Source organism: Bacillus cereus (genome assembly GCF_002564555.1).
In the GTDB taxonomy this organism is placed as follows: Bacteria; Bacillota; Bacilli; order Bacillales; family Bacillaceae_G; genus Bacillus_A; species Bacillus_A cereus_K.
The window spans coordinates 1-56,072 of sequence record NZ_NUVD01000001.1 but is presented as its reverse complement, the minus strand read 5'-3'; the positions used below and the strand labels follow the sequence as shown (position 1 = coordinate 56,072).

Genomic DNA, 56,072 nt, shown 5'->3' with positions numbered 1-56,072 from the left:
AAGCGGCAACTTGCTTATCAGATGTACGACTTGGTATTGATCTAGGGTATATAAAAGGTATATCGAGAAATATTTTGACTGAGCTAATGGTCCTTACGCAACCAGGTATTTTACAACAATATGTAGGAGGGCCTTTAGGACCAGATGAAAGAGATTATCGAAGAGCAACCTTAATCCGTGAGCGATTACGTATTGAAAAAAACTAAGCGCAAGTAGGAGGCGATTTCTATGATGTTTGGAAGATTTACAGAAAGAGCACAGAAAGTATTAGCTTTATCTCAAGAGGAAGCAATTCGTATTGGTCATAATAATATTGGGACAGAACACATTTTACTTGGGCTTGTACGCGAAGGTGAAGGAATTGCAGCAAAAGCGTTAATTGCTCTTGGATTAAGTCCAGAGAAAGTGCAAAAAGAAGTAGAAGCGTTAATTGGTCGTGGAACCGAGGCTTCTCAAACTGTACATTATACACCTCGTGCTAAAAAAGTTATTGAACTGTCTATGGATGAAGCGCGTAAGCTAGGTCATTCTTATGTTGGAACGGAACATATTTTACTCGGTTTAATCCGTGAAGGTGAAGGTGTAGCGGCACGAGTTTTAAATAATTTAGGTGTGAGTCTAAATAAAGCAAGACAACAAGTGTTACAACTTCTTGGAAGTAATGAAGCTAGTTCAGGTCATCAAGGTGGTTCAGCAACAAACGCAAATACACCGACACTTGACAGTTTAGCAAGGGACTTAACAGTTGTTGCACGTGAAAACCGCTTAGATCCTGTTATTGGACGTGGTAAAGAAATTCAACGTGTAATTGAGGTGTTAAGCCGTAGAACGAAAAACAACCCAGTATTAATTGGAGAGCCTGGTGTAGGTAAAACGGCAATCGCAGAAGGATTAGCACAGCAAATTGTAAATAATGAAGTTCCGGAAACTTTAAGAGATAAGCGTGTTATGACACTAGATATGGGTACAGTGGTAGCAGGAACGAAATATCGTGGTGAATTTGAAGATCGTTTAAAGAAAGTGATGGATGAAATCCGTCAAGCTGGAAATATTATTTTATTTATTGATGAACTTCATACATTAATTGGTGCAGGTGGAGCAGAAGGTGCAATCGATGCGTCGAATATTTTAAAACCATCTTTAGCACGCGGAGAGTTACAATGTATTGGGGCGACAACTTTAGATGAGTATCGTAAATATATTGAAAAAGACGCGGCTTTAGAGCGACGTTTCCAACCAATTCATGTTGATGAGCCAAGTTTAGAAGAATCGATTCAAATCTTGAAAGGTTTACGTGATCGTTATGAGGCGCATCACCGTGTATCTATTACAGATGATGCAATTGATGCGGCTGTAAAACTTTCAGATCGTTATATTACAGATCGTTTCTTACCAGATAAAGCAATTGATTTAATTGATGAAGCTGCTTCAAAAGTTCGCTTACGTTCTTATACAACACCACCAAACTTAAAAGAGCTTGAAGTAAATCTTGAGGAGATTCGAAAAGAAAAAGATGCGGCTGTACAAAGTCAAGAATTTGAAAAGGCTGCGTCCTTACGTGATATGGAACAACGCTTACGTGAGAAGTTAGAAGATACAAAACGTCAATGGAAAGAGCAACAAGGAAAAGAAAATTCAGAGGTTACGGTAGAAGATATTGCAAATGTCGTTTCTACATGGACGCGTATCCCAGTTTCTAAACTTGCACAAACAGAGACTGATAAATTATTAAACTTAGAATCCATTCTTCATGATCGTTTGATTGGTCAAGATGAAGCAGTAGTAGCTGTAGCAAAAGCTGTTCGTCGTGCAAGAGCAGGATTGAAAGATCCGAAACGCCCAATTGGTTCATTTATTTTCTTAGGACCAACAGGTGTAGGTAAAACAGAACTAGCAAGAGCATTAGCGGAATCTATGTTCGGTGATGAGGATGCAATGATTCGCATTGATATGTCTGAGTATATGGAGAAGCACTCAACTTCGCGTTTAGTTGGTTCTCCTCCGGGATATGTTGGATATGAAGAAGGTGGACAATTAACAGAGAAGGTTCGTCGTAAGCCTTATTCAGTTGTCCTATTAGATGAAGTAGAGAAGGCGCATCCTGATGTATTTAATATTTTACTACAAGTATTAGAAGATGGTCGTTTAACAGATTCTAAAGGACGTACAGTTGATTTCCGTAATACAATTGTTATTATGACATCTAACGTTGGTGCAGATGCGTTAAAACGTAATAAGCATCTTGGATTTAACGTACAAGATGAAAGTCGTGATTATTCGGATATGAAGGGTAAAGTAATGGATGAACTGAAAAAAGCATTTCGTCCAGAATTCTTAAACCGTATTGATGAAATTATCGTATTCCATATGCTTGAGAAAAAGCATATTCAAGAGATTGTAACACTTATGGTGAATCAGTTAGTGAATCGCTTAAAAGAACAAGAAATTGAATTGCACTTAACAGAAGGAGCAATTGCAGCTATTGCTGATAAAGGGTTTGATCGTGAGTACGGTGCTCGTCCGCTTCGTAGGGCAATTCAAAAGCATGTAGAAGATAGACTATCGGAAGAACTTTTAAAAGGTGCTATTGAGAAAGGACAAAAAGTTATCTTTGATGTAGAAGGGGAATCATTTGTCATTCATAGTGCTGAAAAGGTAAAATAAGTATAGACAAACTAAGAGGGCTATGAGATAGCCCTCTTTCTTGTACGAGAAGGATAAATGTTGATAGATGAAAGTGAAGTGAAATATAAAAAGATATGGCTAAAAAGAAAACAAAATTCACATGTCAAGAATGTGGTTATCAGTCACCAAAATATATGGGTAAATGTCCAGGATGTGGTCAATGGAATACGCTTGTTGAAGAGATGGAGCCGGTTGTATCATCAAGGCGCCTTAATTATGCAAATGCAATTCAATCAGAAGTAACAAAACCAAGACGTCTTACAGAAGTAGAAACAAAGTCTGAGGCGCGTATTGAAACAAAATTTCAGGAGTTTAACCGTGTCCTTGGTGGCGGGATTGTAGATGGATCCCTAGTACTTATTGGTGGAGATCCTGGGATTGGGAAATCAACGTTGTTATTACAGATTTCATCACAATTAGCAGACGCTTCATATGATGTACTGTACATATCAGGTGAGGAGTCAGCAAAGCAGATTAAACTTCGTGCAGATCGTTTGGATGTAAAGGGTAGTAATCTATTTGTTGTAGCAGAGACTGACTTACAGCGAATTGCAGCACATATTGAAGAGATGAATCCAGCTTTTGTTGTTATTGACTCTATTCAAACGATACATTTACCTGAGGTGACGTCAGCACCTGGAAGTGTAGCGCAAGTACGTGAATGTACAGCAGAATTAATGAAACTTGCCAAAACAAAAGGAATCCCTATTTTTATCGTCGGACACGTGACAAAAGAAGGGGCAATTGCAGGACCTCGTATGTTAGAACATATGGTCGATGCAGTTCTCTACTTTGAAGGAGATCGACACCATACATATCGTATTCTTCGAGCTGTTAAAAATCGTTTTGGTTCCACGAATGAAATGGGAATCTTTGAAATGAAAGAGCTTGGTCTTGCGGAAGTATTGAATCCTTCTGAAATTTTCCTTGAGGAAAGACCGGTTGGAGTTGCAGGCTCAACGGTAGTTGCTTCAATGGAAGGAACAAGACCAGTTTTAGTAGAAATACAAGCATTAATCTCCCCTACAAGTTTTGGAAATCCTCGAAGAATGGCGACGGGAATTGACCATAATCGTGTTTCGCTTATTATGGCTGTACTAGAAAAAAGAACGGGTTTGCTATTGCAAAATCAAGACGCATATTTAAAAGTAGCTGGTGGTTTGAAATTAGATGAACCAGCAATTGATTTAGCTGTTGCCTTAAGTATAGCTTCAAGCTTTAGAGATAAATCTACGGCACCAACTGATGCAGTAATAGGAGAAGTAGGATTAACCGGAGAAATAAGAAGAGTATCAAGAATTGAACAACGTGTACAAGAAGCGGCTAAATTAGGATTTCAACGTGCTATTATTCCTAGAAAAAACTTAGGGGGATGGACAATTCCAGATGGGATTGAGGTTGTAGGTGTTTCTAATTTGGGAGAAGCGCTTCGTTTGACATTAGGAGGCTAGGCTATGGAAGAAAATAAGCAACGTGTCAAAAGTATGATTAATATTTTACAGCTCGTGGCCCCGGGAACACCACTGCGCGAAGGGATAGATAATGTACTTCGCGCACAAACAGGGGGACTAATTGTTCTCGGATATAATGAGCAGATTAAAAGTATTGTTGATGGTGGTTTTCACATTAACTGTGCATTCTCTCCTGCTAGTTTATATGAATTAGCAAAAATGGATGGGGCACTCATTTTAAATGAGACTGGGAGTAAAATTTTAATTGCAAACGCACAATTGGTTCCAGAGTCATCCATTGATTCCATTGAAACTGGTATGCGTCACCGAACGGCAGAGCGTGTAGCAAAGCAGACTGGTAGCCTTGTTGTGGCTATTTCACAAAGACGTAACGTAATTACACTATATCAAGGGAACTTACGTTATACACTAAAGGATATAGGTGTTATTTTAACGAAGGCAAACCAAGCTATTCAAACGTTAGAAAAATATAAAGCTGTATGGAATGATGGGATTACGAATTTGGGCATTCTAGAATTTGAAGAGGTCGTTACAATGTCCGAAGTAGTTCACGTTTTACATAGTGTTGAAATGGTACTGCGTATAAAAAATGAAATATTGAGCTATATTCATGAGTTAGGAACAGAAGGAAGGTTAATCCGTTTACAACTTACAGAATTACTAGCCGACTTAGAAGCAGAGGCAGCGTTATTAATTAAAGACTATTATCAAGAAAAAACGCAAGATCACCTTCAAATTTTGAAAAAGTTACAAGACCTTGCAAATACACAACTTCTAGAGGATAGTGATTTAGTTAAACTGCTGGGATATCCGGGACAAACGAGCTTAGAAGAAAGCGTGACGCCGAGAGGATATCGAATCACAAGCAAAATTTCTCGTGTTCCACCACTTATCATTGAAAATTTAATTAATCGATTTAAAACGTTACAAGGTGTTTGTCGAGCAACTATTAATGAATTGGACGATGTGGAAGGAATTGGGGAAGTCAGGGCGAAGAAAATACGAGAAGGTTTAAAAAGAATTCAAGAGCATCTTTATATGAGTAGACACAATTAAGAATATTACATTGATTCCACAATATAACGACACTAGAACATTTTTGTTATATGATATGGTATATTGGTAAATAAAACTATTTACAAAAAAACACATCCGCTTTTGCATTCGGCGTTTTGATTAGTGAAACAATGGTTAATAATGAGTAGGAGGTGGTTAGATGTTAAAACGGATCGTACAGCTCTTCTTTTTAGTGATTGGGGGAGCGTTGGGAATTTACTTAATTCCAAAAGTTATTAATGTATTGAACATCGGTGCCGTTCCTTGGTTGGAAGTATCTTATGTTCGTGCAATTATTGGTGCAATTATTTTATTCTTAACAACATTTTGGCTTGTGGATTATATTGTTCAACTTATTAAGCATATTGAGGAAGCCCTTGTAAAGGCGCCTGTAGCGGATGTTTTATTCGGTACTCTAGGATTAATTTCTGGCCTTATTGTTGCATATTTAATTTTGATACCAATTCGAGAATTTACAATCCCAGTCATTAGTACAGTATTACAAGTGTTCTTTACCCTTTTACTTGGGTATTTAGGATTCCAAGTAGGGTTTAAAAAGAGAAATGAATTACTAGGTTTATTTACATTACCACAACGTGGCGGTAAGAAAAAGAACAATAGTGAGACCGAAGAGATCGAGGGAGAAGTAGAAAAATCTACAGCTCATTGGAAGATTCTCGATACGAGTGTAATTATTGATGGACGTATTGCTGATATTTGCCAAACGAAGTTTTTAGAAGGAACTATTGTGATTCCTCAATTTGTGTTAGAAGAGCTACAGCATATTGCCGATTCTTCCGATGCTTTAAAGCGTAATCGTGGTCGCAGAGGATTAGACATTTTAAATCGTATTCAAAAAGAGATGCCGATTCCGGTAGAAATTTATGAAGGCGATTTCGAAGATATCCAAGAAGTGGATAGCAAACTTGTAAAGTTAGCGAAAATCACTGGTGGAACTGTTGTAACAAATGATTTCAACTTAAACAAAGTTTCTGAATTACAAGGAGTAACAGTGTTAAATATTAATGATTTAGCAAATGCAATTAAACCAGTTGTACTCCCTGGCGAGGAATTAAGCGTTTATGTTGTAAAAGATGGTAAAGAGCAAAATCAAGGTGTTGCATACTTAGATGATGGTACGATGATTGTCGTTGAAGATGGTCGAGAATATGTAGGTTCACAACTTAATGTACTTGTTACAAGTGTGTTGCAAACATCGGCTGGTCGTATGATTTTCGCAAAACGTAAATTATTAGAAAAAGCATTATAAGTAGAGGATTATTAATATGTATACATTAATTATTCCGGCAGCGGGTCAAGGAAAGCGAATGGGTGCTGGCAAAAATAAGTTGTTTTTACTTATAAATAAAGTGCCGATTATTGTGCACACATTACGTGCTTTTGAAAAAGATAAAGCGTGCAAAAGTATTATTATGGCAATTAACGAAGAAGAACGCCCGTATTTTGAGGAGTTAATGCAAAAGTATCCGATTGAAAAGAAAGTGCAATTTATTCAGGGTGGAGCTGAAAGACAAGATAGCGTATATAATGCACTTCAGCATGCGAGTGATGTTGAATATGTTCTTGTGCATGACGGTGCACGCCCATTCGTAACGAATAAAGTGATTCAAGATGTATTAACTGCGGCAGAAACATATGGAGCTTCCATTTGTGCAGTGTCAGTGAAGGATACCGTTAAGAAAGTAGAGCAGGGTGTTGTTGTCGAAACGTTAGAACGATCTCAGCTTAAGGTTGTACAAACACCGCAAGGATTCTCTGTTTCCCTTTTGTTAGAAGCTCATAGAAGTGCAAAACAGAGTTGTTTTCTCGGTACAGATGATGCAAGTCTCGTGGAACGCATTGGGAAACAAGTAGGTGTAGTAGAGGGGAGTTACTATAATATTAAAGTGACGACTCCAGAGGATTTATTGATTGCTGAAAGTTTCCTTCATGTTCAGGAGAAATAGTAGTGATGATATTATAGTAAAAAAAAGCTCGGCAACGGCCGGGCTTTTCTTTATAGGCATAGCGATATAATATAGAATCATAAAGCTCAGTAGTTTAGCTCAAGGAGGAAGTAAAAAATGTTTCGAATTGGACAAGGTTTTGATGTACATGAATTTGCGGAAGGTAGACCGTTAATTATCGGCGGAATTACAATTCCTCATGAGAAAGGACTAATTGGTCACTCGGATGCAGACGTGTTGTTACATACGATTGCTGATGCATGTTTAGGGGCAATTGCAGCAGGAGATATTGGAAAGCATTTTCCTGATACTGATCCAGCCTTTAAAGATGCAGATTCAGCTGTATTGTTACAAAAGGTTTGGGAATTTGTACGTGAACAAGGTTACGAGCTAGGCAACCTAGATTGTACAATTATTGCTCAAAAGCCAAAAATGGCACCGCATATTGAAAGCATGCGTAAACGTATTAGTGAACTATTAGAAACGTCTGTTGATAATATTAATGTAAAAGCAACAACAACAGAAAAATTAGGATTTACAGGTAGAGAAGAAGGAATTGCTTCTCAAGCAGTTGTTTTATTACAGAAAAAATAACTGTTTTTAATTCGTAAGATGGATAATCACATTTTTTTGGTGTACAATTATAGAATGTGTTGACATTAAGAATGGAAGGTGTACCAATTATGGAAAAGCAAGTGAGAGTGCGCTATGCGCCAAGTCCAACAGGACACTTACATATCGGAAATGCGCGTACGGCATTATTTAATTATTTATTTGCTCGTCATCAAGATGGTAAGTTTATTATTCGTATTGAAGATACTGATGTAAAACGTAATGTTGCAGGTGGAGAAGAAAGCCAATTAAAATACTTGAAATGGCTCGGTATGGACTGGGATGAAGGTGTTGATGTTGGTGGTGAATTTGGACCATATCGTCAAACAGAGCGTTTAGATATGTATAAAAAATTATATCTAGATTTATTAGAGCGTGGTTTAGCTTATAAATGTTATATGACAGAAGAAGAGCTGGAAGCAGAGCGTGAAGGACAAATTTCTCGTGGTGAAACACCTCGCTATGCAGGTAACCACCGTGATTTAACTGAAGAACAAATGAAAGAATTTGAAGCTGAGGGACGTATTCCAAGTATTCGTTTCCGTGTACCAGCTGATCGTGATTACACATTCAAAGACATTGTAAAAGATGAAGTTGCATTCCATTCAAATGATTTCGGTGATTTTGTTATCGTAAAAAAAGATGGAATTCCAACTTATAACTTTGCGGTAGCAGTAGATGATCACCTAATGGAGATTACACATGTACTTCGTGGTGATGATCATATTTCAAACACGCCAAAACAAATGATGATTTATGAAGCTTTCGGTTGGGATATCCCGCAATTTGGTCATATGACTTTAATTGTAAATGAAAGCCGTAAAAAGTTAAGTAAGCGTGATGAATCTATTATTCAATTTATTGAGCAATATAAAGAGCTTGGATATCTTCCAGAAGCAATCTTTAACTTTATTGCATTACTAGGTTGGTCACCGGTAGGAGAAGAAGAAATCTTCTCTCAAGATGAGTTTATCAAAATGTTTGATGCAGCTCGTTTATCAAAATCGCCTGCATTATTTGATTCTCAAAAACTAAAATGGATGAACAACCAATATATGAAAAAGCAAGATTTAGATACGGTTGTTGAACTAAGCTTACCGCATTTAGTGAAAGCTGGTCGCGTAGGTGAAAACTTAAGCGAACAAGAACAAGCTTGGGTTCGTGATGTAATTGCTTTATATCATGACCAAATGAGCTTTGGAGCTGAAATTGTAGAGCTTTCTGAAATGTTCTTTAAAGATCATGTTGATCATGAAGAAGAAGGACAAGAAGTATTAAAAGGTGAACAAGTACCTGAAGTACTTCGTGCATTTGCTGGTCAAGTAGAAGCTCTAGAAGCAATGGAACCAGCAGCAGTTAAGGCGGCTATTAAAGCAGTTCAAAAGGAAACAGGACATAAAGGTAAAAATTTATTTATGCCAATCCGCGTTGCAACTACTGGTCAAACACATGGACCAGAGCTTCCTAACGCTATTGCACTTCTTGGAAAAGAAAAAGTTTTAAATCGTATTCAAAAAGTAATTGGTTAACATTTTCTAGGTTTAGAAATATAATAAGTATACTTAAAACCTAATAAGGAAAAGCGACGAGAAGGAGAAGTAGAAAATCAGGCTTTTTACAGAGAGAACCACCTTTAGGCTGGGAGTGGTTTATAAGCGGATTTTTGAAATGCCCCTTCGAGTCTTCTGTTGAACAGCGAAGTATTTCGCGGGACGCCTTAGGGCGCAAAGTAAGCAGAAGCGGTGTAAACCGTTATCATGGATGAGTTTGAGGCTATCTTTAGCCTAAACAGAGTGGAACCGCGCTTATAAGGCGTCTCTGTCAATATGACAGAGGCGTCTTTTTTTTTATACCTTGTAAATAGGTATGAATATGAATTTTATTTCCTTGTATAAAGAATTAGGAAGTAAGTGGTGAGTTAGGGTAGTTAGTTCGCTCGAAAAAAGGCAACCCATAAAGGGGAGGGGACATCGATGTTTAAGAGGCTTCGAGAAGATATTGAAGTCGTTTTTGAACAGGATCCAGCGGCACGAAGTTATTTCGAAGTCATTTTAACTTACTCTGGATTACATGCCGTTTGGGCCCATCGAATTGCACATGCTTTTTACAAAAGGAATTTTTTCTTTCTTGCACGTTTTGTTTCACAAGTGAGTCGCTTTTTTACTGGCATTGAAATTCATCCAGGAGCAACTATCGGTCGACGCTTTTTCATCGATCATGGAATGGGAGTTGTAATTGGAGAAACGTGTGAAATTGGTGATAATGTAACAATTTATCAAGGGGTTACATTAGGTGGTACAGGAAAAGAAAAAGGAAAGAGGCATCCTACAATTCAGGATAATGTATTAATTGCAACGGGTGCTAAAGTTCTTGGTTCTATTACTGTTGGAGAGAATTCTAAAATCGGAGCAGGATCTGTCGTATTAAAAGAAGTTCCTGCACATTCTACAGTTGTAGGTATACCAGGCCGAGTCGTTATTCAAAATGGAGTAAAGATTGGTCAAGAATTAAATCATTCCGATCTTCCGGATCCGATTTTTGATAAATTAAAGGCTATGGAAGTGGAGCTTGATAGATTGAAGAAACAGCTAGAAGTAAACATAGAAAGGAAGGATAAAAATGACTATTCACATTTATAATACGTTAACACGTCAAAAGGAAGAATTTATTCCATTAGAAGAAAATAAGGTGAAGATGTATGTGTGCGGGCCTACAGTTTATAACTACATTCACATTGGGAACGCGAGACCACCTATGGTATTCGATACAGTACGTCGCTATTTAGAATATAAAGGATACGATGTTCAGTATGTATCTAACTTTACTGACGTAGATGATAAATTAATTAAAGCAGCAAATGAATTAGGTGAAGATGTACCGACAATTGCGGACCGTTTCGTTGAAGCGTACTTTGAAGACGTAACCGCGCTAGGTTGCAAACACGCAACAGTTCACCCTCGTGTAACAGAGAATATGGATATCATTATTGAATTCATTCAAGAACTTGTGAATAAAGGATATGCATATGAATCAGAGGGGGATGTGTACTTTAAAACGAAGGAATTTGAAGGCTATGGTAAATTATCACATCAACCAATTGCGGACCTACGTCATGGTGCACGTATTGAAGTAGGAGAAAAGAAACAAGATCCTCTTGATTTCGCTCTATGGAAAGCTGCGAAAGAAGGAGAAATCTTCTGGGAAAGCCCTTGGGGGAAAGGACGTCCAGGTTGGCATATTGAATGCTCTGCGATGGCACGTAAGTACTTAGGGGATACAATTGATATTCATGCCGGTGGTCAAGATTTGGCGTTCCCGCATCATGAAAATGAAATTGCGCAGTCAGAGGCACTGACTGGAAAAACATTTGCACGTTACTGGATGCATAATGGGTATATTAACATTAACAATGAGAAGATGTCTAAATCACTTGGGAACTTTATTTTAGTTCACGATATCATTAAGCAATATGATCCGCAGTTAATTAGATTCTTTATGTTATCCGTACATTATCGTCATCCAATTAACTTTAGTGAAGAGTTATTACAAAGTACGAATAATGGACTGGAAAGAATTAAAACAGCTTATGGGAACTTAAAACATCGTATGGAAAGCAGTACGGATTTAACGGACCATAATGAGAAATGGTTAGCTGAAATGGAAAAATTCCAGAGTGCATTTGAAGAAGCGATGGATGATGATTTCAATACGGCTAATGCGATTACTGAATTATATAATGTAGCAAATCACGCAAATCAATACTTGTTAGAAGAACATACTTCTAAAGTGGTAATTGAAGCGTATATAAAACAACTTGAAACATTATTTGATATTTTAGGGTTAGAATTGGCACAAGAAGAATTGCTTGATGAAGAAATTGAGGCGCTGATTCAAAAGCGTATTGAAGCTCGTAAAAATCGCGATTTCGCATTATCTGATCAAATTCGCGATGATTTAAAAGAGCGTAATATTATTTTAGAAGATACCGCTCAAGGTACAAGATGGAAAAGAGGATAAGAATGATTGATGCAAAGCAATTAAACAGCTTGGCGTTAGCGTATATGGGTGATGCGGTATATGAACAATATATCCGCTATCACCTCCTTCAAAAAGGAAAAGTTCGCCCGAATCAATTACATCGCTTAGGGACGAGCTTTGTTTCGGCAAAAGCACAGGCGAAAGTTGTTTATCATTTATTAGAGACGGCATTTTTGACAGAAGAAGAAGAGGCAGTACTAAGAAGAGGGCGTAATGCAAATTCAGGTACTGTTCCGAAGAATACGGATGTACAAACATATCGACATAGTACAGCCTTTGAAGCCCTAATCGGCTATCATCATTTGTTAAATAATCGTGAAAGATTAGATGAAATTGTATATAAAGCAATTGCTGTTTTAGAAGAAAAGGAAGGGGGCACATCATCATGAGTAGTGAATATATTATCGGACGTAACCCTGTAATTGAAGCGTTACGATCAGGGAGAGATATTAATAAAATTTGGATCGCAGAAGGTGCTGCCAAAGGGCAAGTACAGATTGTACTGGCATTAGCGAAAGAGAATAAGGTTATTTTACAACATGCACCAAAAAAGAAATTAGATCAATTAGTTGAGGGTAACCATCAAGGTGTAATTGCTCAAGTAGCTGCATATCAATATGCTGAGTTAGAAGATTTATTTAAGGTAGCGGAGAAGCGTAATGAAGATCCATTCTTCTTAATTTTAGATGAGATTGAAGATCCGCATAACCTAGGTTCTATTATGCGTACTGCTGATGCAACAGGGGCCCATGGGATTATTATTCCGAAAAGAAGAGCTGTAGGACTTACTGCATCAGTTGCGAAAGCATCGACTGGGGCAATTGAATACATTCCAGTTGCACGCGTGACAAATTTATCTCGTACAATTGATGAATTAAAAGAGCGTGGACTTTGGATTGCTGGTACAGATGCAAAAGGGAAAACGGATTACCGTAATTTAGATGGAAATATGCCAATTGGATTAGTAATTGGTAGTGAAGGAAAAGGTATGAGTCGTATTATTGGTGAAAAGTGTGATTTTCTAATCACTTTACCGATGATTGGTAAAGTTACATCCTTAAATGCTTCAGTAGCCGCGAGTTTGTTAATGTATGAGGTATATCGTAAACGTCACGAAATTGGTAAATAAAAAATGAACGATATTTTAATCGTTGACGGTTATAACATTATCGGGGCCTGGGGAGAATTGAAAAAACTGCGGGATGTAGATTTGCAATCATCAAGGGATGCGCTTATTGATAAGATGGCAGATTATCAAGGGTATACAGGAATAAGAGTAATGATTGTTTTTGATGCCTATACAGTTCAGGGCATTGAAAAAAAGATGAAACAGTCGCGTGTGGAAGTAATATTCACAAGAAAGAATCAAACGGCAGATGAAAAGATAGAGCAGCTTGCGATTGAGCTTAGAAATATCAATACACAAATATATGTTGCGACTTCGGATTATACGGAACAATGGGTTATATTTGCGCAAGGAGCACTGCGAAAATCTGCGCGTGAATTAGAATTAGAAGTACAAGCAATGGTGCAACAAGTAAGAAGGCGTACAATAGATACGAAAGAAAAGCAACCAACTATGCGAAAAATATTTAGTGAAGATATTACAGAAAAATTAGAAAAATTAAGGCGAGGAGAGCGTTGAAGCATTGACGCTCTTTGTCTTTTTACTGTATAATATTTCTAAATAAATAGCGGTCGGAGGGATCAGAGTGGAAGCAGGCTTCGTAAGTATAGGCGACGTTACATTTCGGGATTTAGAGGATGAGGCAATCGTTGAGTTAGTTCGAAAAGGTAATACTGATGCTTTGGAATATTTAATTCACAAATATAAAAACTTTGTTCGCGCGAAATCGAGATCTTATTTTTTAGTGGGTGCCGATCGAGAAGATATTGTTCAAGAAGGTATGATTGGGTTGTTTAAAGCGATTCGTGATTATAAAGAGGACAAGCTGTCTTCATTCAAAGCGTTTGCTGAACTGTGTATCACTCGACAAATTATTACTGCTATTAAAACAGCAACAAGGCAAAAACATATTCCTTTAAATTCGTATGTGTCTTTAGATAAGCCTATTTACGATGAGGAATCTGATCGAACGTTATTAGATGTTATTTCAGAGGCGAAAGTAACTGATCCTGAAGAGATGATTATTAGTCAGGAAGAATATACAGACATAGAATCAAAAATATCTGAATTATTAAGCGATTTAGAAAGAAAGGTGCTCTCTTTATACTTGGATGGTCGATCTTATCAAGAGATTTCAGAACAGTTAAACAGACATGTCAAATCTATCGATAACGCATTGCAGCGAGTAAAAAGGAAATTAGAACGATATATGGAAATGAGAGAGAGTACAACTCTAAATTCATAGTATTTACTGCAGGTGTAAAACAAATCACCTGTTTTCTTTTTGTAAAGAGCGTGAAAAGTCATGACGTTGACATTGTCTTTTATTGTATGATACATTTTTAGGGACATAATGTTACAAGGTTGGTGTAACCTAATGAGAAAAAAAGTTGTACTCTCATGTGAAGAGTGTAAAAATCGAAACTACTCTACGATGAAAGATACGAGCTCAATAGAGCGACTTGAAATAAAGAAGTTTTGTAAAACATGCAATCAGCATACAGTTCACAAGGAAACAAAATAAATAATTGAAATAATACACTGGAGGTCCCGTAGATGCGTTTAACGAACTTTTTCGGCGATGTAGGTCGCGAAATGAAAAAAGTAAGTTGGCCTAAAAAAGATGAATTACTCCGCTCAACAGCGACTGTTATTGCTACAGTTGTCTTCTTTGCGATTTTCTTCGCAGTAGTTGATATGGGCATTTCTTCTTTAATTCGGTTAATTCTTGGTTAATTCTTGAATAAGAAGCACTTATCCATGATATAATGTTATTTATAAGAACTGTGTAAAAGCCCGGTGAACGGGTTTTTTCATTTGCGCAAAAAAATGTACGTCAGGGAGGGAAGGACGCTCGTCCTAAATGAATGGAAAAAAGTTGGTATGTTGTCCATACTTATTCTGGATATGAAAATAAAGTAAAGGCAAACCTGGAGAAACGTGTAGAATCAATGGGTATGCAAGATAAAATTTTCCGTGTTGTTGTCCCGGAAGAAGTAGAAGTAGAAATGAAAAACGGTAAAGAAAAATTAATGAAGAGAAAAGTATTCCCGGGTTATGTATTAGTAGAATTAATCATGACTGATGATTCTTGGTATGTTGTTCGTAATACGCCAGGTGTAACAGGATTTGTTGGTTCTTCTGGTTCTGGGTCTAAACCATCACCTCTATTAGAAGAGGAAGTTGTTACCATCATGAAGCATATGGGAATGGACAACGAAGTGGTTGATTTCGACTTTGAACTTCATGAAACAGTACGTGTAAACGAAGGACCATTTGCGGATTATACAGGTGCTATTGAAGAAATTGATGTAGAAAAGAAAAAGGTTAGCGTTCTTGTGGACATGTTTGGTCGCGAGACTCCAGTTGAACTTGATTTCCATCAAATTGAAAAATTATAAAATGAAACTTGAAATGAATTGTAAAAAGTGATAATATCTTTTAAGTCAGTACGTCTTCGTTATCGGAGACGTTTTTTGAAAGATTTTATCGTTACAGATAAAATATGACGTGGGAGGGCAAATCACTGTCCAATTGACCACATCACGGACTTAAGGAGGTGTGTCTCGTGGCTAAAAAGGTAATTAAAATGGTAAAGCTTCAAATTCCTGCAGGTAAAGCTAACCCAGCTCCACCAGTTGGTCCAGCATTAGGACAAGCAGGTGTTAACATCATGGGCTTCTGTAAAGAGTTTAACGCTCGTACAGCAGATCAAGCTGGTCTTATCATCCCTGTTGAAATTACGGTATTTGAGGACCGTTCATTCACTTTCATTACTAAAACTCCTCCTGCTGCTGTTCTTCTTAAGAAAGTAGCTGGTATTGAGTCTGGTTCTGGTGAACCAAACCGTAATAAAGTGGCAACTGTTAAGCGTGATAAAGTACGCGAAATCGCTGAAACTAAAATGCCTGACCTAAACGCTGCTAGCGTAGAAGCTGCAATGCGTATGGTTGAAGGTACTGCACGCAGTATGGGCATCGTTATCGAAGACTAATTCGATTTGTTTTTAAAAAAGGTTGCGGGTCTGGAATTCCAATTCGCAACCTTTATTATCGTAAATGATTATCATTTTTAAATAAATGGATGGCGCGCATCCTCAGGTTATACCTGAAAATAAGCGTAAACGTGGGAGGTTATTCCGCTAAAACCACATTCGAGGAGGAAATAAAAATGGCTAAAAGAGGTAAAAAGTACGTAGAAGCTGCAAAGCTTGTTGATCGTGCGGCTGCTTACTCTGCAACAGAAGCAGTAGAATTAGTAAAGAAAACAAACACAGCTAAATTTGATGCAACTGTAGAAGCTGCATTCCGTTTAGGTGTTGACCCTAAGAAAGCTGACCAACAAATCCGTGGTGCAGTTGTTCTTCCACACGGTACTGGTAAAGTACAACGTGTATTAGTATTCGCTAAAGGCGAAAAAGCTAAAGAAGCTGAAGCTGCTGGAGCTGACTTCGTAGGCGATGCAGATTACATCGGTAAAATCCAACAAGGTTGGTTCGATTTCGATGTAGTAGTAGCAACTCCTGACATGATGGGTGAAGTTGGTAAACTTGGTCGCGTATTAGGACCTAAAGGTTTAATGCCAAACCCTAAAACTGGAACAGTTACTTTCGATGTAACTAAAGCTGTTAACGAAATCAAAGCTGGTAAAGTTGAATACCGCGTTGATAAAGCTGGTAACATCCACGTTCCAATCGGTAAAGTATCTTTCGAAGATGCTAAACTAGTAGAAAACTTCAAAACAATTGCTGACACTTTACAAAAAGTTAAGCCAGCTGCTGCAAAAGGTACTTACGTGAAGAACGTAACAGTTGCTTCTACAATGGGACCTGGCGTACGTGTAGACGTTTCTACATTAGCGTAAAAATTGGAAGTTGACTTCATAAAGAAGTTTTTATATAATCATTTATGTTGTGAATTTAAATAGTGTACCGTAGACAGTAGGTGTCAATAGACTTAATTTCCTACCTAGGTGTTAATATACGAAGCGGAATTTTTTTCTGTGACTATATGCCTCCATGTCTACAAGTTGGGCATGGAGGTTTTTAGTGCACTTTCGGTACATCTTCTATATAATCTACAGGAGGTGTAATAACATGAGCAAAGTAATCGAAACTAAACAACAAGTTGTAACTGAAATCGCGGACAAACTTCGCGCTAGTAAATCTACAATCGTTGTTGACTACCGTGGTTTAACAGTTTCTGAAGCAACAGAATTACGTAAGCAATTACGTGAAGCTGGCGTTGAGTTCAAAGTTTACAAAAACTCTTTAACTCGTCGTGCTGCAGAGTCTGCTGAAATGGCTGAGTTAAATGAATTCTTAACAGGACCAAACGCAATCGCGTTCAGTAACGAGGATGTAGTTGCTCCTGCGAAAGTATTAAACGACTTCGCTACAAAACACGAAGCTTTAGAAATTAAAGCGGGCGTAATCGAAGGTAAACTTGTAACACTTGATGAGGTTAAAGCTATCGCTACTCTTCCATCACGTGAAGGCTTACTTTCTATGCTTCTTAGCGTTCTTCAAGCTCCAATCCGTAACCTTGCACTTGCTACTAAAGCAGTTGCAGAACAAAAGGAAGAGCAAGGCGCTTAATTTTTTAAAAGATAATTACTTGTTATCTATAAAACAATACAAACCTATTTAAGGGAGGATATTTACAATGACTAAAGAACAAATCATTGAAGCAGTTAAATCTATGACTGTATTAGAACTTAACGACTTAGTAAAAGCTATCGAGGAAGAATTCGGCGTAACTGCTGCTGCTCCTGTAGCTGTAGCTGGTGGCGCTGGTGAAGCTGCTGCTGAGAAAACTGAGTTTGACGTAGTACTTGCAAGTGCTGGCGCTCAAAAAATCAAAGTTATCAAAGCTGTACGTGAAATCACTGGTCTTGGCTTAAAAGAAGCTAAAGAATTAGTTGACAACACTCCAAAAGCAATCAAAGAAGGCGTTTCTAAAGAGGAAGCTGAAGAAATGAAAGCTAAACTTGAAGAAGTTGGCGCTGCTGTAGAAGTTAAGTAATTAACTTTTGATGCTTTAAAAAAGCTCGCTCTCATGCGAGCTTTTTTTTTAACTGTAAAGAAAAGGGGTGGCCATATGGCAGACCATTATTTTTCTAACGACCCTTCGAGTAAAAGTGATCGTAAACGATGGGAATTTACACTTCGTGAATCTCAATTTACTTTTTTATCTGACCATGGGGTGTTTTCGAAAAACGAGGTGGACTTTGGTTCCCGTCTTTTAATTGAAGCGTTTCAAATGCCAGATATTAAAGGTGATATATTAGACGTAGGTTGCGGATACGGTCCTATTGGTTTGTCGTTAGCGAAAGAGTTTCAAGATCGTGAAATTCACATGGTGGATGTGAATGAAAGGGCCTTGGGACTTGCAAAAGAAAATGCCGCTAATAACAGAATCGAGAATATACGTATTTTTCAAAGTAGCGTCTATGAAAATGTAGATGGCAAGTATGCTGCTATTTTATCTAATCCTCCAATTCGTGCTGGTAAAGATATCGTGCATGAGATTTTAGAAAAGGCTGAGGAGTATTTAGTTCCAGGTGGAGAATTGTGGATTGTTATTCAAAAGAAACAAGGTGCACCATCTGCGCTGAAAAAACTAGAAGAAGTATTTTCTGAAGTTGAAGTTGTAGAAAAGAAAAAAGGATATTATATCATAAAATCAAAAAAGCGTTGACGGTTATTTTTGGCTATGTTAACATTATACAATGCCAATATATGATTTTCTGCGTTGAGAAAGATGTATATTTTTGTTTCTCTTGGAAAAGATAGTAAAATCAGCAGATTACGAAACAGAATGATGGTTTTCTTATAGAAACCATTTTTCTTTTTTGAGCAGGTAGAAAGACTCAACGTATCTATCTTTAAGAGAAAAAAACTACGCTAATAGCAGTAGTTGTATTTATTTGTGATTTTGCACAAATTTTTTTGTGCATTTATAATACTCATGATTTGAGGGGTGAAGCAGTTGACAGGTCAACTAGTTCAATACGGACGCCACCGCCAACGAAGAAGTTATGCCCGTATTAGTGAAGTATTAGAGTTACCAAATCTTATCGAAATTCAAACCTCTTCTTATCAGTGGTTTCTTGATGAGGGTTTGCGAGAAATGTTCCAAGACATTTCTCCGATCGAAGACTTTACGGGAAATCTATCGCTTGAATTTATCGACTACAGCTTAGGTGAACCTAAATACTCTGTAGACGAATGCAAAGAGCGTGATGTGACGTATGCAGCACCACTTCGTGTAAAAGTGCGTCTAATCAACAAGGAAACTGGTGAAGTAAAAGAACAAGATGTGTTCATGGGAGATTTCCCACTCATGACAGAGACTGGAACATTCGTAATTAACGGTGCAGAACGTGTTATCGTTTCCCAGTTAGTTCGCTCTCCAAGCGTATACTATAGTGGCAAAGTGGATAAAAACGGAAAACGTGGTTTTACTGCTACTGTAATTCCAAACCGCGGAGCTTGGTTAGAGTATGAGACAGATGCTAAGGATGTTGTATATGTGCGTATTGACCGTACGCGTAAACTTCCTGTAACTGTTTTGTTACGCGCATTAGGGTTTGGCTCTGATCAAGAAATCACCGAGCTTTTAGGTGATAACGAATACTTAAGCAACACATTAGAAAAAGACAACACAGATAGCACAGAAAAAGCATTGCTTGAAATTTACGAGCGTCTACGCCCTGGTGAACCACCAACAGTAGAAAATGCAAAGAGCTTACTTGTGTCTCGTTTCTTCGATCCAAAGCGCTACGATTTAGCAAATGTAGGTCGCTATAAGATCAACAAGAAGTTACACATTAAAAACAGATTGTTTAACCAACGTTTAGCTGAAACATTAGTGGATCCAGAAACTGGTGAAATTTTAGCGGCAGAAGGAACAATCTTAGATCGTCGTACACTTGATCGCATTTTACCTTACTTAGAGAAAAACATTGGATTCAAAACAGCGAAGCCAATGGGTGGAGTGGTAGAAGGCGATGTTGAGCTGCAATCTATTAAGATTTATGCTCCTGAGTCAGAAGGCGAACGCGTAATTAATGTAATTGGTAATGCGAATATTACTCGTGATGTAAAACACATTACACCAGGGGATATCCTTGCTTCTATCAGTTACTTCTTCAACCTACTATATAAAGTAGGGGATACAGATGATATCGACCACTTAGGAAACCGTCGTCTGCGTTCTGTTGGAGAATTGTTACAAAATCAATTCCGTATCGGTCTTTCTCGTATGGAACGTGTTGTTCGTGAGAGAATGTCGATTCAAGATACAAATGCAATTACACCACAGGCATTAATTAATATTCGTCCTGTTATTGCATCTATTAAAGAGTTCTTCGGAAGTTCTCAGTTATCTCAGTTCATGGACCAAACAAATCCATTAGCAGAGTTAACTCACAAACGAAGATTATCTGCATTAGGACCCGGTGGTTTAACGCGTGAGCGCGCAGGCTTTGAAGTGCGTGACGTTCACTACTCTCACTATGGTCGTATGTGTCCGATTGAAACACCAGAGGGACCAAACATCGGTTTGATCAACTCATTATCTTCGTTCGCGAAAGTAAATGAGTTTGGTTTCATTGAAACGCCATACCGTCGTGTTGACCCAGAAACTGGTCTTGTAACAGGGCAGGTTGATTATTTAACAGCAGATGAAGAAGATAACTATGTTGTAGCCCAAGCGAATATGAAATTATCTGAAGTAGGGGAATTCCTTGATGAAGATATCGTAGCTCGTTTCCGTGGTGAAAACATTGTCACAAATAAAGAACGCATCGACTACATGGATGTATCTCCAAAGCAAGTAGTGTCGGCAGCGACAGCTTGTATTCCGTTCTTAGAAAACGATGACTCTAACCGCGCACTTATGGGAGCGAACATGCAACGTCAGGCGGTTCCGTTAATGAATCCGGAATCTCCGATTGTAGGTACAGGTATGGAGTACGTATCAGCAAAAGACTCAGGTGCTGCAGTAATCTGTAAACACCCTGGTGTTGTTGAACGCGTAGAAGCACGTGAAGTTTGGGTACGTCGCTATGTAGAAGTTGACGGTCAAACAGTAAAAGGCGACCTAGATCGCTACAAAATGCAGAAATTCATTCGTTCTAACCAAGGAACTTGTTACAACCAGCGTCCAATCGTAAGTGTTGGAAATGAAGTTGTAAAAGGTGAAATCCTTGCGGATGGTCCTTCTATGGAATTAGGTGAACTAGCACTTGGACGTAACGTGCTTGTTGGCTTCATGACTTGGGACGGTTATAACTACGAGGATGCGATCATTATGAGTGAGCGCCTTGTAAAAGATGATGTGTACACTTCTATTCATATTGAAGAATATGAGTCAGAAGCTCGTGATACGAAGCTTGGACCAGAAGAAATTACACGTGACATTCCAAACGTCGGGGAAGATGCATTACGCAACCTTGACGAGCGCGGTATCATTCGCGTTGGTGCTGAAGTAAAAGATGGAGATTTACTTGTTGGTAAAGTAACACCTAAAGGTGTTACAGAATTAACAGCTGAAGAACGTCTATTACATGCTATCTTTGGAGAAAAAGCACGTGAAGTACGTGATACATCACTACGTGTACCACACGGTGGTGGCGGTATTATCTTAGACGTAAAAGTATTCAACCGTGAAGATGGCGATGAATTGCCACCAGGCGTGAATCAACTTGTACGTGCATATATCGTTCAAAAACGTAAAATTTCTGAAGGTGACAAAATGGCCGGACGTCACGGTAACAAAGGTGTTATCTCTCGTATTTTACCAGAAGAAGATATGCCTTACTTACCAGATGGTACGCCAATCGATATCATGTTAAACCCATTAGGGGTACCATCTCGTATGAATATCGGTCAGGTATTAGAGCTTCATCTTGGTATGGCAGCAAGATACCTTGGCATTCACATTGCAACACCAGTATTCGATGGTGCTCGTGAGGAAGATGTATGGGGCACAATCGAAGAAGCTGGTATGGCAAATGACGCGAAAACAGTCCTGTATGACGGACGTACTGGTGAGCCATTCGATAACCGCGTATCTGTTGGTGTCATGTATATGATCAAACTTGCGCACATGGTTGACGATAAACTTCATGCTCGTTCTACTGGACCATACTCACTTGTAACGCAGCAACCTCTTGGAGGTAAAGCTCAGTTCGGTGGACAGCGTTTCGGTGAGATGGAGGTTTGGGCACTTGAAGCTTATGGTGCTGCTTATACTCTTCAAGAAATCTTAACAGTGAAGTCTGATGATGTTATTGGACGTGTTAAGACGTATGAAGCAATTGTTAAAGGTGAAAATGTTCCAGAACCAGGCGTTCCTGAATCATTCAAAGTATTGATTAAAGAACTGCAAAGTTTAGGTATGGACGTTAAAATGATGTCAAGCGACGATACAGAAATTGAAATGCGTGATACGGAAGATGACGACGATCATCAATCAGCAGACAAATTGAATGTCGAAGTTGAGACAACTAAGGAATAATTGGGATAACCTGTAGACTAAAAGGGAGGTAGGCCCCTTGATAGATGTAAATAACTTTGAATATATGAAGATTGGACTTGCTTCACCTGACAAGATTCGTTCTTGGTCATACGGTGAAGTTAAGAAACCAGAAACAATTAACTATCGTACGTTAAAGCCTGAAAAAGATGGCTTGTTCTGTGAGCGTATTTTCGGACCACAAAAGGACTGGGAATGTCATTGCGGAAAATACAAACGTGTACGTTATAAAGGTGTAGTTTGTGATCGATGTGGCGTAGAAGTAACGCGTGCAAAAGTTCGTCGTGAACGTATGGGTCATATCGAATTAGCTGCTCCTGTATCTCATATTTGGTATTTCAAAGGTATCCCGAGCCGCATGGGACTTGTCTTAGACATGTCCCCTCGCGCGCTTGAAGAAGTAATTTATTTCGCTTCTTATGTTGTAACAGAAAGTGGAGATACACCACTTGATAAGAAGCAATTACTTTCTGAAAAAGAATACCGTGCATATCGTGATCGATATGGTAGCACATTCCAAGCTGCTATGGGTGCAGAAGCGATTAAAAAGCTACTACAAGACATCGATTTAGATAAAGAAGTAGACTTCTTAAAAGAAGAATTAAAAACAGCACAAGGACAACGCCGTACTCGTGCTATTAAACGTCTAGAAGTATTAGAAGCATTCCGTAACTCTGGAAATCACCCATCTTGGATGATCCTAGATGTTCTTCCAGTTATCCCACCAGAACTACGCCCAATGGTACAGTTGGATGGTGGACGTTTTGCTACTTCTGACTTAAACGACTTATACCGTCGTGTAATTAACCGTAATAATCGTTTAAAACGTCTATTGGACTTAGGTGCACCAAGCATCATCGTTCAAAACGAAAAGCGTATGTTACAAGAAGCTGTAGACGCATTAATCGATAATGGTCGTCGTGGCCGTCCAGTTACTGGACCAGGTAACCGTCCATTAAAATCACTATCTCACATGCTTAAAGGTAAACAAGGACGTTTCCGTCAAAACTTATTAGGTAAACGTGTTGACTACTCTGGCCGTTCTGTAATCGTTGTAGGACCGAACTTAAAGATGTACCAATGTGGATTACCGAAAGAAATGGCGCTTGAATTGTTTAAACCTTTTGTTATGAAAGAGTTAGTTGGAAAAGGATTAGCACACAACATTAAGAGTGCGAAACGTAAAATCGAGCGTGTACAACCTGAAGTTTGGGACGTTCTAGAATCTGTGATCAAAGAGCATCCAGTACTTCTAAACCGCGCACCAACGCTTCACCGTCTTGGTATCCAGGCGTTTGAACCTACATTAGTAGAAGGTCGCGCAATTCGTCTTCATCCACTTGTATGTACTGCATACAACGCGGACTTTGACGGTGACCAAATGGCAGTTCACGTTCCGTTATCATCAGAGGCACAAGCAGAAGCTCGTATTCTTATGTTAGCGGCACAAAACATCTTGAATCCAAAAGACGGAAAACCAGTTGTTACTCCATCTCAGGATATGGTATTAGGTAACTACTACTTAACACTTGAGCGTGAAGGTGCAATCGGTGAAGGTATGGTCTTCAAAGATGCAAACGAAGCAATACTTGCATATCAAAACGGATATGTACATCTGCACACACGTGTTGCAGTTGCAGCAAGTTCAGTAAATAACGTAACATTTACTGAAGAGCAAAAAGGTAAGCTCCTATTAACAACAGTTGGTAAATTAATATTTAACGAAATCTTACCAGAGTCGTTCCCTTATATTAATGAACCAACAAACTCAAACCTTGAAAAAGAAACTCCAGCGGAGTATTTCGTTGAAAAAGGTGCGAACATTAAAGAAATTATTGCGAGTCGCGAAGAAGTGGCGCCATTTAGCAAGAAGATCCTTGGTAACATCATTGCGGAAGTGTTCAAACGTTTCCAAATTACGGAAACATCACGCATGCTTGACCGTATGAAAAACTTAGGATTTAAGTACTCTACAAAAGCTGGTATTACAGTTGGGGTATCTGACATTCTTGTATTAGGTGAAAAAGATGAAATTCTCCATGAAGCGCAAGCAAAAGTAGATAATGTAATTAAACAATTCCGTCGCGGTTTAATCACGGAAGAAGAACGTTACGATCGCGTTATCTCTATTTGGAGTAATGCAAAAGATGTTATCCAAGGTAAACTGATGAAATCCTTGAATAAACGCAATCCAATCTTCATGATGAGTGATTCCGGTGCCCGTGGTAACGCGTCGAACTTTACTCAGCTTGCTGGTATGCGTGGTCTGATGGCCAATCCGTCTGGTCGTATCATTGAGCTTCCAATCAAATCAAGTTTCCGTGAAGGTTTAACAGTACTTGAGTACTTCATCTCTACGCATGGTGCGCGTAAAGGTCTTGCCGATACAGCACTTAAAACTGCCGATTCTGGTTACTTAACACGTCGTCTTGTAGACGTTGCACAAGATGTAATCGTTCGTGAAGATGATTGTGGAACAGATCGCGGTTTATTAATCGGTGCGATTAAAGAGGGTAATGAAGTTATTGAGTCATTATATGATCGTCTTGTTGGACGTTTTGCAAGAAAAACTGTAAAACATCCTGAAACAGGTGAAGTATTAGTTGCTGAAAATCAATTAATTACTGAAGATATTGCTCATATCGTTGAAAATTCGGGTGTTGAAACTGTAAACATTCGTTCAGCGTTTACGTGTAACACTCGCCACGGTGTATGTAAGAAGTGTTACGGTCGTAACTTAGCAACTGGTACAGACGTAGAAGTAGGAGAAGCGGTAGGTATTATCGCGGCTCAATCTATCGGTGAGCCAGGTACACAGTTAACGATGCGTACGTTCCATACAGGTGGGGTTGCCGGAGATGATATCACTCAAGGTTTACCTCGTATCCAAGAGATCTTCGAAGCTCGTAATCCGAAAGGTCAGGCAGTTATCAGTGAAATCGACGGTGTTATCGCAGCGATCAACGATGTTAAAGATCGCCAAGAAGTAGTTGTACAGGGTGAAGTTGAAGCCCGTACGTATGCTATTCCTTATGGTGCTCGTCTGAAAGTAACTCCAGGACAGCCAATTAGCCATGGTAAAGAGTTAACAGAAGGTTCTATTGATCCGAAAGAATTACTAAAAGTAACGGACATTACAGCAGTTCAAGAATACTTATTACGTGAAGTTCAAAAAGTATACCGTATGCAAGGGGTAGAAATTGGTGACAAACACGTAGAAGTAATGGTACGCCAAATGCTACGTAAGGTTCGTGTAAGTGATGCGGGTGAAACAGATGTATTACCAGGAACTTTACTAGATATCCATCAGTTTACTGATGCGAATGCGAAAGTGTTACTGAAAGGTAAACAACCAGCAACAGCTAGACCAGTTCTACTTGGTATTACAAAGGCTTCACTTGAAACTGATTCGTTCTTATCTGCAGCATCGTTCCAAGAAACAACTCGTGTACTAACAGATGCAGCAATTAAAGGTAAACGCGATGAACTTCTAGGATTGAAAGAGAATGTTATTATTGGTAAGCTTGTTCCTGCTGGAACAGGTATGAATCGTTATCGCAAAGTGGATCTTGTAAAAACAACACAAGATAACATGAATGTAGAAAACGATGAAATTTATGTGGAACAGTAAAATTTTCCGTCGTAAATTTTGTATAAAAACATTTAATCTTAGTTGACATTACATGAGTCAAAATGTTACTATAATCAAGGTTGCTCCTAACGATGCTTTGGAGGATATGTATATGTCTTATCAAAAAGTGTCAAATGCCGAAAATGTAGTCGTTGGTCATAAACGAACATTGGAAGCAATCAAAAATGGTATAGTTAAAGAAGTTGTTATTGCGGAAGATGCTGATATGCGGTTAACCCACATTATCATTCATACTGCATTGCAACATAACGTACCCATAAAAAAAGTTGAATCAGTTCGTAAACTTGGAAAAGTTTCGGGGATTCAAGTGGGAGCTTCAGCAATAGGAATAATAAGTTAAAACTGTTTTTGTGAGGAGAGAGCATTTGCTCTTCCTTGCAAAAACTTTGTTTTCAACTAATAATGAACCACCTGGATATGTGGTCATACAAACATGCGAAGGGAGGATAATCAAATGCCTACTATTAACCAATTAGTGAGAAATGGTCGTACTGATAAAGTATGGAAATCTAAATCACCTGCGTTAAACAAAGGGTTCAACTCTTTAAAGAAAAAATCAACTGATATCTCTGCACCTCAAAAACGTGGTGTATGTACTCGTGTTGGTACAATGACTCCAAAGAAACCTAACTCAGCGTTACGTAAATACGCTCGTGTACGTTTAACAAACGGTATCGAGGTTACAGCTTACATCCCAGGTATCGGTCATAACCTACAAGAGCATAGCGTAGTATTAATTCGCGGTGGTCGTGTAAAGGATTTACCGGGGGTACGTTACCACATCGTTCGTGGTGCGCTTGACACAGCTGGTGTTGACAAACGTATGCAAGGACGTTCTAAATATGGTACTAAGCGACCAAAACCTGCTAAAAAATAATAACTTTAAAATGAAAGGAGGAACTCAATATGCCTCGTAAAGGACCTGTTGCGAAACGTGACGTGTTACCAGATCCAATGTACAATTCTAAGCTAGTAACACGCCTTATCAACAAAATGATGGTTGACGGTAAAAAAGGTAAATCTCAAACAATTCTTTATAACGCTTTCGATATCGTTCGTGAACGTTCAGATAAAGAACCAATGGAAGTATTCGAGCAAGCTCTTAAGAACATTATGCCTGTTCTTGAAGTACGCGCTCGTCGTGTTGGTGGTGCTAACTACCAAGTTCCAGTTGAGGTTCGTCCAGAACGCCGTACAACTTTAGGTCTTCGCTGGTTAGTAAACTATGCTCGTCTTCGTGGTGAAAAAACTATGGAAGAGCGTCTAGCTTACGAAATCTTAGATGCAGCTAACAATGCTGGTGCATCTGTTAAGAAACGTGAAGACACTCATAAAATGGCAGAAGCTAACAAAGCATTTGCTCATTACCGTTGGTAGGATTCAACGTAAAATAAATGTAAGCATAAACCGCTTTATTTGTCGCTTATGGAAGTGTGGAGAGGGAGAATGCCTCTCCCTTTCGTTGGGCGCTCGTTTTACATAATGAGGGTACTGGACATACTGGCATATGTAACAATATAAAGTGGCTTTTTTGCTACTTAAAATAAAATAATCCAATCCATATATGGAAGGAGCAAGACACCAAATGACAAGAGAGTTCTCTTTAGAAAACACTCGTAATATTGGTATCATGGCTCACATCGATGCTGGTAAAACAACAGCAACTGAGCGTATTCTGTATTACACAGGACGTATTCATAAAATCGGTGAAACTCATGAAGGTGCATCTCAGATGGACTGGATGGAGCAAGAGCAAGAGCGTGGTATCACAATTACTTCTGCTGCAACTACAGCTCAATGGAAAGGTCACCGTGTAAACATCATTGATACTCCAGGACACGTAGACTTCACAGTAGAAGTAGAACGTTCTTTACGCGTACTTGATGGTGCGGTAGCAGTACTTGATGCACAATCTGGTGTAGAACCACAAACAGAAACTGTTTGGCGTCAGGCTACTACTTATGGTGTACCTCGTATCGTATTCGTTAACAAAATGGATAAGATCGGTGCAGATTTCTTATACTCTGTAGGAACAATCCACGATCGTTTACAAGCAAACGCACATCCAATTCAGTTACCAATCGGTGCTGAAGATGAGTTCAATGGTATCATTGACCTTGTTGAAGAATGTGCTTACATGTACGGAAACGATTTAGGAACAGACATCGAGCGTGTCGAAATTCCTGAAGAGCACAAAGAACTAGCTGCAGAATACCGTGGAAAACTTATTGAAGCGGTAGCTGAGCTTGATGAAGAAATGATGATGAAGTACCTAGAAGGTGAAGAAATCACTGTAGAAGAGCTTAAAGCTGGTATCCGTAAGGCTACAACTTCTGTAGAATTCTTCCCAGTAATCTGTGGTTCTGCATTCAAAAACAAAGGTGTTCAAATTCTGTTAGACGCAGTTATCGACTACCTACCATCTCCATTAGATGTACCTGCTATTAAAGGTACTCTTCCGGATACAGAGGAAGAAATCGAACGTAAGTCTAGCGATGAAGAGCCATTCGCAGCTTTAGCATTCAAAATCATGACTGACCCTTATGTTGGTAAGTTAACGTTCTTCCGTGTGTACTCTGGTGTGTTAAACTCTGGATCATACGTGAAAAACTCAACTAAAGGTAAGCGTGAGCGTGTAGGTCGTATCCTACAAATGCACGCTAACAGCCGTGAAGAGATTTCAACAGTTTACGCTGGTGATATCGCTGCTGCTGTAGGTTTAAAAGATACTACTACTGGTGATACTCTTTGTGATGAGAAGAGTCTTGTTATCCTTGAGTCTATGGAATTCCCAGAACCAGTTATCTCTGTAGCTATCGAACCAAAATCTAAAGCTGACCAAGATAAAATGGGTACAGCATTATCTAAGCTTTCTGAAGAAGATCCAACATTCCGTGCTCACACTGACCAAGAAACTGGCCAAACAATCATCGCTGGTATGGGTGAACTTCACCTTGATATCATCGTTGACCGTATGCGTCGTGAATTCAAAGTTGAAGCAAACGTTGGTGCTCCTCAGGTAGCATACCGTGAGACTTTCCGCGCTGCTGCGAAAGTTGAAGGTAAGTTCGCTCGTCAATCTGGTGGTCGTGGACAATTCGGTCACGTTTGGATTGAGTTTGAACCTAATGAAGAAGGTAAAGGTTTTGAATTCCAAAACAAAATCGTCGGTGGTGTAGTTCCACGTGAATACATCCCAGCTGTTGGAGCGGGTCTTGAAGACTCACTTAAAAATGGTGTACTAGCTGGTTATCCACTAGTTGACATCAAAGCTGCGTTAGTTGACGGATCTTACCATGATGTCGATTCATCTGAGATGGCGTTCAAAATCGCTGCATCTATGGCGCTTAAAGCTGCGGTTTCTAAATGTAGCCCAGTAATTCTTGAGCCAATGATGAAAGTTGAAGTTGTAATTCCTGAAGAGTACATGGGTGACATTATGGGAGACGTAACATCTCGTCGTGGACGTGTAGAAGGTATGGAAGCTCGCGGTAACGCACAAGTTGTTCGCGCTATGGTTCCACTTTCTGAAATGTTCGGTTATGCGACGGCATTACGTTCTAACACTCAAGGACGCGGAACATTCTCAATGACATTTGATCATTATGAAGAAGTACCAAAGTCTGTTTCTGAAGAAATTATTAAAAAAAATAAAGGTGAATAATTGATTTTTATCGATTGTTCAAGTATAACTACTTATGTAAGCTTAGAAAGTGAGACTTAAGTTTCACTTTCTAGTCTAAATATAAAATAACCTATATAAACTAAGGAGGAATTTAGAATGGCTAAAGCTAAATTCGAACGTTCTAAACCCCATGTTAACATCGGTACAATCGGCCACGTTGACCATGGTAAAACTACATTAACTGCTGCGATCACTACAGTTCTTGCAAAAGCTGGTGGTGCTGAAGCACGCGGATACGATCAAATCGACGCTGCTCCAGAAGAAAGAGAGCGCGGAATCACAATCTCAACTGCACACGTTGAGTACGAAACTGAAACTCGTCACTATGCACACGTTGACTGCCCAGGTCACGCTGACTATGTTAAAAACATGATCACTGGTGCTGCTCAAATGGACGGCGGTATCTTAGTAGTATCTGCTGCTGATGGTCCAATGCCTCAAACACGTGAGCACATCCTTCTTTCTCGTCAAGTAGGTGTTCCTTACATCGTTGTATTCTTAAACAAATGCGACATGGTAGACGACGAAGAATTATTAGAATTAGTAGAAATGGAAGTTCGTGACCTATTATCTGAATACGGATTCCCAGGCGACGACATTCCTGTAATCAAAGGTTCTGCTCTTAAAGCTCTTCAAGGAGAAGCTGATTGGGAAGCAAAAATCATTGAATTAATGACTGAAGTTGATGCTTACATCCCAACTCCAGAACGTGAAACTGACAAACCATTCTTAATGCCTATCGAGGACGTATTCTCTATCACAGGTCGTGGTACAGTTGCTACTGGTCGTGTTGAGCGCGGTATCGTTAAAGTTGGTGACGTAGTAGAAATCATCGGTCTTGCTGAAGAGAATGCTTCTACAACTGTAACTGGTGTAGAAATGTTCCGTAAACTTCTTGACCAAGCTCAAGCTGGAGACAACATCGGTGCTCTACTTCGTGGGGTTGCTCGTGAAGACATCCAACGTGGACAAGTTCTTGCTAAAACTGGCTCTGTAAAAGCTCACGCTAAATTCAAAGCTGAAGTTTTCGTATTATCTAAAGAAGAAGGTGGACGTCACACTCCATTCTTCGCTAACTACCGTCCTCAGTTCTACTTCCGTACAACTGACGTAACTGGTATCATCCAATTACCAGAAGGTACTGAAATGGTAATGCCTGGTGACAACATCGAAATGACTATCGAACTTATCGCTCCAATCGCTATCGAAGAGGGAACTAAATTCTCTATTCGTGAAGGTGGACGTACAGTAGGTTACGGTGTAGTTGCAACTATCGTTGAGTAATCTTAACTGATATATATAAACCCAAGGGATTTTCCCTTGGGTTTTTTATTTGCATTTATATAATGAACGAGATCATATTTTTGTTTTGACGAGTTTCTTCTATAGTATATAAAATCAATAAAACAAAACCCAAAAACTGTAAAATGAATTCTGTTAGATGAAAACTTGAAATTCTTTAAAGTGCCATGTATAATAGCAAAAGTAGAGAAAAGCAGATGCAAACAAAAAGATGCTTGCATCTAGACGAATAACATTGTATAATAGACAATGTTGGTCTTTGACTGCGATGAAGTGGAAGGTTGCTGACACACCCGGCCGCTTTGCCATGGCATGGTGTGGGGAAATTTCCATGGAGAAGGTCTATTTTAGAAATAGGCGAACGAAGGAGGGAAAATAATGGCAAAAGAAAAAATTCGTATCCGTTTAAAAGCTTATGATCACCGTATTCTTGATCAATCAGCTGAGAAAATTGTAGAAACAGCTAAGCGTTCTGGGGCAACAGTTTCTGGTCCGATCCCATTACCAACTGAGAAGACTATTTACACAATTCTTCGTGCTGTTCATAAGTACAAAGATTCTCGTGAGCAATTCGAAATGCGCACACACAAACGTTTAATCGATATCGTGAGTCCTACTCCACAAACAGTAGATTCATTAATGCGTTTAGACTTACCGTCTGGTGTAGATATCGAAATCAAACTATAATTTATATAACTTAAAAATGTAGGAGGTGTAACTCATGACCAAAGGAATCTTAGGAAGAAAGATCGGTATGACTCAAGTATTTGCTGAGAACGGTGAGTTAATCCCAGTAACGGTAATCGCTGCTAATCCAAACGTTGTTCTTCAAAAGAAAACAACTGAAACTGATGGCTACAACGCAATCCAGTTAGGATTCGAAGATAAACGTGAAAAGTTAACTAACAAACCTGAACAAGGCCACACTGCTAAAGCATCTACAACTCCTAAGCGCTTCATTCGCGAAATCCGCGATGCAGACGTGGACGGATTAGAGGTTGGTCAAGAGGTAAAAGTTGAAGTTTTCGCTGCAGGTGAAATCGTTGACGTAACAGGAATTTCTAAAGGTAAAGGTTTCCAAGGTGTTATCAAACGCCACGGACAATCTCGCGGACCTATGTCTCATGGTTCTCGCTATCACCGTCGTCCAGGTTCAATGGGGCCAGTTGCTCCGAACCGTGTATTCAAAGGTAAAAAACTTGCTGGACGTATGGGTGGAGACCAAGTTACTATCCAAAACTTAGAAATCGTTCAAGTTGACACTGAGCGCAACTTATTACTAGTAAAAGGTAACGTTCCAGGTGCTAAGAAATCTCTTGTAGTTGTTCAAGGCGCTGTGAAGGTTAGCAAATAATTCACAATAGGAAGGAGGAATTCCAATGCCAAAAGTTACTGTATATAACCAAACTGGTTCACAGGTTGGTGAAATCGAATTAGCTGAAGCTATTTTCGGTATCGAACCAAATGAAGCTGTACTTTTCGAAGCTGTAATGATGCAACGTGCATCTTTACGTCAAGGTACACACAAAGTAAAAACTCGCTCTGAAGTTCGCGGTGGTGGTCGTAAACCATGGCGTCAAAAAGGAACTGGACGTGCTCGTCAAGGTTCTATCCGCTCTCCTCAATGGCGTGGTGGTGGTACGGTATTCGGACCTACACCAAGAAGCTATGCGTACAAACTTCCTAAGAAAGTTCGTCGTTTAGCGATTAAATCTGCATTAGCTACTAAAGTAGTTGAGAACAACATCGTAGTTCTTGAAGACCTAGTGTTAAATGCACCAAAAACAAAAGACATGGTAGCAGTACTTAAAGGATTAACTGTTGAGAAGAAAGCTCTTATCGTAACTGCTGATGCAAACGAATCTGTAGAGTTATCTGCTCGCAATATCCCTGGAGTAACAGTAATCACTGCTGATGGCGTAAACGTGCTAGATGTGCTTCATCATGATAAGTTAATCATGACAAAAGCGGCAGTGGCAAAAGTAGAGGAGGTGCTTGCATAATGAGAGATCCTCGTGATATCATTAAGCGCCCAGTTATCACTGAACGTTCTATGGAAATGATGGCTGAAAAAAAATATACGTTCGACGTGGACGTTAAATCTAATAAAACAGAAGTTAAAGACGCTATCGAAGCGATCTTTGGTGTTAATGTAGACAAAGTAAACATCATGAACTACAAGCCGAAAGCAAAACGTGTTGGTCGTCACGCTGGTTTTACTAGCCGTCGTCGTAAAGCAATCGTTAAGCTAACTGCTGACAGCAAAGAAATCGAAATCTTCCAAGGCGTTTAATTCTTACTAAAGAAGGAGGGAAATTGAGATGGGAATTAAAAAGTATAATCCAACTACTAACGGTCGTCGTAACATGACTACGAATGATTTCGCTGAAATCACGACTGACAGACCAGAAAAGTCTTTACTTGCTCCTTTAAGCAAAAAGGCTGGTCGTAATAACCAAGGTAAAATTACTGTACGTCATCAAGGTGGCGGACATAAGCGTCAATACCGTATCATCGACTTTAAGCGTAACAAAGATGGAATTCCAGGACGCGTTGCTACGATCGAATACGATCCAAACCGCTCTGCGAATATCGCATTAATTAACTACGTTGACGGTGAAAAACGTTACATTCTTGCTCCTAAAACTTTAGAAGTAGGTATGGAAGTTATGTCTGGCCCAGAAGCTGACATCAAAATCGGTAACGCATTACCATTAATCAACATTCCAGTAGGTACTGTTGTTCATAACATCGAGCTTAAGCCTGGTCGTGGCGGACAATTAGTTCGTTCTGCTGGTACATCTGCTCAAGTACTTGGTAAAGAAGGTAAATACGTACTTGTACGTTTAACTTCTGGTGAAGTACGTCTTGTATTATCTGCTTGTCGCGCTTCAATCGGTCAAGTTGGTAACGAACAACACGAACTTATCAAAATCGGTAAAGCAGGTCGCTCTCGCTGGTTAGGTAAGCGCCCAACAGTTCGTGGTTCTGTAATGAACCCGGTTGATCACCCACACGGTGGTGGTGAAGGACGCTCTCCAATCGGACGTAAGTCTCCAATGTCTCCATGGGGTAAACCAACTCTTGGATTCAAGACTCGTAAGAAAAACAAAGCGTCTGATAAATTTATCGTTCGTCGTCGTAAAAAATAATGGGATTGTAGTACGGTTCATTTCAAGAACCGTACGCCAATCACGAAGGGAGGCACCAAAATGGCTCGTAGCTTAAAAAAAGGACCATTTGTCGATGATCACTTAATGAGCAAAATGGAAAAATTAGTTGCATCTGAGCAAAAACAAGTTGTTAAAACTTGGTCTCGCCGTTCAACTATCTTCCCTCAGTTCATCGGACACACAATCGCTGTATATGATGGTCGTAAACACGTACCTGTGTACATCACTGAGGATATGGTTGGCCATAAGTTAGGTGAATTCGCACCAACTCGTACGTATAAAGGTCACCTTGCTGACGATAAGAAAACTAGAAGATAATGAGAGGAGGCACTTCAATGCAAGCTAAAGCAGTAGCGAGAACAGTTCGTATTGCTCCTCGTAAAGTTCGTTTAGTAGTAGACTTAATCCGAGGTAAGCAAGTGGGTGAAGCGATTGCTATCCTTAACCACACACCAAAAACTGCTTCTCCAGTTGTAGAAAAAGTTTTAAAATCTGCAATCGCAAATGCAGAGCACAATTATGAGATGGATATTAACAACCTAGTTGTAGAAAAAGTCTTCGTTGACGAAGGTCCAACGTTGAAACGTTTCCGTCCACGTGCAATGGGTCGTGCAAGCCAAATTAACAAACGCACAAGCCACATCACAGTTGTGGTATCAGAAAAGAAGGAGGGATAATCGATGGGTCAGAAGGTTAATCCAATTGGTCTTCGTGTCGGTGTTATCCGTGACTGGGAATCTCGTTGGTTCGCTGAGAAAGATTACGCTACATTATTACATGAAGACATCAAAATCCGTGAGTACATTACTGTACGCTTAAAAGATTCTGCTGTTGCTAAAGTAGAAATCGAACGTGCAGCAAATCGTGTAAATGTTACAATTCACACTGCAAAACCTGGTATGGTAATTGGTAAAGGTGGTACTGAAGTTGAAGCACTTCGTAAAGCTCTTAACCAATTAACAGGCAAGCGTGTACACATCAATATTTTAGAAGTTAAGAGAGCTGATCTTAACGCTAAATTAGTAGGCGAAAACATCGCTCGTCAATTAGAAAACCGTGTATCATTCCGTCGTGCACAAAAGCAAGTTATTCAACGTGCTATGCGTGCAGGTGCTAAAGGTATTAAAACACAGGTTTCTGGTCGTCTTGGCGGAGCTGATATCGCTCGTGCAGAATCTTACAGTGAAGGAACTGTTCCACTTCATACACTTCGCGCTGATATTGACTATGCAGCAGTTGAAGCTGATACAACATACGGTAAATTAGGCGTAAAAGTATGGATCTACCGTGGAGAAGTCCTTCCTACAAAAAAGAAAGCTTCTGAGGAAGGAGGAAAATAATATGTTAATGCCAAAACGCGTAAAATATCGTAGAGAGCATCGTGGTAAAATGCGTGGTCGTGCAAAAGGTGGAACTGAAATTGCTTTCGGTGAATTCGGTTTACAAGCACAAGCTGCTTCATGGATTACAAACCGTCAAATCGAAGCTGCTCGTCGTGCAATGACTCGTTACATGAAACGTGGCGGTAAAGTATGGATTAAAATTTTCCCTTCTAAACCTTACACTGCAAAACCTCTAGAAGTACGTATGGGTTCCGGTAAAGGGGCACCAGAAGGTTGGGTAGCAGTAGTAAAACCTGGGAAAATTATGTTCGAAATCGCGGGTGTATCTGAAGAGGTAGCACGCGAAGCATTACGTCTTGCAGCTCACAAGTTACCTGTGAAATGTAAATTCGTAAAACGTGAAGAAAATGGTGGTGAATCTAATGAAAACTAATGATATTCGTGAATTAACCACTGCCGAAATCGAAACAAAAGTTAAAGCTTTAAAGGAAGAGTTGTTTAATCTTCGCTTCCAACTTGCTACAGGACAATTAGAGAATCCAACTCGCATTCGTGAAGTGCGTAAAGCAATTGCTCGTATGAAAACTGTAGTTCGTGAAAGAGAGATCGGAATTAATCGATAAATTGAGGGGAGGTTTGCATAGTGAGCGAACGTAACCAACGCAAAGTTTATACTGGTCGTGTAGTGTCTGACAAAATGGACAAAACGATTACAGTTTTAGTTGAAACTTACAAAACTCATTCCTTGTACGGAAAACGTGTTAAGTATTCTAAGAAGTACAAAGCCCATGATGAGCAAAACCAAGCGAAACTTGGCGATATCGTTAAAATCATGGAAACTCGCCCGCTTTCTGCTACTAAGCGTTTCCGTTTAGTTGAAATCGTTGAAGAAGCGGTTATTATCTAAATAGACGAATCGGAATTTTTAGTCCGAAGGGAGGTTTCATAACATGATCCAACAAGAATCTCGTTTGAAAGTTGCTGACAACTCTGGTGCACGTGAACTTTTAACAATTAAAGTATTAGGCGGCTCTGGTCGTAAATATGCTAACATTGGTGATATTATCGTTGCTACGGTAAAACAAGCAACACCAGGTGGCGTTGTTAAAAAAGGTGACGTTGTTAAAGCAGTAGTAGTACGTACGAAGAGCGGAGCTCGTCGTCCGGACGGTTCTTATATCAAATTTGATGAAAACGCAGCGGTTATCATTAAAGACGATAAGAGCCCACGTGGTACTCGTATCTTCGGACCAGTAGCTCGTGAATTACGTGATAGCAACTTCATGAAGATCGTTTCTTTAGCTCCAGAAGTTCTATAATTTAAGGTATTGCCTTGCTAAGGAGGTGCAGAATTAAGATGCATGTAAAAAAAGGTGATAAAGTACAGGTAATCACTGGTAAAGACAAAGGAAAACAAGGCGTTATCCTTGTGGCTTTCCCAAAGCAAAACCGTGTTATCGTTGAGGGTGTTAACATCGTTAAAAAACACTCTAAGCCATCTCAATTAAATCCACAAGGTGGAATTATTACTAAAGAAGCACCTATTCACGTTTCTAACGTTATGATTTTAGATCCGAAAACAGGTGAACCTACTCGTGTAGGCTTCAAAGTAGAAGATGGTAAAAAAGTTCGTATTGCAAAAAAATCTGGTGAATTATTAGATAAATAATTTTCTTAAGAAAGGAGGTCACTTCATTGAATCGCCTTAAAGAGAAGTTCCAAAAGGAAATTACTCCTGCTCTAGTGAGCAAGTTTAACTATAAATCTGTGATGGAAGTACCGAAAATCGAAAAGATCGTAATCAACACTGGTGTTGGTGACGCGGTATCTAACTCAAAAGCTTTAGACAATGCAGTAGAAGAATTAACACAAATCGCAGGTCAAAAACCTGTAGTAACTCGTGCTAAGAAATCAATCGCTGGTTTCCGTCTTCGTGAAGGTATGCCAATCGGTGCGAAAGTAACTTTACGTGGCGAGCAAATGTATGAGTTCTTCGACAAATTAGTATCGGTTTCTTTACCACGTGTACGTGATTTCCGTGGTGTTTCTAAGAAATCATTCGATGGTCGTGGGAACTACACATTAGGTGTTAAAGAGCAACTTATTTTCCCTGAGATTGATTATGATAAAGTAAGCAAAGTCCGCGGTATGGACATCGTAATCGTTACTACAGCGAAAACTGATGAAGAAGCTCGTGAACTTTTAACACAATTCGGTATGCCATTCCAAAAATAATGGAAACCAACGCTAAGTAGAGGAGGCGAAAACGTGGCTAAAAAATCTATGATAGCGAAACAAAAGCGTACTCCTAAGTTTAAAGTACAAGAGTATACACGTTGCGAACGCTGCGGTCGTCCGCATTCTGTATACCGCAAATTTAAGCTTTGCCGTATTTGTTTCCGTGAACTTGCATATAAAGGTCAAATTCCTGGTGTTAAAAAAGCTAGTTGGTAAAACCCACAAATGGGAAGGAGGTAAAACACATGGTGATGACAGATCCAATTGCAGACATGCTTACTCGCATCCGTAATGCGAATATGGTACGTCATGAGAAATTAGAAGTTCCTGCTTCTAAAATCAAAAAAGAGATCGCTGAACTTTTAAAACGTGAAGGTTTCATTCGTGATGTAGAATACATCGAGGATAACAAACAAGGTATCCTTCGTATTTTCCTGAAATATGGTGCAAACAATGAACGTGTAATCACTGGATTAAAACGTATCAGTAAACCTGGCTTACGCGTTTACGCTAAAGCTGATGAAGTACCACGTGTACTTAACGGATTAGGTATCGCTCTTGTTTCTACATCTAAGGGAGTAATGACAGACAAAGACGCTCGTCAATTACAAACTGGTGGAGAAGTAGTAGCATACGTTTGGTAATATATATTTAAAACGAACGGAGGTGTGACCACATGTCTCGTATTGGTAAAAAGATTCTTGAAATCCCTGCAGGTGTTACTATTACAATTGCAGAAGACAATACTGTAACAGTAAAAGGCCCTAAAGGTGAATTAACTCGTACATTCAATGCTGATATGTCTATCAAAATTGAAGAAAATACACTAACAGTTGAGCGTCCTTCTGAACAGAAGGAACACCGTGCATTACACGGTACAACTCGTGCTTTAATCGGAAACATGGTTGAAGGTGTAACTACAGGTTTCGCACGCGGACTTGAATTAGTCGGTGTTGGTTACCGTGCTCAAAAACAAGGAGATAAACTTGTATTAAGCGTAGGTTATTCTCATCCAGTAGAAATGACTCCGGAAGCAGGTCTTGAAGTTGAAGTACCTGCACCAACTAAAATCGTAATTAAAGGTATCGACAAGCAACGTGTTGGCGAATTTGCTGCTAACATCCGTGCTGTACGTGCTCCTGAGCCATATAAAGGTAAAGGTATTCGTTACGAAGGCGAAGTTGTTCGTCGTAAAGAAGGTAAAACTGCTAAGTAAACCCGTTAGGTGAGAGAAAGGAGTGACAAGAATGATCACTAAAGCTGATAAAAATGCGACTCGTAAGAAAAGACATGCACGTGTACGTGCTAAACTTACTGGTACTGCAGAACGTCCACGTTTAAACGTGTTCCGTTCTAACCAACATATTTACGCTCAAGTTATTGATGATGTGAATGGTGTAACGTTAGTAAGTGCATCTACTCTTGATAAAGACCTTGCTCTTAACGGTACTAGCAACACTGAAGCTGCTACGAAAGTTGGAGAATCAGTTGCTAAGCGTGCTGTAGAGAAAGGCGTTAAAGAAGTAGTATTCGATCGCGGTGGTTACTTATACCATGGCCGTGTTAAAGCTCTAGCTGAAGCTGCTCGTGAGGCTGGATTACAATTTTAATGGTCAAAGGAGGGAAAATTGATGCATCGCATTGACCCAAGTAAATTAGAACTTGAAGAACGTGTAGTTACGATAAATCGTGTCGCGAAAGTTGTTAAGGGTGGTCGTCGTTTCCGCTTTGCTGCACTAGTTGTAGTTGGCGATAAAAACGGTCATGTTGGATTCGGTACTGGTAAAGCACAAGAGGTACCAGACGCAATTCGCAAAGCTATCGAAGACGCTAAGAAAAACTTAATCGCTGTACCATTAGTTGGTACAACAATTCCACACACAATCAACGGTCATTTTGGAGCTGGTGAAGTATTCTTAAAACCTGCTGCTGAGGGTACTGGTGTTATTGCTGGTGGACCTGTTCGTGCGGTTCTTGAATTAGCTGGTGTACAAGATATTCTTTCGAAATCTCTTGGTTCTAACACACCAATCAACATGATTCGCGCTACTGTGAACGGATTAAGCGAACTTAAGCGCGCTGAAGATGTTGCAAAATTACGCGGTAAATCTGTAGAAGAGCTACTAGGTTAAGGAGGGAAAACAAATGGCGAAAAAGTTAGAAATTACCCTCACTCGTAGTGTAATTGGTCGTCCACAAGATCAACGTGCGACGGTAGAAGCTTTAGGTCTTAAAAAGTTGAATTCAACTGTAGTTAAGGAAGAAACTCCTGCTATTCTTGGTATGATCAACAAAGTTTCTCACCTTATAACTGTAAAAGAAGCTTAAGGATAACTCATTAATATAAGGAGGTGCCTGGGAATGAAACTTCATGAATTAAAACCTGCAGAAGGTTCTCGTAAAGTACGTAACCGTGTCGGTCGTGGTATCGGTTCTGGTAACGGTAAAACTGCTGGTAAAGGTCATAAAGGACAAAACGCACGTTCTGGTGGCGGTGTTCGTCTTGGCTTCGAAGGTGGTCAAACTCCATTATTCCGTCGTTTACCAAAACGCGGCTTCACAAACATTAACCGTAAAGAGTTTACTATTGTAAACTTATCAACGTTAAATCGTTTTGAAGATGGTACAGAAGTAACACCTGAATTATTGCTGGAAACTGGCGTTATCAGCAAGTTAAACGACGGTGTTAAAATTCTTGCAAGCGGAGCAGTAGAGAAAAAATTAACTGTTAAAGCGCACAAGTTCTCTTCAAGTGCTAAAGAAGCAATTGAAGCAGCTGGCGGATCAGTTGAGGTGATCTAATGTTTCGTACAATCTCCAACTTTATGCGCGTTGCTGAGATAAGACGTAAAATATTTTTCACTTTAGCGATGTTAGTCGTATTCAGGATTGGCACGTTTATCCCCGTGCCATTTACAAATGGAGACGTACTGAAGGCACAAGATCAATTAAATGCTTTAGGTATCCTAAATACATTTGGCGGTGGAGCCTTGAAAAACTTTTCCATCTTTGCGATGGGAATCATGCCGTATATCACAGCATCCATCATCGTGCAATTATTGCAGATGGATGTTGTTCCTAAATTTTCGGAATGGTCGAAGCAAGGCGAAATGGGCCGTCGTAAATTAACGCAATTCACGCGTTACTTTACAATTGTTCTTGCGTTTATTCAGGGGTTTGGTATGTCAATCGGTTTTAACGGTATGGTAGGTGGACAATTAATTTTGAATCCAGGTTGGAGCACTTATTTATACATTGCTACGGTACTGACTGCTGGTACTGCATTTTTAATGTGGTTAGGCGAACAGATTACTGCTAAAGGTGTAGGTAATGGTATTTCCATTCTTATCTTTGCTGGTATTGCCGCAGCGATCCCAAGTGTTATATCTCAAGTGTATCAGCAACAGTTTAAAAATATCGGAGATCAAATGTTCATGAGTATCGTTAAAGTTGCATTGATTTTACTAGCTGTGCTAGCAGTTGTTGTGGGTGTTATTTTCATCCAACAGGCTGTTAGAAAGATCCCAATTCAATATGCGAAGCGTGTAACAGGAGCGAATGGGAATCATGCTGGAGCACAAAACACACATTTACCGCTTAAGGTAAATAGTGCGGGTGTTATTCCAGTCATTTTTGCTGTTTCATTCTTAATTACACCTCCAACTATTGCACAGTTCTTCCCGGATCATGATGTATCGCAGTGGATTATTGCAAACTTTAACTATTCTCACCCTGTGGGAATGATTATATATGTTGCGCTCATTGTAGCCTTCACATATTTCTATGCATTTGTTCAGGTTAATCCAGAGCAAATGTCAGAGAATCTAAATAAGCAAGGTGGATATGTTCCAGGTATTCGTCCGGGTAAGAATACAGAACAATATCTAACAAAAATTTTGTATCGTTTGACCTTTGTAGGATCAATTTTCCTAGCAGCGATTGCAATCTTACCAGTTATCTTTACGAAATTGGGAAATCTTCCTCCATCTGCACAGATTGGCGGAACGAGTATGTTAATCGTTGTCGGCGTTGCTTTAGAAACAATGAAGCAGCTAGAAAGCCAATTAGTAAAACGCCATTACAAAGGGTTTATCAAGCAGTGAGTAAGTGGGAAGAATTGTCTTCCCTACATGCTCATGTACTGAGGGGGAACAAGGATGAACTTAATTTTAATGGGGCTTCCTGGTGCTGGTAAAGGTACACAAGCCGAACAGATTGTTGCCAAGTATAACATCCCTCACATTTCAACAGGAGATATGTTCCGTGCAGCTATGAAGGCTGAAACTGAAATGGGCTTACAAGCAAAATCTTTTATTGATAAAGGTGCTCTTGTACCAGATGAAGTGACAATCGGAATCGTTCGTGAACGTTTAAGTCAAGAAGACTGCGTAAGAGGCTTCTTACTAGACGGTTTCCCACGAACTGTTGCACAAGCATCAGCTCTTGAAGAGATTATGAAAGATCTTGGCAAAAAAATCGACTATGTTTTAAACATTAATGTGGATTCAGGGTTGTTATTAAAACGCCTTACAGGCCGTCGCATTTGTAAAGAGTGCGGTGCGACTTACCACTTAGAATTCAATCCGCCAGCAAAAGCTGACGTGTGCGATAAATGTGGTGGCGAATTATATCAACGCTCTGATGACAATGAAGAAACTGTAGCAAATCGTTTAGATGTAAATATTAAGCAAACAAAACCTTTGCTTGATTTCTATGAGGAGCTTGGTTACTTACAAAGCATTAATGGTGAGCAAGATATCAATAAAGTATTTGCTGATATCGATGTTCTCATCGGAGGCTTAGCGTAATGATCATCTGCAAAACTCCTCGCGAGATAGAAATCATGCGAGAAGCTGGCAGGATCGTTGCTTTAACTCATCAAGAGTTGAAACAGCATATTACTCCAGGAATTACAACGAAAGAGCTCGATCAAATAGCGGAAAATACGATTCGAAAATATGGTGCTACGCCATCTTTTAAAGGATACAACGGATTTCCGGGGAGCATATGTGCTTCTGTAAATGAAGAGCTTGTACACGGAATTCCAGGGAAGCGCAAGCTCGAAGAGGGCGATATCATCAGTATCGATATTGGTGCGAAATACAATGGGTACCATGGAGATTCTGCATGGACGTATCCAGTTGGAAACATTTCTGAATCTGTTCAAAAGCTACTTGATGTCACAGAAAAATCGTTGTATCTTGGTCTAGAACAAGTAAAACCAGGCGAAAGATTATCAAATATCTCACATGCGGTTCAAACCCATGCTGAAGAGAATGGATTCTCGATCGTTAGGGAGTATGTTGGTCACGGAATCGGGCAAGACTTACATGAGGACCCTCAAATCCCGCACTATGGTCCACCAAATAGAGGCCCTAGATTAAAGCCGGGAATGGTCATCTGTGTTGAGCCGATGGTGAATCAAGGAAGACGATATGTAAAAACACTATCTGATGACTGGACAGTGGTAACGGTAGATGGTAAATGGTGTGCCCATTTTGAGCACACGATTGCTCTTACAGAAGCAGGATACGAAATCCTTACCACTTTATAAGTAGCTGGCTCTCCGGGATTTCAGAGCAGTGTAAAATGTTACTGATTTGAAGAAGGGAGAACTATTGAATGGCTAAAGATGATGTAATTGAAGTCGAAGGTACCGTTCTTGAAACGTTGCCAAATGCTATGTTCAAAGTAGAATTAGAGAATGGGCATGTCGTATTGGCTCACGTTTCTGGTAAAATCCGTATGAATTTCATTCGTATTTTACCAGGAGACAAAGTTACGGTAGAATTATCTCCGTACGATTTAAATCGTGGTCGTATTACGTACCGTTTTAAATAATATAGCACTCCGTAATCTTTAAGGAGGTTCGAGACATGAAAGTAAGACCGTCAGTTAAACCAATCTGCGAAAAATGTAAAGTTATTCGTAGACGTGGAAAAGTAATGGTTATTTGTGAAAACCCTAAACATAAACAAAAACAAGGTTAATCAGAAGGAGGTGCATTCAGAATGGCACGTATCGCAGGTGTAGATATTCCTCGAGACAAACGCGTTGTTATTTCTTTAACTTACGTATTCGGCATTGGTCGCACAACTGCTGAAAAAATTCTTACTGAAGCTGGTATTTCTTCAGAAACACGAGTTCGTGATTTAACGGAAGACGAACTAGGACGTATCCGTGATGTTATCGATCGTATTAAAGTTGAGGGAGACCTTCGTCGTGAAGTATCTCTTAACATTAAACGTCTAATGGAGATCGGTTCTTACCGTGGTCTTCGTCACCGTCGTGGTTTACCAGTTCGTGGTCAAAACTCTAAAAACAATGCTCGTACACGTAAAGGTCCACGTCGTACAGTAGCAAATAAAAAGAAATAATAAGTAAAGGAGGTTGAACTAACAATGGCACGTAAAACAAACACTCGTAAAAAACGTGTGAAAAAGAATATTGAAGCTGGTATAGCTCATATTCGTTCTACTTTCAACAACACAATCGTAACACTTACAGATACTCATGGTAACGCACTTTCTTGGTCTAGTGCTGGTGCACTTGGTTTCCGTGGATCTCGTAAGTCTACTCCATTCGCTGCGCAAATGGCTGCTGAAGCTGCTGCTAAAGTTGCAATGGAGCACGGTTTAAAAACTTTAGAGGTTACTGTTAAAGGTCCTGGTGCTGGTCGTGAAGCTGCAATTCGTGCTCTTCAAGCTGCAGGTCTAGAAGTAACAGCAATTAGAGATGTTACTCCAGTTCCTCATAATGGATGTCGTCCACCAAAACGTCGTCGTGTGTAATTTTTCTGTATAGAATTTTCCCTTTTGTCTATAATGGATATGATGCATTATCGAGAAATTTCGTACAGAAACATCGCTTGTTGTGCACAATCGGGAACTGCCTAAGGGGGACTTTCGGTTAATCAAAGGGGTATACCTTTGTTTAACCGGGGTTTCGACGTTTTGAAGGAGGGTTTAGTTAATGATTGAAATCGAAAAGCCGAAAATCGAAACGGTTGAACTTAACGAAGATGCTAAATATGGTAAATTCGTAATTGAACCGCTTGAGCGTGGATATGGTACTACTTTGGGTAACTCCTTGCGTCGTATTCTTTTATCCTCACTCCCTGGTGCCGCTGTTACTGCTATCCAAATCGATGGCGTATTACATGAATTTTCAACAGTTGAGGGCGTAGTAGAAGACGTTACGACGATCATCTTAAACTTGAAAAAGTTAGCTCTTAAAATCTACTCTGAAGAAGAGAAGACGTTGGAAATTGATGTGCAGGGCGAAGGTATTGTCACAGCTGCTGATATTACTCACGACAGTGATGTAGAAATCTTAAATCCAGATTTACACATTGCAACGTTAGCAAAAGATGCGCATTTCCGCGTGCGTTTAACTGCAAAGCGTGGCCGTGGGTATACGCCAGCTGATGCAAATAAAAGCGAAGATCAACCAATAGGAGTAATTCCTATTGATTCTATTTATACTCCAGTATCACGTGTTACTTACCAAGTGGAAAAGACACGTGTCGGACAAGTGGCTAATTATGATAAGCTTACGCTTGATGTATGGACGGATGGAAGCATCGGGCCAAAAGAAGCTATCTCTTTAGGTGCCAAAATCTTAACTGAGCATTTAAATATCTTTGTTGGTTTAACTGATGAAGCACAAAATGCTGAGATTATGGTCGAGAAGGAAGAAGATCAAAAAGAGAAAGTTCTTGAGATGACTATCGAAGAACTAGATCTTTCTGTTCGTTCTTATAATTGCCTAAAACGTGCAGGAATTAATACTGTACAAGAGCTTGCGAACAAAACAGAAGAAGATATGATGAAAGTTCGTAACTTAGGACGTAAATCCTTAGAAGAAGTTAAACATAAACTTGAGGAATTAGGTTTAGGTTTACGTAAAGACGACTGAGGATTTAAACCCATCAACAAAGGAGGGAACTACGAATGGCATACAGAAAATTAGGCCGTACAAGTGCGCAACGTAAAGCTATGTTACGTGATTTAGCTACTGATTTAATTATCAACGAGCGCATCCAAACGACAGAAACTCGTGCAAAAGAACTTCGTTCTGTAGTGGAAAAAATGATCACTTTAGGTAAACGCGGAGATCTTCATGCTCGTCGTCAAGCAGCAGCTTTCATTCGCAATGAAGTTGCTAACGCTGAGACTGGTCAAGATGCACTTCAAAAATTATTCGCTGATGTAGCTCCACGCTATGCTGAGCGCCAAGGCGGATACACTCGTATTGCAAAAATTGGTCCACGTCGCGGAGACGCAGCACCAATGGTAATTATCGAGTTAGTATAATGATAATTAAAAGGGCAGGACAGTTCTTTTCAAGAAACTGGTCATGGCCCTTTTTTTTAAATATAAAAATAGGCTAACTTGGCGAAGGAAAGGGTGCCTTGTATTGAAAAAAGAGAAACTTCGGACAGAAAATATATCATTTCAATATCCTGGGGCAGCCACTTATGCATTAAAAGATGTTTCATTTGCCTTATATGAGGGAGAATGGGTATCTGTTATTGGACAAAACGGTTCAGGGAAGTCTACACTTGCAAAATTATTGAACGGTTTGTTTTTGCCGGAATCAGGGACAATTACTGTGAATGATACAATGGTTTTATCAGAAGAAACGGTATGGGATGTTCGAAAACAAATTGGAATGGTATTTCAAAACCCAGATAATCAATTTGTTGGAACAACAGTACAAGATGACGTTGTATTTGGCTTAGAGAATATCGGAATGCCAAGGGAGCAGATGATAGAAAGATTAGAACAGGCTCTGCAATTGGTCCGTATGGAAGACTTTCTTAATGATGAACCCCATTCGTTATCTGGTGGACAAAAGCAGCGAGTCGCAATAGCAGGCGTTTTAGCACTTCAACCATCTATTTTAATACTAGATGAAGCAACTTCAATGCTAGATCCTCAAGGAAGACGCGAAGTAGTAGAAACGGTTAGACAACTTGTTAATCAAAAAGGTATTACGGTGTTATCAATTACGCACGATTTAGAAGAAGCGGCACAGTCAGACCGTGTCATTATTTTAAATAAGGGAGAAATATTAGAGGAAGGGACTCCAGAGCAAATTTTCAAGTCCTCTCATATGCTCCAAGAAATTGGATTAGATGTACCGTTTTCAGTAAAAATAGCAGAATTATTAAAAAGAAATGAAATCCTCTTGCAAAATACGCATCTTACAATGGAAAGCTTGGTGAACGAACTTTGGAGATTACATTCCAAAAAGTAGAACATCGTTATCAATATAAAACTCCATTTGAAAGACGCGCACTTTATGATGTAGACGTGTCGTTTCCAAGTGGGGGCTATTATGCCATTATCGGTCATACTGGTTCAGGTAAGTCGACGATGATTCAACATTTAAATGGTTTATTGCAGCCGACAAATGGTACGGTTCAAATTGGTGAACATTTAATTTCAGCAGGGAAGAAAGAAAAGAAACTTAAGCCACTACGAAAAAAAGTAGGGGTTGTCTTTCAGTTCCCAGAACATCAGCTATTTGAAGAGACTGTTGAGAAGGATATTTGTTTTGGACCTACTAATTTCGGTGTATCTGAAGAAGAGGCGAAACAAAAGGCGAAAGATGCAATCCAGCTTGTTGGATTGGACATAGAGTTATTAGCACGTTCTCCGTTTGAGTTAAGTGGTGGGCAAATGAGACGTGTTGCAATAGCAGGCGTACTTGCGATGGAACCCGAAGTGCTTGTATTAGATGAGCCTACAGCAGGGCTTGATCCGAAAGGACAGCACGAGCTCATGGAGATGTTTTATAAGCTGCATAAAGAGCAGGGGCTTACAGTCATTCTTGTTACACATAATATGGAGGATGCTGCTAAGTATGCAGATCAAATCGTGGTCATGCATAAAGGAACGGTCTTTTTGCAAGGAAGTGCAGAGGAAGTATTTTCACATGCTGATGAATTAGAGAAAATAGGCGTGGATCTTCCGATGTCTTTAAAGTATAAACGTGCAATTGAAGAGAAGTTTGGTATTTTAATTCCAAAGGCTACCTTATCTTTAGAGGATCTTACTCATGAAGTTGTGCAGGTGTTACGAAAAGGTGGTCATAAATCATGCAGCAGTTGATTATTGGGAGATATATTCCAGGGAATTCACTTATTCATCAACTTGATCCACGTACGAAGCTGCTGATTGTCTTTTTATATGTATTTGTTGTTTTCTTAGCAAATAATGCGATTTCATATGGATTTTTATTTTTATATGCACTCATTGCTTTATTTTTTGCAAAAGTGCCGATTCGTTATGTACTTTCGGGCTTAAAACCAATTTTATGGATTTTTCTTTTTACATTTTTCCTGCATATTTTTACAAATAAAGAAGGAGATGTACTATTCCAGCTTGGTTGGTTTTCGATACATGAAAAAGGATTAGAGCAAGGAATATACATTTCTATACGATTCTTCGTTATTATTTTAATGACGACATTATTAACGTTAACAACGACACCTATTGAAATTACAGATGGTCTGGAGACGTTATTAAAGCCGTTGAAACGTATAAAAGTTCCTGTTCATGAAATCGCATTAATGATGTCAATTTCACTCCGTTTTATCCCGACATTAATGGATGAAACGAGTAAAATTATGAAAGCACAAGCGTCCCGTGGTATTGATTTCGCAGGGGGACCGATAAAAGATAGGATGAAAGCTATTATCTCATTACTCGTCCCGCTATTTATTAGTGCTTTTAAGCGTGCAGAGGACTTAGCAATTGCGATGGAAGCCCGTGGATATCAAAGTGGCGAAGGACGTACTAAATTTAGGCAACTACGCTGGAAAACAAGTGATACAGTAACAATTATAAGCTTACTTTGTGTAGCTTGTATTTTGGCATGGGTGCGATCGTAATGGAGAATAGAGAAATGGATAGAATAAAATGTACGGTTGCATATGATGGCATGCATTTTTATGGTTATCAAATTCAGCCGCAGCATCGTACTGTTCAACAAGAGATAGAAAAAGCATTGCAGAAATTGCATAAGGGAGAACTTGTTCGTGTTCAGGCATCGGGCAGAACGGATTCTACCGTTCATGCAAAAGGACAAGTGATACACTTTGATACACCTTTGTCTCTTGAAGAGTGGCAATGGAGTAATGCTTTAAACACAATGTTGCCAGATGATATTGTCATCAGGCAAGTAGAGAAAAAAACAGAAGAATTTCATGCACGTTACGGTGTCGAGAGAAAAGAATATCGTTATCGTGTATTATTATCTAAGACTGCGGATGTATTCCGTAGAAATTATGTATATCAATATCCTTACCCAATTCAAATAGAATCTATAAGGAAAGCTATTCCTTATTTTGTTGGCACACATGATTTTACTTCTTTTTGTTCGGCAAAAACTGACAAAAAAGATAAAGTGCGAACAATTTATGAAATCGAGTTAATTGAGCAAGACGATGAATTAATTTTTCGTTTTGTAGGTAATGGATTTTTATATAATATGGTCAGAATTATTGTTGGTACGTTACTTAGCGTAGGGCAAGGAAAGCTTGATTCTGATAGCATTCCAGAGATTTTAGCGAAACAAAATCGTCAGTTTGCTGGAAAGATGGCTCCAGGTCATGGACTTTACTTATGGCAGGTAAACTATAACAACTAATCCTGGTGTAACATTTGCTTGACATTAGAAACTCAAAAGTATATCATAACATATGGTATTGTTTCTAAAACCACGATTAGCCCCGGAAGGAAATCGTGTTTAAGATAAACAATAGATTTTTTCTATGGAAAAGATAACGAGGAGGGAAACACATGCGTACGACTTTTATGGCAAAAGCTAACGAAGTTGAGCGTAAATGGTATGTGGTTGATGCTGAAGGTCAAACTTTAGGTCGCCTTGCTAGTGAAGTAGCATCCATTTTACGTGGTAAAAACAAACCTACATTTACACCACACGTTGACACGGGTGATCATGTAATTATTATTAACGCTGAGAAAATTCATTTAACAGGTAATAAATTAAACGATAAAATTTACTACCGTCACACTAACCACCCAGGTGGACTTAAACAAAGAACAGCTCTAGAAATGCGTACAAACTACCCTGTACAAATGTTAGAGCTTGCAATTAAAGGCATGCTTCCAAAAGGACGCTTAGGCCGTCAAGTTTCTAAGAAACTAAACGTGTATGCTGGAGCAGAGCATCCACACCAAGCACAAAAACCAGAAGTTTACGAACTTCGCGGATAATCAATTAAAGGAGGGCTTACTTTGGCACAGGTTCAATACTATGGCACTGGACGTCGTAAGAGTTCAGTAGCGCGCGTACGCCTAGTTCCAGGCGAAGGACGCGTTATCATTAACGGTCGTGATTTTGAAAACTATATCCCATTTGCTGCATTACGTGAAGTAGTGAAACAACCTCTAGTTGCAACAGAAACTTTAGGTAACTACGATGTACTTGTAAACGTAAATGGTGGTGGATACACTGGTCAAGCTGGTGCTATTCGTCACGGTATTTCTCGCGCTTTATTAAAAGCTGATCCAGAATACCGTCTAACACTAAAACGTGCAGGTCTATTAACTCGTGACGCACGTATGAAAGAGCGTAAAAAATACGGTCTTAAAGGCGCACGTCGTGCACCTCAGTTCTCAAAACGTTAATTTTTGCGAACTACAAACCCCAACCATTTTGGTTGGGGTTTTTTTATGTTTAATTCCTCTTTTGTAATTTTTGTAGTTTGGAATATTTTAGTGCTACCGCCGTGCGTATGCTTCTTCTTTAGAAGTTTAGACTAATACGTATTAGGGAGGTTTATAAGTACTATGAATGTCATTGTCAGCTTACAAGAAAAACAAAAAGAAAAGCAGTTAAAATACGAGCGGAAGATGCTGAGAGAATTATCATTAAAAACATTACGTTCAAATATTCGTGATGCCTTTCAGATGCAAGAACTGCATCGTCAGTATGAAGATTACTGTATTGAACTAGGGATAGAGTCTTATTTATTAGGAGCGAGATATAGTAAGTTTGGTTATTATGGTGAATCGTTCTTTGATGTGAAATATAGGGCCTTAGAAGAAGAGCAACAATTAACTGAAACGCTATTTCAATTTTTAACGAGTATGGCTATACGAGAAATTAAATTAAAAGATGAGGAATTACTTTTTGAATCTTGTCAGCAGTTTATCGGCTTATGGTGGCAGGAAGGGTATGAAAAAGGTGAAAGAAGATATCGATTAAAGCTTCATTAAGACAAGCATAAACTTTCCTCTTGTCCCATATAAGTAATTAGAGGGACTAGCTGGAGGAGGAAAGGTATGAAGAGAATTCGAATTATCTCTTTTGCACTCGCTGCGGTTGTTTTGTTTTTTTTGGTCAAACAAGAGTTTCAAATTACAAAATCGTGGCGAGCTTGGAATTTACCCTTATCAGGGAAAGTAATTGTATTAGACGCGGGGCATGGTGGGCCAGACGGAGGAGCAGTTGGTGGAAAAGATATTATAGAAAAAGACATTACTCTTGAAATTACAAAAAAAGTACAAGATTATTTACAGGAGCAAGGTGCATTAGTTATTTTAACGCGTGAAGGAGATTATGATTTAGCTAACAAAGATACAAAGTCGTATAGTAGGCGTAAAGCGGAGGATTTAAGAAGGCGTGTGGAGATTATTAATAAACCAGATGTCGACTTCTTTGCGAGTATTCATTTAAACGCTTTAACTAGTAGTGGATCTAAAGGGGCACAAACGTTCTACTACCGTTCTTTAATTGAAAATGAACGCGCTGCGAAATTTATACAAGCTGAACTGAGAACGAGTTTAGAGAATACGGATCGTTCTGCTAAAACGATTTCTCATGTATATTTATTAAAGTATGCGAAAACACCAGGTGCTTTAATTGAAGCAGGGTTTTTATCGAATGTGAATGAAAGGTATATGTTAAATTCGGAGAAATATCAGCAAAAAGTAGCAGCTGCTATATATCGTGGTATATTACGTTATTTCACTGAAAAAGGAAATCCTCCAGATTAAGGAGGATTTTTTGAGTTTCTCTCATTAACGAAGTTTTCGGAAAATATGTTATACTAGAAATGTAAACGTATTTATTTAAAGAATAAAAAGAGAAGCTTAAATAACATTGTGTTATTTTTCATACAGGGGGCTGGGCTAATTATGGTAACGAAAGAGCAAGTAGTGGAAGCGTTAGAAGGGGTTGTAGATCCGTTTTTACATAAAACGTTAAAAGAAACAAATGCAATTAAAGAGGTAACAGTCAAACCTGAGAAGGAACATGTGAGTGTAAAAATTGCAATTGCAAAAACTGGTACAGCGGAACAAATGCAGTTGCAGTCTGGAATTGTAAAGTTAGTAAAAGAACTAGGAGCAGCAACAGTGGGGCTTCGTTTTGCAGAGTTTACAGAAGAGGAATTGGCTCAGTTGGTACCACAACAAGAAGAGGAGCAAAGTGAATCTTTATTGTCACCGAATTCAAAAACGACATTTTTAGCAGTAGCGAGTGGAAAAGGTGGAGTGGGAAAATCAACCGTTTCCGTTAACCTTGCAGTTTCTTTAGCTCGTTTAGGAAAAAAAGTTGGTATTATTGATGCGGATATTTACGGCTTTAGTGTGCCAGACATGATGGGGATTGAAAAACGTCCTATCGTAAGAGGTGATAAGATAATTCCGGTGGAGCGTCTAGGCGTGAAGGTAATCTCAATGGGATTCTTTGTAGAAGATAATGCACCGGTTATTTGGAGAGGACCTATGCTTGGGAAAATGTTAAACCACTTCTTCACAGAAGTAGAATGGGGCGATTTAGATTATTTAGTGCTAGATCTTCCGCCAGGTACAGGTGATGTTGCGTTAGATGTACACTCAATGTTGCCATCTTGCAAAGAGATTATTGTAACGACGCCTCATCCAACAGCGGCATTTGTAGCAGCGCGTGCTGGAGCGATGGCATTGCGTACGGAGCATAGTATTCTCGGTGTCGTTGAGAACATGGCATATTTTGAAAGCAAGGTAACTGGTGAGAAAGAGTATGTATTTGGAAGAGGCGGTGGAGATAAATTAGCTGCCGAATTACAAACTGAGGTACTTGGCCGCATTCCGCTTCAACAACCTGATTGGAATAAAGAGGACTTTGCTCCGTCGGTATATGAAGATACACATACAACGGGCATTATTTATAGTAAGATAGCTGAGACAGTAATTGATAAAACAGCCGTTATACAAAAATAAAATGAAACTTTAATTAGTGGAGGCAGAGTGGATCTCTTGCAGAGGGAGTCTTGCTATCTGTTAATAGCGTTGAAAGGTAATAATGAGTGGGCAATGTATATATTGTCCACTCATTATTATAGTTATTATTTTTACTGTTGTTCCTTCTTATCTTGAGAGCCACCGTCACCGCCTGCTTCTTTCTTATCAGATCCGCCTTTTTCAGCCTTCTGTACACCTTTACTAATGATATCAATCATCTTAGCTTGGAAGAGTGGGCTTTCAGCAGTTTCTGTTAGTACTTGTTGTAAATATTGACGATATTCTTTACTTTTCATTGTTTGCAACATTATTTTCTCTACTTCAGGATTTTTCATAATTTCTATAACGCCTGCTTGGTATTCAGGGTCTTTTAATAAGGTTTTCATTAAATTTGTTTGTTCTTTCCCCATACTTTTAGCGAATTTCGATGAGAACTCAGGGTCTTTAAAGAGCTTTTCCCAGAATTGCTGCCCTTTGTCGGATACCAGTGCATCTTCAATCGTTTTCTTTACTACTGTTTCATCTAGTATGAGTGCTTGTTTCATCTTCTCATCAGTTAATACATCTTGAATGGCTTTCTTACCTTGATCCGTTTTTAAAATATCAACAATCATTTTCTTTGTTTGATCGTAATCTAGTTCGGATTTCGTTTCTTTTCCTTGTGCACATGCTACAAGTGCGATAAGTAGAAATGAAGAAACGAAAATGAGTAGCATCCGTTTCATAAGTTGGAACTCCTTTCAGCACAGTTCTCTTTTTTTAATATAAATATCTTTAAGGAATTTATACATGAACATGGCTAGCTTTTTGAAATTGTCATTGATACAATTTAATTAGAAATATAAGAATAATGGGGGATGTGTTGTGAATAGCCGCAAGTGGGTACGACTATTTTTTACGACGTTGTTTCTTGGTGGGATAAGTACGGTCATTATCGGGTTTGTATTGGAGTGGGACAAGTACGCTAAATTTTTTCAAAATTTCGACGGAAAGGAAATTCTAGCAGTTTCTTTCTGGTTGATGGGTGTAGGGTTTATTTTTAGTGTTATAAGTCAAATGGGGTTCTTTGCATATTTAACAATCCATCGTTTCGGACTAGGGATGTTCCGCTCATCTTCTTTATGGAATGCAGTCCAGCTTTTCTTTATTGCATTTGTATTATTTGATTTCGTGTATTTAAGATCTGTACTTATTGCAAATGGGGAAGTTTCATTAGGGAATAACATACTTGTTGCAGGAATGTTATTTGTGTTTGGGGCGATTGTCGCTTATGTAAAAAGTAAAGAAACGAATAAAAAAGCATTTGTGCCCGCTCTGTTCTTTATGGTTGTTGTAACAATTCTTGAATGGGTACCGGCGCTTCGGATCAATGATACAGATTGGTTATATTTAATGGTTATACCACTTTTATTATGTAATGCATATCAGTTACTTATACTACATCGTTTAATCGGAAAAACGAGTAAATCTGCTTAATTGAAAGAGGTCTTTTGAATTTGTAAGCAGTAGTAGTTGTGCTATCTGGGATAGTGGGATGAAAAAAGCTCTATTACCTTATCGAAAGGTAGTAGAGCTTTTTATGCGTGAAGGCTAGTAGGGAAGGAACTACTTTACATCTTCACTTTTGGTACTGGTGTTGGAAATAAGCTGTGATACGGATATTTGCTCGTAGCCATCACTTTTTAATTTTTGTAAAAGCAGCGGTAAAGCTTTGTTTGTTTGAAGAGCAGAGTCGGATGCATGTAGTAGGACGATATCTCCACCTTTTAAATTATTAGAGACGGTAGAAACAATATTATTTACACCTGGGTTTTTCCAATCATTCGAATTATTACTCCAATGAACGACAGTGTATCCGAGTGATTCTGCGATTTTTAGGGTTGCTTTGTTAAAGTCTCCACTAGGTGGACGTAATAGCTTGACTTGTTTTACACCGAGTTTTGTGAAAACATCTTGTGCTCGCAAAAGATCTCTTCGTATTTCATTTGTCTCTAGAGAAGTGTAAGACGTGTAATTATAGCCCATACTACCGATTTCATGTCCATCTTTTATGATGCGTTCAACAATATCAGGGTGTCTTTCTGCCCATGCACCAGAAAGGAAGAAGGTTGCATTCTTAATATCTCTTTCTTTAAGTGTATCAAGGATTGGTATAGCTTTTTTGTCTCCCCAACTAATATCAAATGTGAATGCAACTTGTTTTTTAGCCGTGTCTCCTTTGTAAATCACCTTAGGTCCTGTAGCAGTTGAAAAAGCAGACTCATGTGAATATGTTTTTAAAAAGAGAAGCCATGCCGTAAATAAGGAAAGTATCACTATTAAGCTAATGCGTTTAAAAGTACTTTTACTCGTAATAAAAAAGAAAAACATAATATTACGCCCCTTTGTCCAATCCTTTTCAGTTACATATATGCTTAGAATAGAAAAAAGAGAACAAGGGATTAACATCGTAAGTAGTGGATATAATGAATGATAGGATTTTGGTGATTTGTTTTTGAAAACTGAAAATGAGCGGAACGTTTATTGCTCTGTAAGGGAATATTGAGGTGATGATTTGCTTGGACTTATGTTGACGAAAGAAGAAAGAAAAGAAATGGAATACATATTGAAGAGAGAGTTAGAGGAACTTTTATTTGATTTTGAAGATGAGCGTATTCATGACGTTGTAAAAAAAGCGATGGAAGAAAGATATAAAATCATTTTTTGTTTGTTTCGGAGAGTTGCTAATGCAGAAGAATGTATTCGTTATGTAAGAAAAAGAAATTTTTATTAAAAAGTGTTGACGTTAATAGTTAGTATATGATAAATTAATAACCGTCGCTGATGCGGAAACGCAGAAAACGGCAAAAAAGAAATTGAAAAACCTAGTTGACATCGAAAAACGAAGATGTTAACATAAGGAAGTCGCAAATGAGCGA

The 56,072-nt window shown here is 39.1% G+C and carries 72 protein-coding genes and 2 other annotated features (1 of these 74 running past the window's edge); of the genes, 70 read left to right on the top strand and 2 right to left on the bottom strand.

From position 1 onward, the window contains the following. The 68 genes from COI75_RS00370 to COI75_RS00030 form a co-directional block, all read left to right on the top strand. Positions 1–206, top strand: partial view of a protein arginine kinase gene (locus COI75_RS00370; RefSeq protein ID WP_000050845.1) — the final stretch only. 859 nt of this gene lie to the left of the window's left edge; only the last 206 of its 1,065 coding nucleotides appear in the window; the start codon falls outside the window, past its left edge; the stop codon is at positions 204–206. A 22-nt stretch (positions 207–228) separates the two neighbouring features. Further along, entirely contained in the window at positions 229–2,664 is a 2,436-nt protein-coding gene (gene clpC / locus COI75_RS00365; RefSeq protein WP_000971174.1) for an ATP-dependent protease ATP-binding subunit ClpC, read from the top strand. A gap of 95 nt (positions 2,665–2,759) precedes the next feature. Continuing rightward, complete coding sequence (radA, locus tag COI75_RS00360; RefSeq protein ID WP_001085203.1) at positions 2,760–4,136, top strand: DNA repair protein RadA; 1,377 nt, start codon at positions 2,760–2,762, stop codon at positions 4,134–4,136. A gap of 3 nt (positions 4,137–4,139) precedes the next feature. Next, complete coding sequence (disA, locus tag COI75_RS00355; protein WP_000392169.1) at positions 4,140–5,213, top strand: DNA integrity scanning diadenylate cyclase DisA; 1,074 nt, start codon at positions 4,140–4,142, stop codon at positions 5,211–5,213. 160 nt (positions 5,214–5,373) lie between these two features. Further along, the gene (locus tag COI75_RS00350; protein ID WP_000919689.1) at positions 5,374–6,483 is read left to right on the top strand and encodes a PIN/TRAM domain-containing protein; all 1,110 of its coding nucleotides are present in this window, start codon (positions 5,374–5,376) and stop codon (positions 6,481–6,483) included. 16 nt (positions 6,484–6,499) lie between these two features. After that, entirely contained in the window at positions 6,500–7,180 is a 681-nt protein-coding gene (ispD, locus tag COI75_RS00345) for a 2-C-methyl-D-erythritol 4-phosphate cytidylyltransferase (RefSeq protein ID WP_000288314.1), read from the top strand. Between the two features lie 117 nt (positions 7,181–7,297). Then, positions 7,298–7,774, top strand: a complete 477-nt coding sequence (gene ispF / locus COI75_RS00340) for a 2-C-methyl-D-erythritol 2,4-cyclodiphosphate synthase (RefSeq protein ID WP_000488389.1) — start codon at positions 7,298–7,300, stop codon at positions 7,772–7,774. Between the two features lie 89 nt (positions 7,775–7,863). Further along, on the top strand, positions 7,864–9,321 hold the full coding sequence (gltX, locus tag COI75_RS00335) for a glutamate--tRNA ligase (protein WP_000415164.1): 1,458 nt from the start codon (positions 7,864–7,866) through the stop codon (positions 9,319–9,321). 47 nt (positions 9,322–9,368) lie between these two features. After that, positions 9,369–9,615, top strand: a binding site (T-box leader). 150 nt (positions 9,616–9,765) lie between these two features. Next, a complete protein-coding gene (cysE, locus tag COI75_RS00330) occupies positions 9,766–10,431 on the top strand; it encodes a serine O-acetyltransferase (RefSeq protein WP_000476502.1) in 666 nt (221 codons plus the stop codon). Then, positions 10,412–11,809, top strand: a complete 1,398-nt coding sequence (gene cysS / locus COI75_RS00325) for a cysteine--tRNA ligase (protein ID WP_000152250.1) — start codon at positions 10,412–10,414, stop codon at positions 11,807–11,809. Before cysE ends, cysS begins: the two co-directional genes overlap by 20 nt. A 2-nt stretch (positions 11,810–11,811) precedes the next feature. Continuing rightward, positions 11,812–12,219 (top strand): Mini-ribonuclease 3, encoded by a 408-nt coding sequence (locus COI75_RS00320; RefSeq protein ID WP_000564261.1) that lies wholly within the window; start codon positions 11,812–11,814, stop codon positions 12,217–12,219. Next, positions 12,216–12,959, top strand: coding sequence for a 23S rRNA (guanosine(2251)-2'-O)-methyltransferase RlmB (gene rlmB, locus COI75_RS00315; protein ID WP_000093763.1), 744 nt, complete (start codon positions 12,216–12,218; stop codon positions 12,957–12,959). The genes COI75_RS00320 and rlmB overlap by 4 nt, the downstream gene beginning before the upstream one ends. A gap of 3 nt (positions 12,960–12,962) precedes the next feature. Further along, entirely contained in the window at positions 12,963–13,475 is a 513-nt protein-coding gene (locus tag COI75_RS00310) for an NYN domain-containing protein (RefSeq protein ID WP_000997892.1), read from the top strand. Between the two features lie 67 nt (positions 13,476–13,542). Continuing rightward, the gene (locus COI75_RS00305) at positions 13,543–14,202 is read left to right on the top strand and encodes an RNA polymerase sporulation sigma factor SigH (protein WP_000387193.1); all 660 of its coding nucleotides are present in this window, start codon (positions 13,543–13,545) and stop codon (positions 14,200–14,202) included. Between the two features lie 132 nt (positions 14,203–14,334). Continuing rightward, positions 14,335–14,481, top strand: coding sequence for a 50S ribosomal protein L33 (rpmG, locus tag COI75_RS00300; protein ID WP_014481927.1), 147 nt, complete (start codon positions 14,335–14,337; stop codon positions 14,479–14,481). Between the two features lie 32 nt (positions 14,482–14,513). Further along, a complete protein-coding gene (gene secE / locus COI75_RS00295) occupies positions 14,514–14,693 on the top strand; it encodes a preprotein translocase subunit SecE (protein ID WP_001241321.1) in 180 nt (59 codons plus the stop codon). 131 nt (positions 14,694–14,824) lie between these two features. Further along, complete coding sequence (gene nusG, locus COI75_RS00290) at positions 14,825–15,358, top strand: transcription termination/antitermination protein NusG (RefSeq protein WP_000415794.1); 534 nt, start codon at positions 14,825–14,827, stop codon at positions 15,356–15,358. Positions 15,359–15,525: 167 nt separating this feature from the next. After that, positions 15,526–15,951: a 50S ribosomal protein L11 gene (gene rplK / locus COI75_RS00285; protein ID WP_001085872.1), complete on the top strand. Its 426-nt coding sequence runs from the start codon at positions 15,526–15,528 to the stop codon at positions 15,949–15,951. A 176-nt stretch (positions 15,952–16,127) separates the two neighbouring features. Continuing rightward, a complete protein-coding gene (gene rplA, locus COI75_RS00280) occupies positions 16,128–16,820 on the top strand; it encodes a 50S ribosomal protein L1 (protein ID WP_002096120.1) in 693 nt (230 codons plus the stop codon). Positions 16,821–16,869: 49 nt separating this feature from the next. Continuing rightward, positions 16,870–17,013, top strand: a sequence feature (ribosomal protein L10 leader region). Positions 17,014–17,052: 39 nt separating this feature from the next. After that, positions 17,053–17,553, top strand: coding sequence for a 50S ribosomal protein L10 (gene rplJ / locus COI75_RS00275; protein WP_000048718.1), 501 nt, complete (start codon positions 17,053–17,055; stop codon positions 17,551–17,553). 67 nt (positions 17,554–17,620) lie between these two features. Further along, positions 17,621–17,980 (top strand): 50S ribosomal protein L7/L12, encoded by a 360-nt coding sequence (rplL, locus tag COI75_RS00270; RefSeq protein ID WP_000159737.1) that lies wholly within the window; start codon positions 17,621–17,623, stop codon positions 17,978–17,980. Between the two features lie 75 nt (positions 17,981–18,055). Then, positions 18,056–18,655 (top strand): class I SAM-dependent methyltransferase, encoded by a 600-nt coding sequence (locus COI75_RS00265; RefSeq protein WP_000763270.1) that lies wholly within the window; start codon positions 18,056–18,058, stop codon positions 18,653–18,655. 291 nt (positions 18,656–18,946) lie between these two features. After that, entirely contained in the window at positions 18,947–22,480 is a 3,534-nt protein-coding gene (gene rpoB / locus COI75_RS00260; RefSeq protein ID WP_000147557.1) for a DNA-directed RNA polymerase subunit beta, read from the top strand. Positions 22,481–22,517: 37 nt separating this feature from the next. Continuing rightward, positions 22,518–26,129, top strand: a complete 3,612-nt coding sequence (gene rpoC / locus COI75_RS00255; RefSeq protein ID WP_000567947.1) for a DNA-directed RNA polymerase subunit beta' — start codon at positions 22,518–22,520, stop codon at positions 26,127–26,129. Positions 26,130–26,241: 112 nt separating this feature from the next. Then, positions 26,242–26,490 (top strand): 50S ribosomal protein L7ae-like protein, encoded by a 249-nt coding sequence (locus COI75_RS00250; RefSeq protein WP_000121826.1) that lies wholly within the window; start codon positions 26,242–26,244, stop codon positions 26,488–26,490. A 114-nt stretch (positions 26,491–26,604) separates the two neighbouring features. Then, the gene (gene rpsL / locus COI75_RS00245; RefSeq protein ID WP_001142341.1) at positions 26,605–27,027 is read left to right on the top strand and encodes a 30S ribosomal protein S12; all 423 of its coding nucleotides are present in this window, start codon (positions 26,605–26,607) and stop codon (positions 27,025–27,027) included. 29 nt (positions 27,028–27,056) lie between these two features. Beyond that, positions 27,057–27,527 (top strand): 30S ribosomal protein S7, encoded by a 471-nt coding sequence (gene rpsG, locus COI75_RS00240; protein WP_001137492.1) that lies wholly within the window; start codon positions 27,057–27,059, stop codon positions 27,525–27,527. Between the two features lie 208 nt (positions 27,528–27,735). After that, positions 27,736–29,814 (top strand): elongation factor G, encoded by a 2,079-nt coding sequence (fusA, locus tag COI75_RS00235; protein ID WP_000196382.1) that lies wholly within the window; start codon positions 27,736–27,738, stop codon positions 29,812–29,814. A 117-nt stretch (positions 29,815–29,931) separates the two neighbouring features. Then, positions 29,932–31,119 (top strand): elongation factor Tu, encoded by a 1,188-nt coding sequence (gene tuf, locus COI75_RS00230; protein ID WP_001029617.1) that lies wholly within the window; start codon positions 29,932–29,934, stop codon positions 31,117–31,119. 396 nt (positions 31,120–31,515) lie between these two features. Continuing rightward, a complete protein-coding gene (gene rpsJ / locus COI75_RS00220) occupies positions 31,516–31,824 on the top strand; it encodes a 30S ribosomal protein S10 (RefSeq protein ID WP_001040595.1) in 309 nt (102 codons plus the stop codon). Positions 31,825–31,858: 34 nt separating this feature from the next. Next, positions 31,859–32,491 carry a 50S ribosomal protein L3 gene (rplC, locus tag COI75_RS00215; protein ID WP_000160209.1) on the top strand — a complete coding sequence of 211 codons (633 nt, stop codon included), beginning with the start codon at positions 31,859–31,861 and terminating at the stop codon, positions 32,489–32,491. A gap of 25 nt (positions 32,492–32,516) precedes the next feature. Next, entirely contained in the window at positions 32,517–33,140 is a 624-nt protein-coding gene (gene rplD / locus COI75_RS00210; protein ID WP_001127260.1) for a 50S ribosomal protein L4, read from the top strand. Continuing rightward, complete coding sequence (rplW, locus tag COI75_RS00205; protein ID WP_001205557.1) at positions 33,140–33,430, top strand: 50S ribosomal protein L23; 291 nt, start codon at positions 33,140–33,142, stop codon at positions 33,428–33,430. The genes rplD and rplW overlap by 1 nt, the downstream gene beginning before the upstream one ends. Positions 33,431–33,458: 28 nt before the next feature. Next, positions 33,459–34,289, top strand: a complete 831-nt coding sequence (gene rplB, locus COI75_RS00200; protein WP_000511584.1) for a 50S ribosomal protein L2 — start codon at positions 33,459–33,461, stop codon at positions 34,287–34,289. Between the two features lie 60 nt (positions 34,290–34,349). Beyond that, the gene (gene rpsS / locus COI75_RS00195) at positions 34,350–34,628 is read left to right on the top strand and encodes a 30S ribosomal protein S19 (protein ID WP_000124454.1); all 279 of its coding nucleotides are present in this window, start codon (positions 34,350–34,352) and stop codon (positions 34,626–34,628) included. Between the two features lie 17 nt (positions 34,629–34,645). Continuing rightward, entirely contained in the window at positions 34,646–34,987 is a 342-nt protein-coding gene (rplV, locus tag COI75_RS00190) for a 50S ribosomal protein L22 (protein WP_001148024.1), read from the top strand. 3 nt (positions 34,988–34,990) lie between these two features. Continuing rightward, on the top strand, positions 34,991–35,650 hold the full coding sequence (gene rpsC, locus COI75_RS00185) for a 30S ribosomal protein S3 (RefSeq protein WP_000529958.1): 660 nt from the start codon (positions 34,991–34,993) through the stop codon (positions 35,648–35,650). Position 35,651: 1 nt separating this feature from the next. Further along, a complete protein-coding gene (rplP, locus tag COI75_RS00180; RefSeq protein ID WP_000928969.1) occupies positions 35,652–36,086 on the top strand; it encodes a 50S ribosomal protein L16 in 435 nt (144 codons plus the stop codon). Beyond that, entirely contained in the window at positions 36,076–36,276 is a 201-nt protein-coding gene (gene rpmC, locus COI75_RS00175; protein WP_000855718.1) for a 50S ribosomal protein L29, read from the top strand. The genes rplP and rpmC overlap by 11 nt, the downstream gene beginning before the upstream one ends. Before the next feature lie 20 nt (positions 36,277–36,296). Beyond that, positions 36,297–36,560 carry a 30S ribosomal protein S17 gene (gene rpsQ, locus COI75_RS00170; RefSeq protein ID WP_000004106.1) on the top strand — a complete coding sequence of 88 codons (264 nt, stop codon included), beginning with the start codon at positions 36,297–36,299 and terminating at the stop codon, positions 36,558–36,560. 43 nt (positions 36,561–36,603) lie between these two features. Continuing rightward, complete coding sequence (gene rplN / locus COI75_RS00165; RefSeq protein WP_000615912.1) at positions 36,604–36,972, top strand: 50S ribosomal protein L14; 369 nt, start codon at positions 36,604–36,606, stop codon at positions 36,970–36,972. Positions 36,973–37,010: 38 nt separating this feature from the next. Next, positions 37,011–37,322 (top strand): 50S ribosomal protein L24, encoded by a 312-nt coding sequence (gene rplX, locus COI75_RS00160; protein ID WP_000558200.1) that lies wholly within the window; start codon positions 37,011–37,013, stop codon positions 37,320–37,322. A gap of 26 nt (positions 37,323–37,348) precedes the next feature. Next, a complete protein-coding gene (rplE, locus tag COI75_RS00155; RefSeq protein ID WP_001080829.1) occupies positions 37,349–37,888 on the top strand; it encodes a 50S ribosomal protein L5 in 540 nt (179 codons plus the stop codon). Positions 37,889–37,921: 33 nt separating this feature from the next. Then, a complete protein-coding gene (gene rpsN / locus COI75_RS00150; RefSeq protein WP_001085700.1) occupies positions 37,922–38,107 on the top strand; it encodes a 30S ribosomal protein S14 in 186 nt (61 codons plus the stop codon). Between the two features lie 29 nt (positions 38,108–38,136). Then, entirely contained in the window at positions 38,137–38,535 is a 399-nt protein-coding gene (gene rpsH / locus COI75_RS00145; protein WP_000245511.1) for a 30S ribosomal protein S8, read from the top strand. A gap of 32 nt (positions 38,536–38,567) precedes the next feature. Continuing rightward, on the top strand, positions 38,568–39,107 hold the full coding sequence (gene rplF, locus COI75_RS00140; protein WP_000086554.1) for a 50S ribosomal protein L6: 540 nt from the start codon (positions 38,568–38,570) through the stop codon (positions 39,105–39,107). A 31-nt stretch (positions 39,108–39,138) separates the two neighbouring features. Continuing rightward, positions 39,139–39,501: a 50S ribosomal protein L18 gene (gene rplR / locus COI75_RS00135; protein ID WP_000628818.1), complete on the top strand. Its 363-nt coding sequence runs from the start codon at positions 39,139–39,141 to the stop codon at positions 39,499–39,501. A 21-nt stretch (positions 39,502–39,522) separates the two neighbouring features. Then, a complete protein-coding gene (gene rpsE, locus COI75_RS00130) occupies positions 39,523–40,023 on the top strand; it encodes a 30S ribosomal protein S5 (protein WP_000554646.1) in 501 nt (166 codons plus the stop codon). A gap of 13 nt (positions 40,024–40,036) precedes the next feature. Continuing rightward, positions 40,037–40,219 (top strand): 50S ribosomal protein L30, encoded by a 183-nt coding sequence (rpmD, locus tag COI75_RS00125; protein ID WP_001085231.1) that lies wholly within the window; start codon positions 40,037–40,039, stop codon positions 40,217–40,219. 33 nt (positions 40,220–40,252) lie between these two features. Further along, positions 40,253–40,693 carry a 50S ribosomal protein L15 gene (gene rplO, locus COI75_RS00120; RefSeq protein ID WP_000766083.1) on the top strand — a complete coding sequence of 147 codons (441 nt, stop codon included), beginning with the start codon at positions 40,253–40,255 and terminating at the stop codon, positions 40,691–40,693. After that, the gene (secY, locus tag COI75_RS00115) at positions 40,693–41,994 is read left to right on the top strand and encodes a preprotein translocase subunit SecY (protein WP_000490112.1); all 1,302 of its coding nucleotides are present in this window, start codon (positions 40,693–40,695) and stop codon (positions 41,992–41,994) included. Before rplO ends, secY begins: the two co-directional genes overlap by 1 nt. Before the next feature lie 54 nt (positions 41,995–42,048). Continuing rightward, positions 42,049–42,699, top strand: coding sequence for an adenylate kinase (locus COI75_RS00110; protein WP_001048996.1), 651 nt, complete (start codon positions 42,049–42,051; stop codon positions 42,697–42,699). Beyond that, positions 42,699–43,445 (top strand): type I methionyl aminopeptidase, encoded by a 747-nt coding sequence (gene map, locus COI75_RS00105; protein ID WP_000582543.1) that lies wholly within the window; start codon positions 42,699–42,701, stop codon positions 43,443–43,445. Before COI75_RS00110 ends, map begins: the two co-directional genes overlap by 1 nt. A gap of 68 nt (positions 43,446–43,513) precedes the next feature. Next, positions 43,514–43,732, top strand: coding sequence for a translation initiation factor IF-1 (infA, locus tag COI75_RS00100; protein ID WP_001029884.1), 219 nt, complete (start codon positions 43,514–43,516; stop codon positions 43,730–43,732). A gap of 35 nt (positions 43,733–43,767) precedes the next feature. After that, entirely contained in the window at positions 43,768–43,881 is a 114-nt protein-coding gene (gene rpmJ, locus COI75_RS00095; RefSeq protein WP_000868344.1) for a 50S ribosomal protein L36, read from the top strand. A gap of 21 nt (positions 43,882–43,902) precedes the next feature. Further along, positions 43,903–44,268 carry a 30S ribosomal protein S13 gene (rpsM, locus tag COI75_RS00090; RefSeq protein WP_000090792.1) on the top strand — a complete coding sequence of 122 codons (366 nt, stop codon included), beginning with the start codon at positions 43,903–43,905 and terminating at the stop codon, positions 44,266–44,268. 24 nt (positions 44,269–44,292) lie between these two features. After that, on the top strand, positions 44,293–44,682 hold the full coding sequence (gene rpsK / locus COI75_RS00085; RefSeq protein ID WP_000101797.1) for a 30S ribosomal protein S11: 390 nt from the start codon (positions 44,293–44,295) through the stop codon (positions 44,680–44,682). A gap of 181 nt (positions 44,683–44,863) precedes the next feature. Next, complete coding sequence (locus tag COI75_RS00080; protein ID WP_000569643.1) at positions 44,864–45,808, top strand: DNA-directed RNA polymerase subunit alpha; 945 nt, start codon at positions 44,864–44,866, stop codon at positions 45,806–45,808. 35 nt (positions 45,809–45,843) lie between these two features. Beyond that, entirely contained in the window at positions 45,844–46,206 is a 363-nt protein-coding gene (gene rplQ, locus COI75_RS00075; RefSeq protein WP_000331490.1) for a 50S ribosomal protein L17, read from the top strand. Positions 46,207–46,309: 103 nt separating this feature from the next. Continuing rightward, complete coding sequence (locus tag COI75_RS00070) at positions 46,310–47,152, top strand: energy-coupling factor ABC transporter ATP-binding protein (RefSeq protein WP_000711770.1); 843 nt, start codon at positions 46,310–46,312, stop codon at positions 47,150–47,152. Then, on the top strand, positions 47,128–48,009 hold the full coding sequence (locus COI75_RS00065; protein ID WP_000406527.1) for an energy-coupling factor ABC transporter ATP-binding protein: 882 nt from the start codon (positions 47,128–47,130) through the stop codon (positions 48,007–48,009). The genes COI75_RS00070 and COI75_RS00065 overlap by 25 nt, the downstream gene beginning before the upstream one ends. Next, positions 47,997–48,791, top strand: coding sequence for an energy-coupling factor transporter transmembrane component T family protein (locus COI75_RS00060; RefSeq protein ID WP_001186523.1), 795 nt, complete (start codon positions 47,997–47,999; stop codon positions 48,789–48,791). Before COI75_RS00065 ends, COI75_RS00060 begins: the two co-directional genes overlap by 13 nt. Before the next feature lie 14 nt (positions 48,792–48,805). After that, positions 48,806–49,549, top strand: a complete 744-nt coding sequence (gene truA, locus COI75_RS00055; RefSeq protein WP_002096127.1) for a tRNA pseudouridine(38-40) synthase TruA — start codon at positions 48,806–48,808, stop codon at positions 49,547–49,549. Between the two features lie 152 nt (positions 49,550–49,701). After that, positions 49,702–50,139, top strand: a complete 438-nt coding sequence (gene rplM, locus COI75_RS00050) for a 50S ribosomal protein L13 (protein ID WP_001260793.1) — start codon at positions 49,702–49,704, stop codon at positions 50,137–50,139. A 21-nt stretch (positions 50,140–50,160) separates the two neighbouring features. Next, positions 50,161–50,553, top strand: a complete 393-nt coding sequence (rpsI, locus tag COI75_RS00045; protein WP_000079986.1) for a 30S ribosomal protein S9 — start codon at positions 50,161–50,163, stop codon at positions 50,551–50,553. A gap of 162 nt (positions 50,554–50,715) precedes the next feature. Continuing rightward, positions 50,716–51,144 carry a DUF2521 family protein gene (locus tag COI75_RS00040; RefSeq protein ID WP_001101004.1) on the top strand — a complete coding sequence of 143 codons (429 nt, stop codon included), beginning with the start codon at positions 50,716–50,718 and terminating at the stop codon, positions 51,142–51,144. A gap of 66 nt (positions 51,145–51,210) precedes the next feature. Further along, entirely contained in the window at positions 51,211–51,924 is a 714-nt protein-coding gene (cwlD, locus tag COI75_RS00035) for an N-acetylmuramoyl-L-alanine amidase CwlD (RefSeq protein WP_000822440.1), read from the top strand. Positions 51,925–52,065: 141 nt separating this feature from the next. Then, complete coding sequence (locus COI75_RS00030; RefSeq protein ID WP_000256633.1) at positions 52,066–53,133, top strand: Mrp/NBP35 family ATP-binding protein; 1,068 nt, start codon at positions 52,066–52,068, stop codon at positions 53,131–53,133. Positions 53,134–53,264: 131 nt separating this feature from the next. On the opposite strand, the gene gerD is transcribed toward COI75_RS00030, so the two are convergent. Then, on the bottom strand, positions 53,265–53,879 hold the full coding sequence (gerD, locus tag COI75_RS00025) for a spore germination lipoprotein GerD (RefSeq protein WP_000827514.1): 615 nt from the start codon (positions 53,877–53,879) through the stop codon (positions 53,265–53,267). Positions 53,880–54,018: 139 nt separating this feature from the next. On the opposite strand from gerD, the gene kbaA reads away from it, so the two are divergent. Next, a complete protein-coding gene (kbaA, locus tag COI75_RS00020; RefSeq protein WP_001088507.1) occupies positions 54,019–54,630 on the top strand; it encodes a KinB signaling pathway activation protein KbaA in 612 nt (203 codons plus the stop codon). Between the two features lie 129 nt (positions 54,631–54,759). Here kbaA and pdaB read toward each other — a convergent pair whose 3' ends face one another. Then, entirely contained in the window at positions 54,760–55,524 is a 765-nt protein-coding gene (gene pdaB / locus COI75_RS00015) for a polysaccharide deacetylase family sporulation protein PdaB (RefSeq protein WP_000464725.1), read from the bottom strand. 184 nt (positions 55,525–55,708) lie between these two features. Here pdaB and COI75_RS00010 point away from each other — a divergent pair, with 184 nt between their 5' ends. Beyond that, a complete protein-coding gene (locus COI75_RS00010) occupies positions 55,709–55,927 on the top strand; it encodes a hypothetical protein (protein ID WP_000901144.1) in 219 nt (72 codons plus the stop codon). Positions 55,928–56,072: the final 145 nt, after the last annotated feature.

Coding starts and splice junctions, on each gene's coding strand:
- ispF (WP_000488389.1), top strand. CDS start 7,298: ATGTTTCGAATTGGACAAGGTTTTGATGTACATGAATTTGCGGAAGGT.
- rpsL (WP_001142341.1), top strand. CDS start 26,605: ATGCCTACTATTAACCAATTAGTGAGAAATGGTCGTACTGATAAAGTA.
- rpsM (WP_000090792.1), top strand. CDS start 43,903: ATGGCACGTATCGCAGGTGTAGATATTCCTCGAGACAAACGCGTTGTT.
- rlmB (WP_000093763.1), top strand. CDS start 12,216: ATGAGTAGTGAATATATTATCGGACGTAACCCTGTAATTGAAGCGTTA.
- cysE (WP_000476502.1), top strand. CDS start 9,766: ATGTTTAAGAGGCTTCGAGAAGATATTGAAGTCGTTTTTGAACAGGAT.
- pdaB (WP_000464725.1), bottom strand. CDS start 55,524: ATGTTTTTCTTTTTTATTACGAGTAAAAGTACTTTTAAACGCATTAGC.
- rpmJ (WP_000868344.1), top strand. CDS start 43,768: ATGAAAGTAAGACCGTCAGTTAAACCAATCTGCGAAAAATGTAAAGTT.
- rplV (WP_001148024.1), top strand. CDS start 34,646: ATGCAAGCTAAAGCAGTAGCGAGAACAGTTCGTATTGCTCCTCGTAAA.
- nusG (WP_000415794.1), top strand. CDS start 14,825: ATGGAAAAAAGTTGGTATGTTGTCCATACTTATTCTGGATATGAAAAT.
- rplO (WP_000766083.1), top strand. CDS start 40,253: ATGAAACTTCATGAATTAAAACCTGCAGAAGGTTCTCGTAAAGTACGT.
- COI75_RS00110 (WP_001048996.1), top strand. CDS start 42,049: ATGAACTTAATTTTAATGGGGCTTCCTGGTGCTGGTAAAGGTACACAA.
- rplF (WP_000086554.1), top strand. CDS start 38,568: ATGTCTCGTATTGGTAAAAAGATTCTTGAAATCCCTGCAGGTGTTACT.
- rpsJ (WP_001040595.1), top strand. CDS start 31,516: ATGGCAAAAGAAAAAATTCGTATCCGTTTAAAAGCTTATGATCACCGT.
- rpmC (WP_000855718.1), top strand. CDS start 36,076: ATGAAAACTAATGATATTCGTGAATTAACCACTGCCGAAATCGAAACA.
- rplW (WP_001205557.1), top strand. CDS start 33,140: ATGAGAGATCCTCGTGATATCATTAAGCGCCCAGTTATCACTGAACGT.
- fusA (WP_000196382.1), top strand. CDS start 27,736: ATGACAAGAGAGTTCTCTTTAGAAAACACTCGTAATATTGGTATCATG.
- cysS (WP_000152250.1), top strand. CDS start 10,412: ATGACTATTCACATTTATAATACGTTAACACGTCAAAAGGAAGAATTT.
- COI75_RS00080 (WP_000569643.1), top strand. CDS start 44,864: ATGATTGAAATCGAAAAGCCGAAAATCGAAACGGTTGAACTTAACGAA.
- rplN (WP_000615912.1), top strand. CDS start 36,604: ATGATCCAACAAGAATCTCGTTTGAAAGTTGCTGACAACTCTGGTGCA.
- COI75_RS00030 (WP_000256633.1), top strand. CDS start 52,066: ATGGTAACGAAAGAGCAAGTAGTGGAAGCGTTAGAAGGGGTTGTAGAT.
- COI75_RS00060 (WP_001186523.1), top strand. CDS start 47,997: ATGCAGCAGTTGATTATTGGGAGATATATTCCAGGGAATTCACTTATT.
- COI75_RS00250 (WP_000121826.1), top strand. CDS start 26,242: ATGTCTTATCAAAAAGTGTCAAATGCCGAAAATGTAGTCGTTGGTCAT.
- gerD (WP_000827514.1), bottom strand. CDS start 53,879: ATGAAACGGATGCTACTCATTTTCGTTTCTTCATTTCTACTTATCGCA.
- rpsS (WP_000124454.1), top strand. CDS start 34,350: ATGGCTCGTAGCTTAAAAAAAGGACCATTTGTCGATGATCACTTAATG.
- rplQ (WP_000331490.1), top strand. CDS start 45,844: ATGGCATACAGAAAATTAGGCCGTACAAGTGCGCAACGTAAAGCTATG.
- truA (WP_002096127.1), top strand. CDS start 48,806: ATGGATAGAATAAAATGTACGGTTGCATATGATGGCATGCATTTTTAT.
- rpmD (WP_001085231.1), top strand. CDS start 40,037: ATGGCGAAAAAGTTAGAAATTACCCTCACTCGTAGTGTAATTGGTCGT.
- rplP (WP_000928969.1), top strand. CDS start 35,652: ATGTTAATGCCAAAACGCGTAAAATATCGTAGAGAGCATCGTGGTAAA.
- gltX (WP_000415164.1), top strand. CDS start 7,864: ATGGAAAAGCAAGTGAGAGTGCGCTATGCGCCAAGTCCAACAGGACAC.
- map (WP_000582543.1), top strand. CDS start 42,699: ATGATCATCTGCAAAACTCCTCGCGAGATAGAAATCATGCGAGAAGCT.
- rplC (WP_000160209.1), top strand. CDS start 31,859: ATGACCAAAGGAATCTTAGGAAGAAAGATCGGTATGACTCAAGTATTT.
- clpC (WP_000971174.1), top strand. CDS start 229: ATGATGTTTGGAAGATTTACAGAAAGAGCACAGAAAGTATTAGCTTTA.
- COI75_RS00310 (WP_000997892.1), top strand. CDS start 12,963: ATGAACGATATTTTAATCGTTGACGGTTATAACATTATCGGGGCCTGG.
- disA (WP_000392169.1), top strand. CDS start 4,140: ATGGAAGAAAATAAGCAACGTGTCAAAAGTATGATTAATATTTTACAG.
- rplR (WP_000628818.1), top strand. CDS start 39,139: ATGATCACTAAAGCTGATAAAAATGCGACTCGTAAGAAAAGACATGCA.
- infA (WP_001029884.1), top strand. CDS start 43,514: ATGGCTAAAGATGATGTAATTGAAGTCGAAGGTACCGTTCTTGAAACG.
- secY (WP_000490112.1), top strand. CDS start 40,693: ATGTTTCGTACAATCTCCAACTTTATGCGCGTTGCTGAGATAAGACGT.
- rplB (WP_000511584.1), top strand. CDS start 33,459: ATGGGAATTAAAAAGTATAATCCAACTACTAACGGTCGTCGTAACATG.
- cwlD (WP_000822440.1), top strand. CDS start 51,211: ATGAAGAGAATTCGAATTATCTCTTTTGCACTCGCTGCGGTTGTTTTG.
- rpsH (WP_000245511.1), top strand. CDS start 38,137: ATGGTGATGACAGATCCAATTGCAGACATGCTTACTCGCATCCGTAAT.
- rpmG (WP_014481927.1), top strand. CDS start 14,335: ATGAGAAAAAAAGTTGTACTCTCATGTGAAGAGTGTAAAAATCGAAAC.
- rplM (WP_001260793.1), top strand. CDS start 49,702: ATGCGTACGACTTTTATGGCAAAAGCTAACGAAGTTGAGCGTAAATGG.
- rplX (WP_000558200.1), top strand. CDS start 37,011: ATGCATGTAAAAAAAGGTGATAAAGTACAGGTAATCACTGGTAAAGAC.
- COI75_RS00040 (WP_001101004.1), top strand. CDS start 50,716: ATGAATGTCATTGTCAGCTTACAAGAAAAACAAAAAGAAAAGCAGTTA.
- COI75_RS00320 (WP_000564261.1), top strand. CDS start 11,812: ATGATTGATGCAAAGCAATTAAACAGCTTGGCGTTAGCGTATATGGGT.
- rplJ (WP_000048718.1), top strand. CDS start 17,053: ATGAGCAAAGTAATCGAAACTAAACAACAAGTTGTAACTGAAATCGCG.
- rplD (WP_001127260.1), top strand. CDS start 32,517: ATGCCAAAAGTTACTGTATATAACCAAACTGGTTCACAGGTTGGTGAA.
- rplL (WP_000159737.1), top strand. CDS start 17,621: ATGACTAAAGAACAAATCATTGAAGCAGTTAAATCTATGACTGTATTA.
- rpsK (WP_000101797.1), top strand. CDS start 44,293: ATGGCACGTAAAACAAACACTCGTAAAAAACGTGTGAAAAAGAATATT.
- rpsE (WP_000554646.1), top strand. CDS start 39,523: ATGCATCGCATTGACCCAAGTAAATTAGAACTTGAAGAACGTGTAGTT.
- secE (WP_001241321.1), top strand. CDS start 14,514: ATGCGTTTAACGAACTTTTTCGGCGATGTAGGTCGCGAAATGAAAAAA.
- COI75_RS00350 (WP_000919689.1), top strand. CDS start 5,374: ATGTTAAAACGGATCGTACAGCTCTTCTTTTTAGTGATTGGGGGAGCG.
- ispD (WP_000288314.1), top strand. CDS start 6,500: ATGTATACATTAATTATTCCGGCAGCGGGTCAAGGAAAGCGAATGGGT.
- tuf (WP_001029617.1), top strand. CDS start 29,932: ATGGCTAAAGCTAAATTCGAACGTTCTAAACCCCATGTTAACATCGGT.
- rplA (WP_002096120.1), top strand. CDS start 16,128: ATGGCTAAAAGAGGTAAAAAGTACGTAGAAGCTGCAAAGCTTGTTGAT.
- radA (WP_001085203.1), top strand. CDS start 2,760: ATGGCTAAAAAGAAAACAAAATTCACATGTCAAGAATGTGGTTATCAG.
- rpsC (WP_000529958.1), top strand. CDS start 34,991: ATGGGTCAGAAGGTTAATCCAATTGGTCTTCGTGTCGGTGTTATCCGT.
- rpsG (WP_001137492.1), top strand. CDS start 27,057: ATGCCTCGTAAAGGACCTGTTGCGAAACGTGACGTGTTACCAGATCCA.
- COI75_RS00265 (WP_000763270.1), top strand. CDS start 18,056: ATGGCAGACCATTATTTTTCTAACGACCCTTCGAGTAAAAGTGATCGT.